Annotated in this window: 62 protein-coding genes and 1 riboswitch; of the genes, 55 read left to right on the forward strand and 7 right to left on the reverse strand. The window is 48.4% G+C overall.

Annotation, left to right across the window (positions count from 1 at the left end; genetic code table 11):
• Positions 1 to 17 precede the first annotated feature (17 nt).
• From L336_RS03875 to murD, 12 genes are all read left to right on the forward strand, one after another.
• Positions 18 to 1301: a hypothetical protein gene (locus L336_RS03875; RefSeq protein WP_015641907.1), complete on the forward strand. Its 1284-nt coding sequence runs from the start codon at positions 18 to 20 to the stop codon at positions 1299 to 1301.
• Positions 1302 to 1356: 55 nt separating this feature from the next.
• Positions 1357 to 2865, forward strand: a complete 1509-nt coding sequence (locus tag L336_RS03880) for a lysine--tRNA ligase (RefSeq protein WP_015641908.1) — start codon at positions 1357 to 1359, stop codon at positions 2863 to 2865.
• 31 nt (positions 2866 to 2896) lie between these two features.
• The gene (locus L336_RS03885) at positions 2897 to 3580 is read left to right on the forward strand and encodes an ABC transporter ATP-binding protein (RefSeq protein WP_015641909.1); all 684 of its coding nucleotides are present in this window, start codon (positions 2897 to 2899) and stop codon (positions 3578 to 3580) included.
• A complete protein-coding gene (locus L336_RS05695; protein WP_015641910.1) occupies positions 3577 to 4932 on the forward strand; it encodes an ABC transporter permease in 1356 nt (451 codons plus the stop codon). Before L336_RS03885 ends, L336_RS05695 begins: the two co-directional genes overlap by 4 nt.
• 43 nt (positions 4933 to 4975) lie before the next feature.
• Positions 4976 to 5674 (forward strand): class I SAM-dependent methyltransferase, encoded by a 699-nt coding sequence (locus L336_RS03895; protein ID WP_015641911.1) that lies wholly within the window; start codon positions 4976 to 4978, stop codon positions 5672 to 5674.
• Positions 5675 to 5707: 33 nt separating this feature from the next.
• Positions 5708 to 6952: a serine--tRNA ligase gene (gene serS, locus L336_RS03900; protein WP_015641912.1), complete on the forward strand. Its 1245-nt coding sequence runs from the start codon at positions 5708 to 5710 to the stop codon at positions 6950 to 6952.
• Between the two features lie 2 nt (positions 6953 to 6954).
• On the forward strand, positions 6955 to 8100 hold the full coding sequence (locus tag L336_RS03905) for a quinone-dependent dihydroorotate dehydrogenase (protein ID WP_015641913.1): 1146 nt from the start codon (positions 6955 to 6957) through the stop codon (positions 8098 to 8100).
• A gap of 36 nt (positions 8101 to 8136) precedes the next feature.
• A complete protein-coding gene (gene hpf / locus L336_RS03910; protein WP_015641914.1) occupies positions 8137 to 8511 on the forward strand; it encodes a ribosome hibernation-promoting factor, HPF/YfiA family in 375 nt (124 codons plus the stop codon).
• 114 nt (positions 8512 to 8625) lie between these two features.
• A complete protein-coding gene (gene secA / locus L336_RS03915; protein WP_015641915.1) occupies positions 8626 to 11256 on the forward strand; it encodes a preprotein translocase subunit SecA in 2631 nt (876 codons plus the stop codon).
• A gap of 3 nt (positions 11257 to 11259) precedes the next feature.
• Positions 11260 to 12552, forward strand: coding sequence for a M16 family metallopeptidase (locus L336_RS03920; protein WP_015641916.1), 1293 nt, complete (start codon positions 11260 to 11262; stop codon positions 12550 to 12552).
• 11 nt (positions 12553 to 12563) lie between these two features.
• On the forward strand, positions 12564 to 13856 hold the full coding sequence (locus L336_RS03925) for a M16 family metallopeptidase (protein ID WP_015641917.1): 1293 nt from the start codon (positions 12564 to 12566) through the stop codon (positions 13854 to 13856).
• 2 nt (positions 13857 to 13858) lie between these two features.
• Positions 13859 to 15151, forward strand: a complete 1293-nt coding sequence (gene murD, locus L336_RS03930; RefSeq protein WP_015641918.1) for a UDP-N-acetylmuramoyl-L-alanine--D-glutamate ligase — start codon at positions 13859 to 13861, stop codon at positions 15149 to 15151.
• Here the strand turns inward: murD and L336_RS03935 are convergent.
• Positions 15120 to 15773: a glutamate racemase gene (locus tag L336_RS03935; RefSeq protein ID WP_015641919.1), complete on the reverse strand. Its 654-nt coding sequence runs from the start codon at positions 15771 to 15773 to the stop codon at positions 15120 to 15122. The genes murD and L336_RS03935 overlap by 32 nt on opposite strands.
• A 22-nt stretch (positions 15774 to 15795) precedes the next feature.
• Between L336_RS03935 and prfB the strand changes: the two genes are divergently transcribed.
• The 7 genes from prfB (at position 15796) to L336_RS03970 (ending at position 22596) form a co-directional block, all read left to right on the forward strand.
• On the forward strand, positions 15796 to 16881 hold the full coding sequence (gene prfB, locus L336_RS03940) for a peptide chain release factor 2 (protein ID WP_015641920.1): 1086 nt from the start codon (positions 15796 to 15798) through the stop codon (positions 16879 to 16881).
• Positions 16882 to 16935: 54 nt separating this feature from the next.
• Positions 16936 to 17625: a cell division ATP-binding protein FtsE gene (ftsE, locus tag L336_RS03945; RefSeq protein ID WP_128569625.1), complete on the forward strand. Its 690-nt coding sequence runs from the start codon at positions 16936 to 16938 to the stop codon at positions 17623 to 17625.
• Positions 17622 to 18602 carry a cell division protein FtsX gene (locus L336_RS03950; RefSeq protein ID WP_015641922.1) on the forward strand — a complete coding sequence of 327 codons (981 nt, stop codon included), beginning with the start codon at positions 17622 to 17624 and terminating at the stop codon, positions 18600 to 18602. The genes ftsE and L336_RS03950 overlap by 4 nt, the downstream gene beginning before the upstream one ends.
• 43 nt (positions 18603 to 18645) lie before the next feature.
• On the forward strand, positions 18646 to 19854 hold the full coding sequence (locus L336_RS03955) for a coiled-coil domain-containing protein (RefSeq protein WP_015641923.1): 1209 nt from the start codon (positions 18646 to 18648) through the stop codon (positions 19852 to 19854).
• Between the two features lie 86 nt (positions 19855 to 19940).
• A complete protein-coding gene (locus tag L336_RS03960; protein ID WP_015641924.1) occupies positions 19941 to 21170 on the forward strand; it encodes a S41 family peptidase in 1230 nt (409 codons plus the stop codon).
• A 63-nt stretch (positions 21171 to 21233) separates the two neighbouring features.
• On the forward strand, positions 21234 to 21638 hold the full coding sequence (locus L336_RS03965; RefSeq protein ID WP_160142767.1) for a response regulator transcription factor: 405 nt from the start codon (positions 21234 to 21236) through the stop codon (positions 21636 to 21638).
• A 91-nt stretch (positions 21639 to 21729) separates the two neighbouring features.
• A complete protein-coding gene (locus tag L336_RS03970) occupies positions 21730 to 22596 on the forward strand; it encodes a hypothetical protein (protein WP_015641926.1) in 867 nt (288 codons plus the stop codon).
• Between the two features lie 27 nt (positions 22597 to 22623).
• On the opposite strand, the gene L336_RS03975 is transcribed toward L336_RS03970, so the two are convergent.
• The gene (locus L336_RS03975; protein WP_015641927.1) at positions 22624 to 22896 is read right to left on the reverse strand and encodes a 50S ribosomal protein L27; all 273 of its coding nucleotides are present in this window, start codon (positions 22894 to 22896) and stop codon (positions 22624 to 22626) included.
• 61 nt (positions 22897 to 22957) lie between these two features.
• Positions 22958 to 24118: a methyltransferase domain-containing protein gene (locus L336_RS03980; RefSeq protein WP_015641928.1), complete on the reverse strand. Its 1161-nt coding sequence runs from the start codon at positions 24116 to 24118 to the stop codon at positions 22958 to 22960.
• Between the two features lie 23 nt (positions 24119 to 24141).
• Between L336_RS03980 and L336_RS03985 the strand changes: the two genes are divergently transcribed.
• From L336_RS03985 to L336_RS04045, 13 genes are all read left to right on the forward strand, one after another.
• Positions 24142 to 25200: a lysylphosphatidylglycerol synthase transmembrane domain-containing protein gene (locus L336_RS03985; protein WP_015641929.1), complete on the forward strand. Its 1059-nt coding sequence runs from the start codon at positions 24142 to 24144 to the stop codon at positions 25198 to 25200.
• Positions 25163 to 26272 carry an exodeoxyribonuclease VII large subunit gene (gene xseA, locus L336_RS03990; protein WP_015641930.1) on the forward strand — a complete coding sequence of 370 codons (1110 nt, stop codon included), beginning with the start codon at positions 25163 to 25165 and terminating at the stop codon, positions 26270 to 26272. The genes L336_RS03985 and xseA overlap by 38 nt, the downstream gene beginning before the upstream one ends.
• The gene (gene xseB / locus L336_RS03995; RefSeq protein WP_015641931.1) at positions 26256 to 26465 is read left to right on the forward strand and encodes an exodeoxyribonuclease VII small subunit; all 210 of its coding nucleotides are present in this window, start codon (positions 26256 to 26258) and stop codon (positions 26463 to 26465) included. Before xseA ends, xseB begins: the two co-directional genes overlap by 17 nt.
• Entirely contained in the window at positions 26462 to 26983 is a 522-nt protein-coding gene (locus L336_RS04000) for an SAM-dependent methyltransferase (protein ID WP_015641932.1), read from the forward strand. The genes xseB and L336_RS04000 overlap by 4 nt, the downstream gene beginning before the upstream one ends.
• A 14-nt stretch (positions 26984 to 26997) precedes the next feature.
• The gene (locus L336_RS04005; protein ID WP_015641933.1) at positions 26998 to 27663 is read left to right on the forward strand and encodes a hypothetical protein; all 666 of its coding nucleotides are present in this window, start codon (positions 26998 to 27000) and stop codon (positions 27661 to 27663) included.
• A 55-nt stretch (positions 27664 to 27718) separates the two neighbouring features.
• Positions 27719 to 28456, forward strand: coding sequence for a sensor histidine kinase (locus L336_RS04010; RefSeq protein WP_015641934.1), 738 nt, complete (start codon positions 27719 to 27721; stop codon positions 28454 to 28456).
• Complete coding sequence (locus L336_RS04015; protein ID WP_015641935.1) at positions 28456 to 28827, forward strand: response regulator; 372 nt, start codon at positions 28456 to 28458, stop codon at positions 28825 to 28827. The genes L336_RS04010 and L336_RS04015 overlap by 1 nt, the downstream gene beginning before the upstream one ends.
• On the forward strand, positions 28824 to 29498 hold the full coding sequence (gene recO / locus L336_RS04020) for a DNA repair protein RecO (RefSeq protein ID WP_015641936.1): 675 nt from the start codon (positions 28824 to 28826) through the stop codon (positions 29496 to 29498). Before L336_RS04015 ends, recO begins: the two co-directional genes overlap by 4 nt.
• A 67-nt stretch (positions 29499 to 29565) precedes the next feature.
• A complete protein-coding gene (locus L336_RS04025; protein ID WP_015641937.1) occupies positions 29566 to 30930 on the forward strand; it encodes a glycine--tRNA ligase in 1365 nt (454 codons plus the stop codon).
• Positions 30930 to 31463, forward strand: a complete 534-nt coding sequence (locus tag L336_RS04030) for an NYN domain-containing protein (protein WP_015641938.1) — start codon at positions 30930 to 30932, stop codon at positions 31461 to 31463. Before L336_RS04025 ends, L336_RS04030 begins: the two co-directional genes overlap by 1 nt.
• 72 nt (positions 31464 to 31535) lie before the next feature.
• The gene (locus L336_RS04035; protein ID WP_015641939.1) at positions 31536 to 31931 is read left to right on the forward strand and encodes an SRPBCC family protein; all 396 of its coding nucleotides are present in this window, start codon (positions 31536 to 31538) and stop codon (positions 31929 to 31931) included.
• Positions 31928 to 32920, forward strand: coding sequence for an Ldh family oxidoreductase (locus L336_RS04040; RefSeq protein ID WP_015641940.1), 993 nt, complete (start codon positions 31928 to 31930; stop codon positions 32918 to 32920). The genes L336_RS04035 and L336_RS04040 overlap by 4 nt, the downstream gene beginning before the upstream one ends.
• A gap of 3 nt (positions 32921 to 32923) precedes the next feature.
• On the forward strand, positions 32924 to 33259 hold the full coding sequence (locus tag L336_RS04045; protein WP_015641941.1) for a TfoX/Sxy family protein: 336 nt from the start codon (positions 32924 to 32926) through the stop codon (positions 33257 to 33259).
• A 155-nt stretch (positions 33260 to 33414) separates the two neighbouring features.
• Here L336_RS04045 and L336_RS04050 read toward each other — a convergent pair whose 3' ends face one another.
• The gene (locus tag L336_RS04050) at positions 33415 to 34392 is read right to left on the reverse strand and encodes an NAD(P)H-dependent glycerol-3-phosphate dehydrogenase (protein WP_015641942.1); all 978 of its coding nucleotides are present in this window, start codon (positions 34390 to 34392) and stop codon (positions 33415 to 33417) included.
• 114 nt (positions 34393 to 34506) lie between these two features.
• On the opposite strand from L336_RS04050, the gene L336_RS04055 reads away from it, so the two are divergent.
• Positions 34507 to 34890, forward strand: coding sequence for an FKBP-type peptidyl-prolyl cis-trans isomerase (locus L336_RS04055; RefSeq protein ID WP_015641943.1), 384 nt, complete (start codon positions 34507 to 34509; stop codon positions 34888 to 34890).
• Here the strand turns inward: L336_RS04055 and L336_RS05700 are convergent, their stop codons facing one another.
• Both L336_RS05700 and L336_RS04065 read right to left on the reverse strand, forming a co-directional pair.
• Complete coding sequence (locus L336_RS05700) at positions 34891 to 35337, reverse strand: DUF7768 domain-containing protein (protein ID WP_015641944.1); 447 nt, start codon at positions 35335 to 35337, stop codon at positions 34891 to 34893.
• A gap of 18 nt (positions 35338 to 35355) precedes the next feature.
• Complete coding sequence (locus L336_RS04065) at positions 35356 to 35868, reverse strand: hypothetical protein (protein ID WP_015641945.1); 513 nt, start codon at positions 35866 to 35868, stop codon at positions 35356 to 35358.
• 90 nt (positions 35869 to 35958) lie between these two features.
• Between L336_RS04065 and L336_RS05705 the strand changes: the two genes are divergently transcribed.
• The 13 genes from L336_RS05705 (at position 35959) to L336_RS04130 (ending at position 47099) form a co-directional block, all read left to right on the forward strand.
• Positions 35959 to 36570 carry a class IV adenylate cyclase gene (locus L336_RS05705; RefSeq protein ID WP_015641946.1) on the forward strand — a complete coding sequence of 204 codons (612 nt, stop codon included), beginning with the start codon at positions 35959 to 35961 and terminating at the stop codon, positions 36568 to 36570.
• Positions 36567 to 37175, forward strand: coding sequence for a hypothetical protein (locus L336_RS04075; RefSeq protein WP_015641947.1), 609 nt, complete (start codon positions 36567 to 36569; stop codon positions 37173 to 37175). Before L336_RS05705 ends, L336_RS04075 begins: the two co-directional genes overlap by 4 nt.
• A gap of 29 nt (positions 37176 to 37204) precedes the next feature.
• Positions 37205 to 37756, forward strand: coding sequence for a class IV adenylate cyclase (gene cyaB / locus L336_RS04080; RefSeq protein ID WP_015641948.1), 552 nt, complete (start codon positions 37205 to 37207; stop codon positions 37754 to 37756).
• Between the two features lie 2 nt (positions 37757 to 37758).
• Entirely contained in the window at positions 37759 to 38316 is a 558-nt protein-coding gene (locus L336_RS04085; RefSeq protein WP_015641949.1) for a hypothetical protein, read from the forward strand.
• A gap of 62 nt (positions 38317 to 38378) precedes the next feature.
• A complete protein-coding gene (locus L336_RS04090; protein ID WP_041191342.1) occupies positions 38379 to 38993 on the forward strand; it encodes an excalibur calcium-binding domain-containing protein in 615 nt (204 codons plus the stop codon).
• A gap of 13 nt (positions 38994 to 39006) precedes the next feature.
• The gene (locus tag L336_RS04095; RefSeq protein WP_015641951.1) at positions 39007 to 39576 is read left to right on the forward strand and encodes a hypothetical protein; all 570 of its coding nucleotides are present in this window, start codon (positions 39007 to 39009) and stop codon (positions 39574 to 39576) included.
• 48 nt (positions 39577 to 39624) lie between these two features.
• Positions 39625 to 40047: a ribonuclease H family protein gene (locus L336_RS04100; protein ID WP_015641952.1), complete on the forward strand. Its 423-nt coding sequence runs from the start codon at positions 39625 to 39627 to the stop codon at positions 40045 to 40047.
• The gene (locus tag L336_RS04105; RefSeq protein WP_015641953.1) at positions 40044 to 40622 is read left to right on the forward strand and encodes a hypothetical protein; all 579 of its coding nucleotides are present in this window, start codon (positions 40044 to 40046) and stop codon (positions 40620 to 40622) included. The genes L336_RS04100 and L336_RS04105 overlap by 4 nt, the downstream gene beginning before the upstream one ends.
• Before the next feature lie 37 nt (positions 40623 to 40659).
• A riboswitch (SAM riboswitch) is annotated at positions 40660 to 40757 on the forward strand.
• Between the two features lie 57 nt (positions 40758 to 40814).
• Positions 40815 to 41810: a methionine adenosyltransferase domain-containing protein gene (locus L336_RS04110; protein ID WP_015641954.1), complete on the forward strand. Its 996-nt coding sequence runs from the start codon at positions 40815 to 40817 to the stop codon at positions 41808 to 41810.
• A 42-nt stretch (positions 41811 to 41852) separates the two neighbouring features.
• On the forward strand, positions 41853 to 43385 hold the full coding sequence (locus L336_RS04115) for an ATP-dependent DNA helicase (protein ID WP_015641955.1): 1533 nt from the start codon (positions 41853 to 41855) through the stop codon (positions 43383 to 43385).
• A gap of 431 nt (positions 43386 to 43816) precedes the next feature.
• Positions 43817 to 44794, forward strand: coding sequence for a Kiwa anti-phage protein KwaB-like domain-containing protein (locus tag L336_RS04120; protein ID WP_160142768.1), 978 nt, complete (start codon positions 43817 to 43819; stop codon positions 44792 to 44794).
• Positions 44795 to 44808: 14 nt separating this feature from the next.
• The gene (locus tag L336_RS04125) at positions 44809 to 46068 is read left to right on the forward strand and encodes a glycoside hydrolase family 1 protein (RefSeq protein ID WP_015641957.1); all 1260 of its coding nucleotides are present in this window, start codon (positions 44809 to 44811) and stop codon (positions 46066 to 46068) included.
• Between the two features lie 2 nt (positions 46069 to 46070).
• Entirely contained in the window at positions 46071 to 47099 is a 1029-nt protein-coding gene (locus tag L336_RS04130) for a gluconeogenesis factor YvcK family protein (protein ID WP_015641958.1), read from the forward strand.
• Positions 47100 to 47233: 134 nt separating this feature from the next.
• Here the strand turns inward: L336_RS04130 and L336_RS04135 are convergent, their stop codons facing one another.
• A complete protein-coding gene (locus L336_RS04135; RefSeq protein WP_015641959.1) occupies positions 47234 to 48127 on the reverse strand; it encodes a DDE-type integrase/transposase/recombinase in 894 nt (297 codons plus the stop codon).
• A gap of 125 nt (positions 48128 to 48252) precedes the next feature.
• On the opposite strand from L336_RS04135, the gene L336_RS05940 reads away from it, so the two are divergent.
• From L336_RS05940 to L336_RS04175, 9 genes are all read left to right on the forward strand, one after another.
• Positions 48253 to 48405 carry a hypothetical protein gene (locus L336_RS05940; protein ID WP_160142770.1) on the forward strand — a complete coding sequence of 51 codons (153 nt, stop codon included), beginning with the start codon at positions 48253 to 48255 and terminating at the stop codon, positions 48403 to 48405.
• Positions 48406 to 48695: 290 nt separating this feature from the next.
• Positions 48696 to 49061: a division/cell wall cluster transcriptional repressor MraZ gene (locus L336_RS04140; protein WP_015641960.1), complete on the forward strand. Its 366-nt coding sequence runs from the start codon at positions 48696 to 48698 to the stop codon at positions 49059 to 49061.
• Between the two features lie 338 nt (positions 49062 to 49399).
• Positions 49400 to 50290, forward strand: a complete 891-nt coding sequence (rsmH, locus tag L336_RS04145; RefSeq protein WP_015641961.1) for a 16S rRNA (cytosine(1402)-N(4))-methyltransferase RsmH — start codon at positions 49400 to 49402, stop codon at positions 50288 to 50290.
• Positions 50291 to 50516: 226 nt separating this feature from the next.
• A complete protein-coding gene (locus L336_RS04150) occupies positions 50517 to 50867 on the forward strand; it encodes a hypothetical protein (protein WP_015641962.1) in 351 nt (116 codons plus the stop codon).
• Between the two features lie 3 nt (positions 50868 to 50870).
• Complete coding sequence (locus tag L336_RS04155) at positions 50871 to 52619, forward strand: peptidoglycan D,D-transpeptidase FtsI family protein (protein ID WP_015641963.1); 1749 nt, start codon at positions 50871 to 50873, stop codon at positions 52617 to 52619.
• An 11-nt stretch (positions 52620 to 52630) separates the two neighbouring features.
• Positions 52631 to 53659, forward strand: a complete 1029-nt coding sequence (gene mraY / locus L336_RS04160; protein ID WP_015641964.1) for a phospho-N-acetylmuramoyl-pentapeptide-transferase — start codon at positions 52631 to 52633, stop codon at positions 53657 to 53659.
• 1 nt (position 53660) lies between these two features.
• The gene (locus tag L336_RS04165) at positions 53661 to 54983 is read left to right on the forward strand and encodes an FtsW/RodA/SpoVE family cell cycle protein (RefSeq protein ID WP_015641965.1); all 1323 of its coding nucleotides are present in this window, start codon (positions 53661 to 53663) and stop codon (positions 54981 to 54983) included.
• Positions 54910 to 56070 carry a UDP-N-acetylglucosamine--N-acetylmuramyl-(pentapeptide) pyrophosphoryl-undecaprenol N-acetylglucosamine transferase gene (locus tag L336_RS04170; RefSeq protein WP_015641966.1) on the forward strand — a complete coding sequence of 387 codons (1161 nt, stop codon included), beginning with the start codon at positions 54910 to 54912 and terminating at the stop codon, positions 56068 to 56070. The genes L336_RS04165 and L336_RS04170 overlap by 74 nt, the downstream gene beginning before the upstream one ends.
• A 23-nt stretch (positions 56071 to 56093) precedes the next feature.
• Entirely contained in the window at positions 56094 to 57047 is a 954-nt protein-coding gene (locus L336_RS04175) for a cell division protein FtsQ/DivIB (protein WP_015641967.1), read from the forward strand.
• Positions 57048 to 57671 lie beyond the last annotated feature (624 nt).

A 57671-nucleotide genomic window follows, 5' to 3' on the forward strand; every position in this document is an offset into this window, starting at 1 on the left:
TAAAATAGGGGAGAAATATGGCAGAAAGAATAGGCAAGACACAGGAAGTTTTGCATGATGACGGTAATGTGGCAACTGAGTTTGTCGCGGGCGCCGAACAAGCACCGCAGCCTGTCGTCGACACTGCACAGGAGTTCTTGAGGGCTGCAGGAGTTGATCCGAGCAGAGTAAACTATTCTGTTCACCTCAAACCTGTCGAGACGAAAGATGACGATGGTAATGTTGTTGGTACAACCTACAAGGCCACGAGCGGCTGGGCAAAATCAACTCGTCCCGCTAAAGGTGATGCTGAGCGTGAGCTACTCGAAACCTACGCTCACTATACAACGCCCCCGTCACCACGCATTAGTCCCGTTCGCACTAGTAGCTACCGCACCGGCAAAAGGGATAAGATTGGTGTTATCCTTCCTGATACTCAGTTTGGTTATCGCTATGTAGACGGCATTTATGTGCCCATTCATGATCCTCGTGCCCTCAACGTTGCGCGTCAGGTAATCCGCTGCATTGGCACCGAACTCGACCTCGTTGTTCATGTTGGCGATGCGCTCGACTACCCCCATTTCGGCAAACATGATGATGATCCTGCGACCTGGAATACTACTCAAAAAACAAATGCGGACTTCCAGCGGGAAGTTACTGCTGGTGCAATGCGCGCTGATGCGCCAAATGCAAAAAGTGTATGGCTCGAGGGAAATCACGAGAAGCGTCGCCGTGTGTATGTGGAAGATAAGGCACCTCACCTTGTCGGTGAGCGAGTTGTCAACCCGGATGGTTCCCCAGGTGAGTTGGCCCTATCTTTGGCAAATGTATTCAGTTTAGGGAAGCTTGGTATCGATTACATCGAGGGCTATCCCAATAACTGGTACCGCATCAATGACCGACTCATGGTAATTCATGGCAGCCAATCAAACGTAAAGGGGAGTACTGTGCACGGCATACTGCATAACACGGCGCATCCCTCGATGTCTGTCATTAGCGGCCATACGCATCGAGCTGAAAAGGCCACCAAGACGATATACCTACCCGACGGAACACCACGAACTGTTCAAGCCGAATCATTTGGTACGTTGGCAGACATTCGTGGAGCGGTGCCGGCTGGCAATATGGGACGCACTATGGATAATCTTCACACCGAAAGCTTACCAAACTGGCAGCAGGGCTTAGGAATTGTCTATTACCGTGAAGGTGATGCACCGTTTAAGACCGAATTTGTGCCAATTCATACCTTTGATGGCCATGAAGCACTGTTTGATGGTAAGGTATTTACTCCAACGGTCGACGAGTACGGCAACCCACTATAACCAGAGACTACAGTCTGATATACTGTACCTAGTAATTAACTAGTGGGACTACTTGATGGCGACATTGAAGGAATTGCGCGATGAGCGCCTACGAAAATTAGATGATCTAAAAAAGCTAGGAGTCAACGCCTATCCTGCTGAGTCGGCGCGCACTCATACATGCCGCGAGGTAGCAGAACAGTTTGAGTCGCTCGAAGGCCAGACGGTCAAGGTCGTTGGTCGTTTGATCGGAACACGCAAATTTGGCAAACTGGCCTTTCTCGTGCTGCGTGATATGAGCGGCCAGGTGCAGCTATTTCTCAAAGCAGATACTATCGAACCACTCAATGCACCACTATCGCAGCTGGGCATGGATGAGTTAAACCTGCTAGATCCAGGTGATTTCGTCGAAGCAGAAGGAGTCGTTATCCGCACACAGACGGGTGAAGTGAGTGTCGATGTACGGAAATTTCGTCTTCTCACGAAATCACTGCGACCGATGCCAACTGAGCAAGAGGGGTTTCGTGACAAAGAAGAGCGTTTTCGTCGTCGCTACGTCGACATGAACGTCAACCGCGACGTCCGTGAACGATTTGTTCGCCGAAGTAAGTTTTGGCAGGCGACACGTAAGTTCCTCGATGATCATGGATTCTATGAGGTAAATGTTCCAGTCCTCGAGCATACGACGGGTGGAGCTGATGCAACGCCGTTTGTGACTCACATGGATGCGCTTGATCAGGATTTCTACTTACGGATTAGTCACGAACTTCCGCTCAAGCGGCTCCTCGGAGCTGGGTTCGAAAAAGTGTATGATGTTGGGCCGCGCTTCCGCAACGAGAATTATACTGATGAGCATCTGCCCGAGCACATTGCGATGGAATGGTACTGGGCGTATGCCAACTGGCAGGACGGCATGAAGTTCATGGAAGAGATGTATCGCTATGTTTTGTCAGAAACCTTTGGCACGTTGCAATTTGATATTCAGGGCAAACAGGTTGACATGGGTAAAGAGTGGGAAGTATGGGACTACGCCACGGTCATTCGAGATCACTATGGGATCGATGTGCACAACACGAGCATTGAAGAAGTGAGCACGAAATTAGCCGAGAATAAACTAGAAGTCGAAAAAACTGATAGTATCCCGCGTGGCATCGATAAGCTGTGGAAACACATTCGCAAAGATGTCGTTGGTCCAGTGTGGCTCGTTAACACGCCCAAATTTATTTCGCCGCTTGCAAAAAGTAGTGTCGATAACCCCGATGTCGTGCAACGGTTTCAGGCCGTCATCGTGGGGAGTGAGCTGTGCAACGGGTTTAGCGAGCTCAACGATCCGATCGACCAATACAATCGGTTTATAGAGCAGCAGCAAATGCGTGATGGTGGAGATGATGAAGCCATGATGCTTGATATCGACTTTGTTGAGATGCTCGAATACGGTATGCCACCGGCGTGTGGACTCGGCTATAGCGAGCGGGTATTTTGGATGTTCGAGGGCGTGACCGCACGCGAGGGCGTGCCGTTCCCGCAGCTCAGAAGTGATATTGATGAGGTAACAAAAAGCCTCTATCCAAATGTAAAATTATAAAGCCATTGATAACCGTTCGGGAGGAGAATTAATGATTGAACTAAAATCTGTCACAAAGACATACGGCAAAAAGAAAAACACGTTTACGGCGCTTGATGATGTAAGCTTTGTTATTCCCGACGGCGCAACTGTTGCGATTGTCGGAAAAAGCGGGAGTGGGAAGAGCACGCTGATGCATGCAATGAGCGGGCTCGACCGACCAGAAGTGGGAGAAGTTATCATCGATGGCGACAATATCCTGACACTTAAAGCAAAAGCAGTCGATGCATTTCGATCTGAAAAGATGGCGTTTATATTCCAGAGCTTTTTTGTGCAAGGAAATGAGAGTTGCTACAACAATGTAAGCTTGCCACTCGAGATTGCAAAAGTTCCACTGCGCAATCGTCGTGCAAAAATACTCGCGGCGCTTAAGGCTGTGGGTCTTGATGATAAGGTCAAGTCGCGTGCACGCGATCTGTCTGGTGGTCAAAAGCAGCGTCTTGCCATTGCACGAGCAATTGTTGGGGAGCCGACCGTACTTTTCGCCGATGAACCAACGGGTAATCTGGACAGCACGACGGGAGCACAGATAGAAAAGCTGCTCTTTGATTACAACAAAAAACATAAAGCAACCCTGGTAATCGTCACGCATGATCATGATATTGCACGGAAGTGTCAGATACAGATTATGATCAAAGATGGAAAAGTTCAGTCTATCGAGGAGGCAAAACGATGAAACGTATCGATATCATGAAGCGCGCTGGTCGTAATTTGCGCCAAGCAAAAGCACGTACGCTCCTGACGAGCCTTGCTATTGCCGTCGGTGCATTCACGTTGACAGCAAGTCTCGCAGTCGGCGAAGGTGCTCGCCAATATGCCGACAAACTGATCAAGAGCAATGTTGATCCGCAATCGGTGTATGTCACAAAAGAAAAAATACGCGAGAATGGTCCAGCGGGCTCGGGCCTAAAAGAATATAGCGATAGCGCCGCACAGTACAATGGCATCACCATCAAAACGTTGAGTGCTGACGATATCAAAACTATCAGTGAAATAAAGGGGGTGAGTAAAGTTGCGCCAACCTATCTCATTAGCACGCAGTATGTAACATTCGAAGGCAAGGATAAAAAATATGTCAGCGACGTGACAACCTACGACCCCACCGTACTTGCATCGATCGCAAGCGGGACACTACCAAAACTCGGTGATCAAATCGGCGTAGACGAGGTTGTTATGCCAGAGTCGTATGCAGACTCGCTCGACATGAAACCCGCGGATCTCGTGGGCAAAACAGTAACGCTTCATTTGGTTAAGACTGGCAAACAGCCCAGCCAAGCAGAACTCCAGCAGGCATTTTTACAGGGAGGAACAGCGGCAGTTCAGAGTCTCGTACAAGTAGAGACCAAAGACATACAGCTCCGTGTTCGTGCCGTGAGTGCAAAATCAAGCACCTCATTTTCGGCAACGGCGGCACTGTTTATATCTGATACAAAGGCAGCTGAGTTGGCAGATTACCTTACGGCGGGCACGTCGCAGTATAGGCAATACATCTCTGCAACAGTAATTGTCGATAAGGCAACCAGCCCCGAGACAGTTAAGCAGTCAATTCTCGATAAGGGGATGCATGCCTTGACAGCAAAAGATCTATCTGGCATCATCTTTACGATCGTCGATATACTACAGGGAATTGTTACTGGGTTTGGTATTTTAGCGTTGATTGCAAGCGTATTTGGGATTATCAACACGCAGTATATTAGTGTGCTTGAGCGCACTAGCCAGATTGGGCTGATGAAAGCGCTCGGTATGAGCCGTCGCGGTATTGCAAAGTTGTTTCGCTACGAAGCGGCATGGATTGGCTTTATCGGTGGGTTAATTGGTGCGGGAATCGCCTTTGTTGTCGGTACGGCGCTCAATCCATGGATCACAAAAACACTGTCATTGGGTGATGGCAACTATCTCCTCATCTATGTGTGGTGGCAAATAGCCTCATTGCTGCTTGCGCTCATCCTCGTTGCCGTGGTCGCCGGCTGGTTCCCGGCTCGCAAAGCGGCTCGGCTTGATCCGATCGAAGCGCTACGTACAGAGTAGAGAACTCGATTTTTCATACTAATTATGCTAATCTATTCTGGTAATGTCACTCGAAAAATACAAAAATGAAAAACGTCTTGTCGAACGCACACACCACTCTCCCTATCTCTATGCTGCAGCTTTTGGTCGTGTCGTACACTCTCGTGGTGTCGAAACGGTTGTTGATGTCGCGGCGGGTGATAGCGAATACGCCGCATCTCGTGTCATAAGTGGTCAGCGAGTCATTCGTGTTGATAGAGATTATGACCGTGTAGCCCCAAGGGGGGGTGACTGGCTGGCTGCAAGCGCGGAAAGTATGCCTATTGAGGATGGGTCGGTAGACGCAGTTATCTCGGCCTTTTTGATACAGCACTTGAGCCCAGAACAGCAAACAAAGGCAATTAGCGAGATGCTTCGTATCGCAAAACCTTACCGTGTGGGTGAGAATAGAGGCTTTGTCGGGTTATACCCGGTATATGATTATCGCAAAATGGAAGACAAGCTAAAAAGAACAGGTTTTTGGGATCAAATCGGCCTTGCAACTGATTTTGATGCATTTGATGGCGTGCCGCTTGACGAGCGAAGGTTGAAGTACCCTACACTATGGATACCAAAATGGCAGTCGATGGGTGCCGATGAGAGACAATCGCTCGTTACGGCAGTGGTAGAGTCCGGTGCATTTTATCGCCGCCGTACCGCTGCCGATGTTGCGCGACAATTGGCTATGCGTGCCGCTGGTGACACACGCGTGCACACAAAATAGACGGCCAACCTCAAACCGAGTATACTGTACCGTATGTTAGATATTCGATTCATCAGGGAGAATCCCGACCGCGTTCAGACGGCCGCGGCGCAAAAAGGCTATACAGTAAATATTCAGGAGCTTTTGCATGCCGATGAATCGCGTCGTGAACTTCAGCAAAAAGCTGATGAGCTACGGACACGTCGTAACGAAATTGCCGCACAAATGAAGGGTGGGAAGCCAGCTGCTGAACTTGTCGAAGAAGGTAAAAGAATTAAGACTGAGCTTGCAGGAATAGAAGATCACCTACGGGTTGTAAGTGAGGCATATCAAGATCTGCTATGGGCAGTGCCAAATATTACTCTCGATGATGTACCGCTCGGTTGTGAGGAAGATTCGGTTGAAATAAAAAAAGTTGGTGAGCAAAAAACGGGTGCAAAGGATCATCTTGACTTTGCGCTTGCGCGTGATTGGGTTGATTTTGAGAGGGGAACTAAAGTCGCCGGTGCGAAGTTCTACTTCGTAAAAGGGGACTTAGCACTGCTCGAAAACGCCATTGTTCAATTTGCCCTACAAAAGGTTACCGAAAAAGGCTTTACGCTAATGACCGTACCGCATATGGTGAACCAGCGTACAATGACAGGTACTGGTTTTGCGCCACGTACTAGTGACCAATCTGACGAGTATAGTATCGAAGGTGAAGATTTATCGCTCATCGCTACAGCTGAAATTTCACTCACCGGCTACCATGCCGACGAAGTTATCGATGAAGCAAGGTTACCTCTCCTGTATGCGGGTTATAGCCCCTGTTATCGCAAAGAAGCGGGTGCCGCGGGTAAGCATACTCGTGGACTATTTCGCGTGCACCAGTTTAATAAACTTGAGATGTATGCGTACACGACACCAGAACAGAGTGCCGAGGTACACGAGAAGATTTTGGCAATCGAGGAAGAACTATGGCAGGAAATGGGTATCCCATATCATGTTATCAATATCGCTGCGGGTGATTTGGGCGCGCCAGCTGCCAAAAAGTATGATATCGAATACTGGTCCCCAGTTGATGGGAAATATCGTGAACTAACGAGCTGTAGCAACTGTACTGATTTTCAGGCACGCAATCTCAATATTCGGGTTCGTCGCCCAGATGGATCAATTGAGGTGCTGCACACCCTCAATGGTACTGCAGTTAGCCTGGCTCGATCGCTTGTCGCCGTACTTGAAAATTACCAAAACGAAGATGGAACCCTCAGAGTACCAGAAGTTTTGCGTCCATATCTTGGTGGTCGCGAGGTACTATAATCGTGATAAAACGTGTCGTGCGACGGACGACAAAACAAGTCTACAAACACGCTATCAAGCCGGTTCTGTTCAAGCAACACCCTGACAATGTGCATAAACACCTGATAAAAGTCGCCAAACATACCCAGCGTATACCGGCGGTAAAACGTTTACCAAAACTATGGGCATATCAGGCGCCGTGTCTCGAGCAAACTATACTGGGCTTACATTTCAAAAACCCCGTTGGACTTGCCGCTGGGTTTGACAAAGATATTGAGATGGCACCCACCATAAAAAATGTTGGGTTTGGATGGATGACGGGCGGGTCGGTGACGGCACAACCCTGCAGGGGTAATCCGAAACCATGGTTTTATCGACTTCCTCAGTCAAAATCCCTTGTTGTTCATGCTGGATTACCCAGCGATGGCATAGTGGCGATTCTGCAGCATCTCGCTACATATCCTGCATCTTTATTTACTTCAATGCCGCTTGCCGTGTCGGTAGCTAAGACTAATTCCAAAGAAACAGCGTTAGACGAGCAGGGCATCACCGATTATTGCGAGAGCTTAAGACTACTTAACATACAAAACCACTGCCAACTATACGAGATCAACATCAGTTGTCCCAATGCATTTGGTGGCGAGCCGTTTACTGATCCCGAGCGACTTGAGAAACTGCTTGCAGCGATTGATAGTCTCAAGCTTCATAGTCCAGTTTTTCTTAAAATGCCGATAGACAAGCCATGGCTCGAGTTTCGTGAGCTACTACAGGTAGCTTCCGAGCACAATATACAGGGTGTAACAATCGGGAATCTCCTAAAAGATCGTAGTGCAGCTCACCTGAGTGAACCATTGCCAGATGAAATTCAGGGTAGCTTGAGCGGCAAACCAACGCGTCAAATCTCAACCGAACTCATTCGGCAGACATACCGTGAATTCTCGGATAGGTTTGTCATCATCGGTGTAGGAGGGATTTTTTCGGCACATGACGCGTATAAAAAGATACGGGCCGGTGCGAGCCTGGTGGCGCTTATCACCGGTATGATATTTGAAGGTCCACAACTTATCGGTGAGATCAACGCTGGACTTGAGAGTTATCTGAAACGTGATGGATTTGGGAATATTCACGAGGCTGTAGGCGTTGATACTCATGACAAAAAAGGCGTATAATAAAGGTACTAGCGGTTAACGAGAAAGGGGTCTATCGTGATCACAAACGTCGAAATAACCGGAGTCGGCTCATACACAGTCGACGAATCCACAAAAAAATATGTGTTAAAAAAAATTGGCAGCCTCGAGCGACTTGCTCCGCGGCACGCGCGCAAGAGCATGCATGCTGACGTAAAATTGGCTGAGGTCAATCGAGACAAAGGTAACAAGTATGAGGTTGAGGTTATCCTCACTGTTCCAGATCGTCGGTTGACAGCAAAAGATTCAACAATGAACATACTAGCTGCCATTGATATTGTTGAAGCTAAGCTTGCATCGCAGCTGCGTAAATACAAGCAAGAGACCGTGCCGCATGTTGGCAGACGCAAGCTACTCGATCGCTTCAAGCGAAGCTATGCGCGCGAACAGTAACTATCCCTTAAAATAGTACGCGATACTCTTTTATCTTGGCGCTTCAGCGCGTATAATTAAGAGGATAGTTTATTCAGTATGAAAGTTGAGATAGAGAGGTAGCAAGGTTTTGATATGGTAAATCAACAAAAAGCATTGTCAAAAATCTTCGGTGATCCGCAAAAGCGGATTTTGAAACGTCTATCAAAGAAGGTTGACGAAATCAACGCACTCGCGCCGAAGTATCAAAAAATGTCCAAAAAGCAACTGAGCGACCAGACAGTCATTCTCAAAAAACGCCTCCACAAAAAGGGCGTTACACTGGATACGATTTTGCCCGATGCGTTTGCAGTAGTGCGAGAAATGGCGACGCGTGTTATTGGTGAACGCCACTATGATGTGCAGCTGATAGGCTCGATGGTATTGCACGAAGGAAATGTGGCTGAGCTCAAAACGGGTGAGGGTAAGACTCTTATGTCGACACTTGCTGCCTATCTCAACGCGCTAGAAGGTAAAGGTGTCCATATTGTCACGGTCAATGATTATCTCGCGCAGCGTGATGCTGGTTGGATGGGTGCGATCTATGAGGCACTTGGTATTACAACGGGTGTTATCATCAACGAGGCATCTTTTATATACGATAGTTCCTATAACAACGAATTACACACCGATCCTCGGATGCGTAAGTTGCGACCGTGCACGCGCAAAGAATCATATCAGGCGGATATCACATACGGTACCAATAACGAGTTTGGGTTTGACTATTTGCGTGACAACATGGTGAATGAAGTTGATCTTGTCAGACAGCGTGACCTGAACTTTGCGATCGTTGACGAAGTAGATTCGATTTTGATTGATGAAGCGCGAACACCACTCATTATTAGTGCGCCAGCTGCAGAAAATCCTGACGCGTACTATCAATTTGCAAAAGTTGCCGCCAAATTAGTACCAGACGACTATGTGTTGGACGAGAAGCGCAGGAGCGTTGCTCTGACAGACGTGGGCGTTGAAAAAGTACAAAAAATGCTTGGCATAAAAAATCTCTATACGCCCGACTACGTGCGCAGTGTGTACCATATGGATCAAGCACTCCGTGCTCAGACGCTCTTTCATCGCGATAAAGACTACGTGGTGACAACCGCAGGTGAAGTTATCATCGTAGACGAGCACACAGGACGACTCAAACAAGGCAACCGCTACAACGAAGGCCTCCATCAGGCGATTGAGGCAAAGGAAGGTGTGCCGGTGCTGCAAGAGAGCATGACGCTTGCTACCATCTCATTCCAGAATTACTTTCGCCTATACAAAAAGCTCTCTGGCATGACCGGTACTGCATTTACTGAGGCTGAGGAGTTCCAGCAAATCTATAGTCTCGATGTCGTGGTGGTACCACCAAACAAGCCGATTACTCGCAAGGATCATCAAGATTTGATCTACAAGACCGAGAAAGCCAAGCTAAAAGCAGTCGCTGAAGCCATAAAGGGGTACCACAAAAAAGGTCGTCCTGTGCTGGTGGGCTCGGGTTCAATTGCAAAAAATGAGCTGATCGCTGAATGGCTTGATAAAGAGGGAATCAAGTACGAGATTCTTAACGCCAAAAATAATGAACGAGAAGCAGCTATCATTGAGCAAGCTGGTCAGAAAGGTGCTATCACGCTTGCGACAAACATCGCTGGTCGTGGTACTGACATCAAACTCGGTAAAGGCGTTCGAGAACTTGGAGGTCTCGTCGTTATTGGTAGCGAGCGCCACGAATCTCGTCGTATTGATAACCAGTTGCGCGGTCGTGGTGGCCGCCAGGGTGACCCTGGAGATACGCAGTTTTATGTCTCGACCGAAGACGACTTGATGCGAATCTTTCAGGGAGAGCGCATTGCTGCGTTGATGGATAGACTTGGTGTCGACGAAGATATGGCAATCCAAAACCGAGCCGTTAGCAAGACGCTCGAAGCTGCACAAAAACGAGTCGAAGGCTATAACTTCGATACGCGAAAAAATGTTGTGCAGTACGACAATGTCATCAACCGGCATCGTCGGGTTGTCTATACGATGCGGCGAAAGATTCTTGACGGGGGCAATATCCAGCCTGAAATTCAACGTTTGTTGAACGAAAAGGTTGCTGAACTGACTGCTGTTCCTGCAAAAAATAACAGTAAGTTTGTCGATGAATTTGAGACAGTTATTCCACTGGAACGCTCCCTGATCAAAAAAATTGGCGACGAGAAAAAAGATAAACTTCGTCGCGAGCGCGCACTTGAAGCAGCACAAAAACTCTATCATACGAAGGAAAAGGAGTTGGGCGAGGAGCTGTTGCGCGGTGTTGAGCGTGAAGTGTATTTGCAGGTTCTTGACACCCTATGGATGCAGCATCTAGAGAATATGCAGCATTTGCGCGAGGGTATTCACTGGCGTAGCGTGGGTCAGCGCGATCCCTTGGTGGAGTATCGAAGTGAGTCTCAAAAATTGTTTGATAGTTTGCAGGCAACACTCCGTGAGGAGGTGCTGCGGGCACTGTATCATGTCCGCAAAACCGATGCGATTACACGCGAGGCCACGGACGATGAGCACGATACAGAGCTAACAAAGCTCGCCGAAACAGCGGTCGAGCACGGTGTCAATGAAATTACCGGTGGGGAAGAAAACCGAGACCATGATTTTGAGGGCAATATCAAGAAAGCGCCGCGAAATACAGAGGTAAATCATCAGCGTAACCTTGCACGGAAGAAGAAGAAAATCCAACGACAAAATCGTAAAAAGCATCGTTAAGCTATGAAACATACCACCACAGAGATACGTCTAAAAAATGGGGCACGAGGGTTGCTTATTGATGTCCCCGGAGCAACGGTGATGAGTTTTCAGTTTCAGTTTCGAGCCGGTAATCGCTATGTAAAAAATAAAGACATCTACGAGACGGCGCACATCATGGAACACATGGCGTTTGGGGCAAATGCTGCATTTAAGAGTGAGCATGCCTATGAGGCAGAGTTTACAAAAAACGGTGCCTACCACAACGCCTTCACTAGCGACCTCTCTATGGTATATGTTGCGACATGTGCTGATTTCGAATGGGATCGGATCCTCAATTTGCAGCAAGTCGCGATTTGCCAGCCGAAGTTTAATGCGAGTGAACTCGAAGCCGAAAAAGGGAACGTGAAAAGTGAGCTAACGGGATATCTCAATAACCATGAGCGAGTATTGTGGCCAAAGATACAGCAGTTGCTTGGCGAGAGCGTTTATACCTACTGGCAGCGATTGCAGACCATTTCAAATGTAACGCTGAGAGACATTAGAGAGCATCATCGGCGCACGCACACCACCGACAACATGCGTTTTGTGATAGCCGGTAAACTCTATGGACGAAAAGCGCAGATTCAACGGATGCTCGAAGAGTGGGAGTTACCGCGTGGCGAACGTTTCGAAGTGCCGCGTGATGAATTGACAAGTGGCAACCCGACGCTTATTCGACGAAAAGAAGCCTCAAATCTGACATTTGGATGGTCCCTGACCTTGCCACGTGCACTCACCGACGAAGAGGCGGAAGCGATGAGTTGTCTCGACCAGATACTGACGGGCACCATGCACTCGCGCATTTACGGTGCAGCTCGTAAAAAGGGATTGGCGTACGGTATGTTTAGTGACACGTCAGTAGGACTTCACGATAGCAGCTGGGACTTTGGCGGACAAGTAAACTTGGAAACTTCCCACGGGCTTGTCGATATTATAGTGCGCGAGGTAAAAGCAGTCATGGATGGACGCATTACTGACGAGGAATTAGCTGCTGCTAAATCCTATGCACTCGGTCGACATCAGATGGGAGCTCAGACAGTATCGCAAATCAGTAACTTCTACTCAAATCGTTATTTCGGTGACGAAGTAGTGAAGGACTATGAAAAAGTCCCCGACGCTATAAGAAATATCACGCTTGATCGCATGCTAGCAACAGCTCGCGAGTTTATTGCTCATAATACCTGGGTTTTGGCGGGGGTAAGTAGTGGTGAAAAAGAAGAAATTGTTTCACTCAATGCTAAACTAGAAACAGTATTTTCGCGCACACCACACTAAAAGGGAGAGCTATGGCACTTAAGCACAAGATTGAAGAAGTGGTACTAAAGAATGGTGCAAGGGGCCTGTTTGTTCACGTGCCTGGGGCGAGTGTCTTTTGCTATGAGTTGTGTTTTCGGGCTGGTAATGAGTATGTGGCCGGTCCAGATGTTCAGCAGACAGCGCATTTGCTTGAACATATGCTTGCAAAGACGTGTAAGGGGCTTGAGACTGCCGAGGCATTTAGCCGCGAGTTTACAAAAAACGGTGCCTATAGCAATGCGACTACCTGGCAGACCAACATGGTATATGAGGGAAACTGTGCGGATATGGAGTGGGATCGCGTACTTGGACTGCAACTGTGCTCAATATCTGAGCCAATACTCACCGAAGAATCACTCCAGGTCGAAAAGGGTAATGTTCGTGAAGAACTCAGCGGTCAGCTAAGTAACCATCCTCGGACGCTTTGGCAGTATATAAATCGCTCGCTCGGCGATAGTATCGCTTTGGACGAAGAGAAAATTGCCTCGATCGACGCCGTCACGCTTGGTAGTCTGGATGAACATTGGCGGCGAACCCATACACAATCAAATTTTCATTTCTGTATCGTCGGAGATATGTCCGGTAAGCGAGCAAAACTAAAGTCCATGTTTGAAAGCTGGCAATTACCAAAGGGGAACGGATGGCTTGCTCCGGAACAACACGTGTACCATAGGGGTGAGACGGTCTCAATTACCCGTAACGACGAGCACTCAATTGAGTTTATTTTTGCTATGACGATACCGCGACGCCTCGATCAAACCGAGCGCTGGGCAATGAGCATGCTCACACATATTCTGACCGGTACGTTTCACTCTCGTATCTACGGCGTTGCCCGCGATAAGGGTTATTGCTATGACGTCTCCTCGGGGGCGGGAGATAAGTTTGACGGTACATCAGACTGGAGTTTCCAGGCGCAAGTAACTAAAGAACAGGCACCAAAACTACTAAAGTTGATCGCGCGTGAGCTCCTGCGTGTGCGTGACGGTGATATTAGTGAAAAAGAATTGGACGAGACCCGGCAATATGCCTACGGTGTCTACCAGAAATCATATCAGTCGATCTATGATCTCATGTGTTACTCAAGCGACTATTTCTTTGACGACTCCTACACTGCCGTAGACGAGAATATTAAGTTGATTGACGCTATCAATAGGGACACTATCGTTCGCTTGGCTCGCGAGTTTATTGATTCTCTCGCATGGACATATGGCGAAATAGGTCCCGTGTCACCTGGGGAGACGGAGGTGCGTCGCAGCCTGTTCTCACGGCTCAAGGGGGAGTAATAATGGTGAAAATTGCGATTGCGGGCTATGGGATCGAGGGTGAGCAAAGTGTCAAATACTGGCTATCGCGAGGTGATGATGTCGTGGTGGTCGACGAACAAGAAACCTTGTCACGCGCTGTACCAGACGGTGTTCCTACTAGACTAGGACCGCACGTACTCGATGATTTATCTGAATTCGATCTTGTGGTCCGAACAGCAGGTCTTGCGCCCCACAAAATTTCTTCGGCTAAGCGCATTTGGTCCGCAACGAACGAATTTTTCGCGAGATGCCCAGCTCCTATTATCGGGGTAACGGGTACGAAGGGAAAGGGCACGACGTGTAGCTTGATAACGGCAATATTGAGAGCCGCCGGACATACGGTACACCTTGTTGGTAACATTGGCCAACCTGCCCTTGAGACATTACCTGATATTGCTGAGCAGGACATCGTCGTGTATGAATTAAGCAGTTTTCAACTATGGGACCTCGAAAAGAGTCCGCACATCGCAGTTGTACTGATGATTGAGCCCGATCATTTGGACGTTCATGCATCGATGGAAGAGTATGTGCAGGCAAAGGCGACTATTGTGCGATACCAAAATCGAGACGATGTCGTGATTTACTATGCTGATAATCACTGGTCTGAGGAAATTGCAGCACAAGCTATTAGCAATAAAATTCGCTATGGTACGGCCGAAGACCAAGGAGTATATGTAAAATCGAGCAATTTTTTTGTTCAAGATCAATTAGTCTGCCCCGTTGATTGTTTAACCATTGCCGGTAATTTCAACCGAGAAAACGCTTGTGCTGCGATTACAGCTTCACTTACAGTTGACAGGTCTGTCGCTCCTTTTGTAGCTGAGGGCCTCCGTTCTTTTCATGGATTACCACATAGGCTCAAATATGTCGCCACAAGAGGCGGCGTAGATTATTATGACAACAGTATCGCAACGACACCTGGTTCTGCGGTGGCGGCGCTCAATTCATTTGAAGGAAAAAGAATCATCATCTTAGGCGGTTCGGATAAGGGCGCAGACTATGCGCCAGTCATTGAAGCATGTTTGAATGCAGGGGCGCGTGTGATTGCGATTGGTCAAACCGGAGACAAGATTGCAACATTATGTGAACAAGCAGGGGTGGCAGTTGTAAGGATTGAGGGCGGTATGCGTGAGGTAGTGGCGGCAGCTAGGTCAGTCGCGGATAGTGGCTCAACAGTTATCTTAAGTCCCGCAAGTGCCAGCTTTGACCAGTACAAGAGTTATGCGGATCGGGGTGACCAATTTATCGAGGCCGTTTTGCAGTTAGCGCAGTAATTTGTCGAGCGATCGAGGGAGTAGGTTCAATAATATGTGCGCGCTCCTGGGATAACTTCGTAATCTGCTCGTATATCCAGTGGTAATGGGTGCACCCAAGGACGATGACATCAGCCTTTTTAGCAAGTGAGTCGGCTATGACAGACGATATGCGGCTCATGTCAACCGAGTTGGCTTCGATCATAGAGGCCCAGTCTGAGCAGTCAGGTTCTAAAACCGTGATGTCAGCAGCAAAGCTCTTCTTGAGTTCATTGTAGCGCTTACTTTTTAGGGTAGCAGGAGTAGCACAAACCGCTACGACGTTTGTGCGCGTTAGTTCTGACGCAGTTTTGATCATTGGCTCAATCCCTACGAATAACTGATCGGGGTATTTCTTTCTTAGAAATGAAAGAGCGATAGTCGTGGCAGTATTGCACGCGATAACAATGACATCTGATGCTGCTGCGATGAGTGGCTGAATTGCGGTATCGGTAAGGTTAATTACCTGTTCTTCAGTTTTTGTCCCATAGGGCAAGTGAGCCCTATCATTTATAGCAGTAATGGTTGCGTCGGGGAAATGCTTTTTTAGGTCATTCGCAACTATCTCACCGCCAATGCCGCTATCAAATACACCGATTTTCATAATTCCATTATAATAGAATCACATGCAACCACTCAAAAAACGTCTTACTGATACGAGAGATGCTATCATCGAAGCATTCACTCTGCTTCAAATTGATGCGAAAAAGGGTCAGCTTCTTTCGTTGGAGCAACAGCTCCATGATGGCTCGATTTGGTCTGATCCAGAGACAGCACAGCGTACGAGTAAACAGGCAAGTGTATTAAAAAATCAGGTTGATCCATGGGTAAACTTGCTTAGTCAAGCCGATGAATTAGCTGAGCTATGTGAATTAGGGGACGAAACGCTGGAGCCTGAGATGCGCCAGCAACTCCAAACATTGGAGGATGAATATAACGCTCGAAGAAAAGAACTGCTGTTCTCTGGTAAGTATGACGAATACACGGCCATTGTGAAGTTGAGTGCCGGCGCGGGGGGCACGGACGCGCAGGATTGGTGTGAGATGCTCGAGCGTATGTATTTGCGCTGGGCCGAAAAGGCAGATATGAAGATCGAACTGATTGAACGTAGCGCTGGTGACGAAGCGGGCATAAAATCAGCAACCTATACAATCTCAGGTTCCTATGCCTATGGAAAATTGCAGTCTGAGCATGGCGTTCATCGCCTCGTACGGTTGAGTCCATTTAATGCCGACAATCTTCGCCAAACGAGTTTTGCGCTTGTCGAGATTATGCCAGAGATTGATACGCCCGATGAGGTCAATGTCGACGACAAAGATCTCAAAATCGATGTCTATCGCGCTGGAGGGCACGGGGGGCAATCGGTCAACACGACGGATAGTGCAGTGAGGATTACCCATCTTCCTACGGGGATTGTTGTGGCAATCCAAAATGAGCGAAGTCAGCTTCAAAACAAAGAGACAGCACTCAAGATACTGAGAGGGAGGCTAGTTCAGCTGCAATTAGAGCAGCACGCTGAGTCTCTAGCGGATCTGCGCGCTGGTGAGTCGGCGAGTTGGGGCACCCAGATTCGAAATTATGTACTCCATCCCTATACATTAGTCAAGGATACGCGGACGAAATATGAAGAACATGATGCACAGGCGGTGTTGGATGGCAAGCTCGACGGCTTTATTGATGCCTACCTTCAACAACATATGGCTGCATCATAGCCAGTAAACAACAGCGCCCGTCGCTCGTTTTCCAGGAAAAATTGTGTTACAATAGTGGTAATGATTCTGTTAGATAGGGTAACAAAATCGTACGGCAAAGATCTCAAACCAGCACTCAATCGCGTTAGCTTGCATATTGAGCCTAATGAGTTTGTGATTCTTGTGGGTACGAGTGGTGCCGGGAAGTCGACACTTCTCAAGCTACTGACGAGGGAGGAAAAGCCCACTACTGGCAAGATTGTCGTTGGTGGCATTGATTATGATACGCTCAAGGACAAGCATATCCCGCTGCTGCGACGCAAAATAGGGGTAGTCTTTCAGGATTTCAAGCTTCTTCCGCAGCGAACGGTGTTTGAAAACATCGCCTTTGCACTCGAGATTGCCGGCATGACAAACCGTGAAATACGTAATACTGTGCCGAAAGTCATTGATCTGGTTGGTCTCACTGGCAAAGAAAAAAGCTTTCCCCATGAGCTCTCTGGTGGCGAGCGGCAGCGTGTAGCGATTGCGCGTGCTGTCGTACGTCAGCCCAAGATTTTGATTGCCGATGAGCCTACCGGTAACCTTGACCCTCGTCACAGCTGGGACATCGTACGATTGCTCGAAAAGATTAATAAGTACGGGACGACCGTGTTGCTCACAACGCATAATGTCGAGATTGTCAATAAATTGAAGCGGCGAGTGATTGCCATCGATCACGGCAAAATTGTCAGTGATCAGGCACAGGGGAGTTATCGTCAATGAGCCGTTCTAGTACGAATGCTAAGGCATTGGCTGGTCAGAAACGGCACCGCAGGCAGTGGCTTACTTTTGTGCGAATGTGCCGCTACGGTATCAATAACTTTAGTCGTAATGCCTGGCTCACCATCGCTGCTACCGCGGTGATGACTATCACGCTCGTCATTATTTTTATCACCGTTGCTGCTCAAAACATTCTGTCTGATACAACAGATGTCATTGGTCGTCGTTTGCCGCGCTCCATTTTCTTGAAGCCAGACACCACAAAGGAACAGGCTCAGCCGATTGTTGATCAGTTGAGTAGCCTCGCAAACGTCGAAAGCGTCGCCTATAGTAGTTCCGAGGAAAACCGTGCACAGTTCGCGGTTGACAACAAAACTGACCAAAATACCCTCAATGCACTTACTGAGGCAAGCAATCGTATACCAGCAAAACTAAGTATCAATCTCAAGGATGTCAACAACACCAGTCAGCTTATATCATTTGTGAATGACAACGAGACACTAAAAAAATACATTGATCCGATTCGCAAGCCAACCTTTATGGGTGATCGGCGAGCACCGACAGAGACGATAGCGAGCTGGACTCAATTTGCCCAAAAATTAGGCATCATCGCCAGCGTCGTTTTCGTCAGTATTTCGTCATTGATCATCTTTAACACCATTAGGATGGCTATCTTTAATCGCAAAGAGGAAATACAGATGATGAAACTCATTGGTGCAGAAAAAAGCTTCATTCGCGGACCGTTTGTAGTTGAAGCAATCGTCTACGGCTTTATTGCGGCAGTGCTTGCGACAGTGCTGGGTGTCGCTATCATGTATTCTTCATCGGAATCGCTCAAGTCATATGGTGTCCCGATGCAGGGAACGGTCGACATGATGACGATGTATATCGGATTTATATTACTTGGTATGATTTTGCTCGGTGCGCTGATAGGCACAATATCATCGCTACTTGCAACTCGTCGTTACCTCAAACTCTAGTGAGCTCTATTGACAATATGCTTATGCTTATGGTACGATACACATGATGAAACAACGGTCCGCCACACCAGTTCAGCGCCCCAGTATCAAAGGTCTTGCGACCAAATCTATTGTCGTGGCGACAGCCGTCTTGGTGATACTTGCCGCACCGTTGTCTATTACACAACGAGTTCATGCCGACAGCTACGATGATCAGATGCAAGCTATCAACAACCAGATACGCCAGTACCAGTCACGGGCGGATGAGCTAGGTAAGCAGGCCCAAACCCTCCAGGTAGAACTCGATCGCCTGACAAACGAGAAAAATGCGATTCAAGCACAAATCAACCTTTCTCAGGCACAATACGACAAACTTCAAAGGCAAATAACCGACACTGAGAAAAAAATCGCTGACAACAAAGATGCGCTTGGGGAGACAATCGCAAATATGTATGTCGATAATTCGATTACACCTCTTGAGATGCTTGCTAGCAGCAAAAGTATCGGTGACTACGTCGATCAACAAGAATATCGCGCGTCAATTCGAGATACGCTCAACACTACCATCGAAGAAATAAAAGCACTCAAGATCAAACTTGAAAAAGATAAGGCAGACGTACAAGTTGTGCTCGATCGCCAAAAAGCTCAACAAGCATCATTGGCTGCCAAAGAAGCCCAGCAGGCTCAACTTGTTCAGCAGACTCGAAATGATGAAGCGGCATTTCAGGGGCTTGTTTCACAAAACCAGTCGCAGCTTCAAAGCATTGCCGCTCAACAGCGCGCTTACTACGACAGTCTGCGCCAAAGTAGTGGCGGCGGAGATTCGGGTGTAATTGGTAATTTCTCTTATAGCAATTGGAGCGGAAATAGCGGCTGCGGTAGCGGTGGTTATCCGTATTGTGGCTATCAAGATTCATATTCAGACCCATGGGGACTCTACAACCGCGAATGTGTTAGCTATGTTGCTTGGGCACTCTCGGAGCGGTTTGGTAAATATGTCGGTAATTTTAGTGGTAACGGTAACGCTTATGAATGGGTATGGAGCGCACCGCGTTATAGTGGTGCCGTCAGGACGTATGATCCACAACCAGGTGACGCTGTGATCTTACCGATCGTCCCCGGACTCGCTCCAGTAGGCCATGCCATGATAGTAGAAAGTGTCTCTGGTAGTACGGTACGGGTTAGTCAGTACAACTTCTATGGAACAGGTGAATACAGCACGATGAACATTGCGACATCTGGTGTTGTGTTCTTAAGATTCCAAAACAAGTAGTAGTTTTATTATAGATTTGATGCTTCTATAGCGCGGCCGCACTGGCTGCGCTATAATGAATGACATAAACCATAAGAGGAAACGCTGTGCCTGATTTACAAACACCACATCATGTTGCTGTACCTCAAAATCAATCAGCTTCAGCTTCGCGAGGCGCAACAAGGGCATGGTATATCGCGATCGTGTGTGCGGTTGCAATTTCTTCATTTGTAGCGGGAACGCGCAGTGATCAACTGTGGGCTGCGATTGCCCCGGTGTTTGGCATAAAGGCATCGAGTGACACACTTGATCTTTTGAGTGTGCAGCGAACATTCCAGAAGCTAAAAGCGAATTACGACGGTACCCTCGATACAAATGCACTTATCGATGGCGCAAATAGGGGAATGGTGGCCGCTGCGGGTGACCGTTATACCGTCTTTATGGATAAATCTGAGGCCGACGCCTTCAACAAGGAACTGAGCGGTGAGGTGAGCGGCATTGGAGCCGAGATTGGTGTTCGCAGCGGGCAGCCGACCATCTTGCGTACGCTTGCCAATTCTCCTGCCGAAAAAGCAGGCGTTCAGGCTGGTGATGTAATACTTGGAGTCAATGATCTTTCGATGCGCGGCGCGAGTGCTGCAGATGTTGCTGAGAAAGTTCGTGGTGAAGCCGATACAACCGTTAAATTGACGCTCAAGAGAGGCAACGACACGAAAGAGTTTACCATTACACGGGCAAAGGTGAGTGATCCAAGTGTGCGTACAAGTGTGAAAGACGGTGTGGGAATTATGAAGATATCACGATTTGACGATCAAACTGGCACACTTGCATCAGAGGCAGCTCGGTCGTTCAAAGATCAGAATGTCAAAGCAATTATCCTTGATCTGAGAGATGATGGCGGTGGTTATCTTGATGCTGCACGGCAAGTCGCTAGCCTATGGCTCGACAAAAAAGTGATCGTCACAGAGCGCACCGGTGATACGGTCACTGGCACCCTCAAGGCAGACGGTTCGCCGCTATTAGGGGGTATAAAGACGGTTGTACTCGTCAATGGCGGCAGTGCGAGTGCAAGCGAAATCGTTGCAGGTGCACTGCAGGACCATAAAGCAGCGACGTTGATCGGAGAAAAAACCTTTGGTAAAGGCACTGTCCAGAAAGTGATCGAATTGCCCGGAGGACGGATTCTTAAAGTAACTGTCGCGAGGTGGTACACGCCAAATGGCAAGAACATTACAAAAGAGGGCATTACGCCAGATATGTCAGTAGTGTTGACTTCAACTGATATGGATGCCGGCCGCGACCCACAAATGGACGCCGCTCTGGCAGCAGTAAAATAATCTATACAGCGAATATACAAGAGTGCTTGTGCTTTTGAATCTACTGAGCTACTATAAATGCATATGGACGCAGTAAAAAAGAAAATATTGCTTGTCGAAGATGATACAGCGCTTGCCGCCGTGTATCGCTCTCGGCTTGAGCTTGAAGGATTTGAGATCAATGAAGTCAACAATGGCGAAGACGCGCTGTCAGCAGCAATGTCTTATAAACCTGATTTGATACTGCTTGATGCCATGATGCCAAAGATCAGTGGCTTTGATGTACTCGATATCCTACGAAATACCCCCGAGACGACAAACATCCGCGTCATTATGTTAACAGCACTGAGCCAACCAAAAGACAAAGAACGTGCCGAGCAGCTCGGCGTTGATGATTATCTCGTGAAGTCGCAAGTCGTCATTGGCGACGTCGTCGCGAGGGTAAAGCATCACTTGGGCATGGATCCCGGCCCTCAGCAGGCATCATAATATAAGCGCAGATTCTTAAGCAAAAGCATCTTGACTTTTAGTCAATTTTTTGCTATAGTGGATTTACTAACGCACTGAAAGAAAAACAAAAATGAGCCACCACGAACATATAGCCACTACACCACAGGATTATCAACCACAAGATGCTGAAGTTCCGGTTGCTGACCGTGGATTTGAGCCATACCCAGAGGGTTGGGCTTGTCCAAATATGTGGGTTCCGCGAAATGTGTATAGCCCAGATGGTGTGCTGCAGCGTGATGCTGCAGACAAGCCGGTTACGGAGCCGGAATTAGGCTGGTTTCCTAGCGGTACCTCTGTAATTAAGGGAGTGGAGTATACCCGAGTTGGAAAAAATATCTGGAATCCTAAGACCGGTCAATTTGATTCACTTTATAAAGATGTTCCTACCGCAGAGCTCCGCCACCTACAAGAAGTTATGGCCGAGAAGGAACGTGAGCAACGAGATAGGGAAATGGGCCAGGGAGCAGCAGCGCTCGCGCAGGAAACTCCAGCTCAAGTGCTCTATCGGGCATCATGGGAAAAGCCAGTTACCGTTCCTGAGTCAGACTCATCAGAGTGGGCGCTTACACCAGAGCAAGCAGATAAGCTTCGTGCTGGTCTTGCTGCGCAACAGCCACAGGGTATTATCGATTCCGTTCCTGATTGGGTAATGGCTCAGCCGGAAAAGCCAGTGAAACCTACCCCCGAAACACCAGAACAGCGAACGGAGCGTATCCAAAGAGAGTTGGACAAGTTGGTTGCTGGGCTGAGCGAGGCAGATAGGCGAAACCTTGAGAGATATGCAATGTATTTACACGATAAAAAAGAAGCACAGAAGAGGGGTGACGGTGGCGGTTCGACAACCTATGGTCAAAACGCTGGTCAAGCCTACCGGGCTATGAGTCCAGAAGCACGAGCACTATCAAGTAACTATCAGGCATTGTGGGATAGACTGTAGCTATAATGGCAATATAAATTCCAAATTCTAGCTAACAACTACTTGGGTACGAGTGTGGGTGCGGCCAGTAAATGAGCCTTTTTTGACTTTTTTGAATCCGACAACACCGTCTTGTGCTGCGTGAATGGTGAAGTTTCGGCTCGTGTAAGTACCAGGTCCGGCAATTTTTGTACTGCCTGTCTGGCGTACGAGTACTTGACCAGCGGTAACAACCTGACCGCCAAACCGTTTAACACCGAGGCGAGCACCGGCATTGTTGTGGACGTTCTTTGATGAGCCGCCTGCTTTGACGTGTGACATATGACTCCTTAAAAACCAATATAACTAATCCGCTTTATTGTACGCCAACTGAGGTAAATAGTCAACCCTTTTTGAGTACTAGTAGTTGTCTAGCAACAACTTGGTCTTCACGATAGTATATGAGCTCTTCCTTGCGAACATGCTCGAGTGTCTGCTGAGAAAAACCGAGTGATGTGAGACGGCCTGTTAGGGGTAAATGGGTAAAGTGGCCGAGGCTGTCTCGCCATGCTGGGATGGCGAGACAAACAGGAGTCCCGGCAGGGATTTGAGGTGCGAGGTTCTTCAGAAATGTACTAATGATGTGATCACAATTATCGCGTACCTGAACGAGCTTGGAGGGCGAGGGTGGGGCCGAAAAGGGCTGTCCAAGGTATGTCTCGGCAATAACTGCCGAAATCGTACCCTCCCAGATATGAGTCATGGCGTCTCCTTGGTCAAGGGTGATATCTGAGACGGTATGGTGGGTCTCGCTAAGCCATTCGAGGTTTTTCTGGGAAAACTCAATCATTTTTGGCGACAGGTCTGTGCCATAAACATCGAACCCTACGAGAGCAGCTTCTTGTAGTAATACCCCGGTGCCGCAAAATGGATCGAGCAGGCGTCCGGGGGGAGTAACGCCAGATAAGTTGACCATCATACGGGCGAGTTTTGGCGGTAACATGCCGACGAACGCATCGCGTTTTGGGCGGCCTTGATCACGGCGGGCGAGAGCGGTGATGTTTTGGGAACCAACCGACTCGGCGATCAGTACCTTGCCATTTGCAGACCGCACGATGAGGATTTCGATGTGGTTATCACTCAGCCCTAACTTGTTGTGGTGAGATGTTGCCGTACTGAGGGCAGGGTCGTTGTTTGGAATCAAACGCAGACTCACACCGTGCTTCTTTAGTTTTGCCTTGAGGACGATACCTGCCTTTTGAACATCTCGAGGCGAAACGTGAAAGCCGTAGGCACTGATTCCGAGCGTGATTTTGCCCTTATGATTCTGCCAGGCATCCACATACGCGTTGACAAGCACCGTGCTGGTTTGTCGCCAGTCGCCACGGAGTTCGGCAACGACCCGGCCGGCTTTTTGGCTGCCAGCTAATCTTTCAAAATCGAACCCAGGGTGATCGATACAGGCTGAGTTGTCCGAAAACCACTGGACGCCTGATGCTCCATAGAGTTGTTCGAGTTCTGCCATACCAAGTGCGGGTTGACGTCCGAGTATTGCGACATGCATGCGTATAGTATACTAGATGGAGCATGAAACGACCTTCTTTTCGGTTTTGGTTGAGCTTGACAACCCTCCTGCTGGTAGCAGTACTTCTGTACCTCTCTAGACATCAACTTGACCATGCATGGCACTTGGTGCGAGAGGCAAATCTGTGGCTTCTGGTGCTTATCATTCCGCTCATTGTCGCAGGAAATATCGTTGCGGGAGAAATGACGCTGTCGTATTTGCGCCAAAAACGATTGATCCAGCATATCAGTGCTTGGGAGTTGATGCGTGTTTCGATGGAGTTTAATTTTGTTAATCATGTCCTCCCAAGTGGCGGGATGAGCGGTGTCTCGTATCTCAATTGGCGTTTGAGCAAGCTCGGCGTGGCCGGTACGCAATCAACCGTCGCTCAAGCAGTCAGATTTGTGACTGGTTTTGCAGCGATAACAACACTACTGGTGGTGTCGGTATTGGCTGTCACGATTGACTCGGGTATCAACCGATGGATAATCTTGATGAGTTCGGCAATGGTATTTCTGATGTTTATTGCAACGCTGGGAGTTATTTATCTGGTAAGCAGTCCGGTGCGTATGCAGCGCTTTGCCGGATGGCTTGCGACTGCCTGCAATAAACTAGTACGGTGGGCAACGAGGGGTCGCAAGAAGGCTGTTATTGATAGCCAGCGTCTCATGGTGATGTTTAATGATATGCATCGCGATTATGTTTCGATGATGCGAGACAAAAAGATTCTTCTGAGGCCGTACCTGTGGGGTATGTTATTTTATGCACTTGATGTTGCTCAGTTTTATATTGCATTTTTGGCCCTTGGTGTATATGTCAATCCGGCAGCGATTTTGATCGGCTATGGTATCGCTCAGCTAGCCGCGTTTGTTGTGGTCACACCAGGAGGAGCGGGAGCATATGAGGCTCTCATGGTGTTGGTGCTTGCAACGACAGGACTCTCAGAGGGGCGTGCTATCGCCGGCATTATACTAGCACGAGTTATCATCCTCCTTATGGTGATCGGTCTTGGATACATTTTTTATCAACGGGCGCTTATCACGTATGACAAACGAGACTCAGAATCTATCGGCGATAATTAGCGTCAGTGATTTTACGGCGCTCCTCAACCAGACGCTTGAGTACGCGTATTCCTCTGTTGAGATTGAGGGCGAGGTAGCAAGTTTTAAGGTCAACCAAAATAAATATGTATTTTTTGACCTAAAGGATGAACAAGCAACCGTGAGCTGCTTTATGAGTGTCTGGCAGCTGCGAATCCCGATCGAAGACGGGATGAAAGTGGTTATCAAAGCCGTTCCAAAGCTCACTGCGTGGGGGAAGTTTAGCCTCACGGTTCAGTCGGTACGACCAAGCGGCGCAGGAAGTCTCAAAAAAAGTTTTGAGCTCTTGAGGGAGAAACTGGCAAAGGAAGGATTATTTGCGCCGGAGCGCAAGCGCCTACTGCCACGATTTCCGCAGCGGGTTGCTGTCATCAGTAGCACCGAAGCCGCGGGCTACAAAGATTTCATAAAAATTCTCGATAACCGCTGGGGAGGGGTTGCCGTCGAAGTCGCGCATGTACAAGTTCAGGGCGAGCGAGCTGCTGACCAGATTATCCGTGCCATTAAGTATTTCAATGAGAAAGAAACCTTAGCTGATGTTTTGGTAGTTGTGCGTGGGGGCGGAAGTGCTGACGACCTTAGCACCTTTAATGATGAACTGCTTGTAAGAGAAATGGCGGCGAGCAGGATACCGACACTGGTTGGCATAGGACATGACGTTGACGAGACGTTGATTGACTTTGTGGCGGACGTAAGAGCTGCCACCCCCAGCAACGCAGCAGAGCTTCTGGTCCTGGACCGTCGAGAAGTCATTGCATCAACCAATCACAGCCTAATGAGGATTGCATCACGTACCGAAGAGGCGATTGGACAACAGCAGACGAATATCGAGAGACAACTATCTGAAGCAGTGAAGGTGCTTGAAAGCAGATGCCAGCGTATAGAAGTAACGGTAGCGAGTATCTCGCAGCTGATCGAAGCATACAGCCCAAGAGAGGTGTTGGAGCGTGGTTACGCAGTTGTCAGAGGCAGGGTAGAGGTAGGAAGCATGATCAGCGTCGAGAGGGAAAAAGATATAATTATCGCGGAGGTCAAAGATGTCAAAAGAACATAAAACTATCAACGAGCAGATGGCACAACTACAAGAATTGGTTGGTTGGTTTGAGGGAGACGACTTCGAAATTGAACAAGCGCTCGACAAATATGCGGAAGCGGAAAAACTGGCGCGTGATATCCAGGTACAGCTGACAGAATACAAAAATCAAATTACGGTACTAAAAAAACGCTTTGATCAAACGGACCTATGATGTGGCTCTGGATTTTGAGCGGCTTTGTCATTTTTTTTGGATTCATGGCGTTCACCGGTGCACCCTACCTGCCTTCAAAACGGAAGGAGTTGGAGCGTACATTCCGCGAACTCTGTCCCCTCGACGACGATACCCTTGTTGATATTGGCTCGGGAGACGGTATCGTTCTTCGGGAGGCAATTCGTCAGGGGGCTCGTCATGCCTATGGTGTCGAGATCAACCCCTTCATCGCCTGGGTTTCGCGGTTAGTATCGCGTCGGTACGGAAACAGAATCAAAGTGCGATGCGCGAATCTCTGGACGATCACGTTTCCTGCGGAGACAACGGTTGTATATACCTTTGCAACGCATAGAGACATCAAAAAGATGTACAAAAAAGTTGCACAGGAAGCCTCGCGACTCGGGCGAACTATCAGGTTTGTATCCTATGCATTTGAGGTACCGGGTGTTCCTAAAAAAATGACACTTGGGGCACACCATCTCTATGAGGTAAAGCCCTTTACAGATAAAAAAGCGTAAGTATAATAAGAACTATGGTACGGTCAAAAAAAGAATCTGGAATGATCCACGGATACGTCTTTGTTATTATTGCATTAGCACTATTAACGGTGTTTTTTGGGGGGTTTTCGGTCTGGGCGTATCTCAACTATACTGACGTGAAGGATGATGTCGATGGGAAAATAACGGTCGCCAAGGCGGAAGCGTCTAAGCAGCAAGCCGAGGCTGATGAAGTTAAGTTTTTGGATCGAGAAAAGCAGCCGATGCGTCAGTTTGTCGGCCCGGACGACTACGGACACCTGACGTTTGATTATCCAAAGACGTGGAGTGCTTACCAAGCTACCGATGTAAGTGGCGGTGGGGGCGCGACATATCAGGCGTATCTTAACCCTATATTGGTGCCGCCAATCAGTGTACAGAATCAGAAAGTTGCACTGAGAGTGACGATCGAGCAGACATCGTACGAAAAATCCCTCGGAAACTATGATGCCGCAATCAAAAAAGGTGACCTTAAATCGATTGCGTGGTCAAATGATAACGGCATGAGTGGTACGCGCGTTGACGGTAACTTCAACAAGGACGTCAGGGGTGCTGCTATTATTGTCAAAATGCGTGACCGTACACTTACTATTAGAACGGATGCCGATATATTTAAAGCCGATTTTGATGCACTTATCAAAACGGTGAAGTTCAATCAGTAAATTGTGCTAAACCGGCCCCCCATGGACTGCTCTTTCGTGCTACACTAGAGACAGTATGGAGGGGAGTGAGAGACAATTCAAGGATGAGGGTGGCGTTTCAGTAATTGATACGCCCTTTTTTGTTGCTGCGGCACATGAACTCAAGTCTCCACTGGCCCTCATCCGCCAGCTTTCTCTTGCATTGGAGGCCGGGGATTGTTCGCTTGATGAAGCATCAACAATGATCCGCCGGATTTCGCTGACGAGTGAGCGGGCACTGAGATTGACGACAGATTTAACACGCAGTTCGCGTCTCAAGGATAGCTTGTTTTCGCTTGAGCCTGTCAACCCAATGTCACTATGCGAAGAGGTTGTGGACGAACTTCAGCCGCTGTACGCGGCCAAGGGCCGTCGGTTGGTAGTCGCCGAGAGACATCGCCCTCTACTAGCCGTGGCAAATAAAGATCTACTGAGGAGAATACTAATAAACTTTGCTGACAACGCGCTTCACTATAGTGTCGGGAGTGAGCCAGTAGTAGTGAAAGCTTCGGCCCATAGCGGTGGCACAAAAATTCGATTAGCGGTGCGTGACCATGGTCCCGCGTTGCCATCGCAACTGTGGCGGCGGCTCGATACTTCTCTCGGAGTTAGTTCTCAGCCGCTGCATAACCGTCCGCAAAGTAGCGGTCTAGGACTTACGATTGCACGGCGCTTTGCTGAAACGATGATGGGAAGTGTAGGCGCAACTCGCCATCAAGACGGCGCGACATTTTATGTTGATCTGACCGCGTCGACGCAACTGAGGTTGTTGTAATGAGCCACCCACTTGTAGTGGTCATAGACGACGACGAGTGGATGAGTGCTCATGTGGCTCGAGTATTGAAGAAGCATGGCTACGAAGTGGAAGCGGTGCCTCATGCCATCGAAGGGATGCAGCTGATTGATCGCACGCATCCGGCGGCCATCATTCTTGATTTATTTATGCCTGGCCCAAATGCGTTTGTACTACTTCATGAGTTGCGCTCACACAGTGATCTCTCACAAATACCTATCATATTGTGTACCAATAGTGCCCGCGAATTGGGTGACTATGATCTCGGATCGTATGGCGTCCATATCGTACTCGACAAGACAACAATGCAACCCGACGACTTGGTTGCGGCAGTTCGGAGAGTGACATCATGAGTGTCGAGCGGACGCGGGCAATTATCCTGAGGAGAACGAATTATGGTGAAGCAGATCGCGTACTCAGAATGATCACACCGCTCGGCCAACGGTCTGTGATTGCTAAAGGTGTGAGAAGAGAAAAAAGCAAATTGGCCGGAGGAATCGAGCTATTTGCGATTAGTGACGTCGTTATTACGGGGGGGAGGGGCGAGTTGGGGATACTGACTTCTGCGCGGTTGGTGCAGTTTTATCAGCACATATTGAACGACTACGATCGCCTCCAGTTTGGGTACGAATCAATAAATCTGGTAGCAAAAGCAAGTGAAATGATTGACGAGCCAGAGTGGTATGGTGTCCTCAGTGAGGTGTATATGGGGCTTGATGTGTCGACGATTCCGCTGCAGCTCATCCAAACGTGGTTTTATGTTCACTATGCAGAGTTGACGGGATATGAGTTGAATCTCGAGAATGATGTTACTGGCCAGCCGCTTGATGAGAAAAAAACGTACATGTATGATTCGTCTGAGCGTGGGTTGAGACCGGCGGAGCAGGGAGATATTTCGGCAGATCATATCAAGTTACTGCGCATCATTGCAACCAAGCCAATTCAAACCATTACCCAGATAGGTGGGGTGATGAGCATTTTACCTGATTGTTGGCTGATCGCCCGTCAACATGCCTCGGTGTAAAATTATGCTATACTACGACTAAGGTTAATTCTAAGCATGTTGCCAACATGCAGGAAGTGTGTGCACTATGAGCGACGTAAAACTTGATGATATCGTGAGCCTCGCAAAACGGAGAGGCTTTGTTTACCCGGGTAGTGAGATCTACGGCGGTGAAGCTGGTTTGTATGATTTTGGACCGTACGGTGTGGAGCTGCTCAATAACATTAAGAAGTCTTGGTGGCGCCGCAATGTACAGCTCAAAGAAAATTATGTCGGGATTGATTCGGCGATGTTCAAAAATCCGCGTGTTTGGGAAGCTTCGGGACATGTTGCGGGATTTGCCGACCCGCTTGCTGAGTGTCGTGAGTGTCATGCGCGTATTCGCGTTGACAAGGAGCTGGCAGCGATCGGCGTACAGGCCGACGAAAAAATGAGTAATGAAGATTTGAATAAATTGTTTGACGATAACCGCGACAAGATCAAGTGTCCTGTGTGTGGCAAGCAGAACTTTACCGAGTCTAAGCCATTCAATATGTTGGTTCAATCAAATCTCGGTGACTTTACTAGTGAAAACAAACGACCTGTCTATCTACCTGGTGAGGCATGTCAGGGGATTTATCTCAATTTCAAAAACGTTGTCGATACAACGCGAATGAAGATACCATTTGGTATCGCTCAGATTGGCAAAGCCTTTCGCAATGAGATTAGTCCGCGCAATTTCCTATTTCGTACTCGCGAGCTTGAGCAAGCTGATACGCAGTTTTTTGTGAAACCACACGAGAACAAAGAAGCCTATGAGCGAATCAAGCAAGATCGCTGGGACTGGTATGTGAGTGACCTCGGTATCAATCCTGAGAAATTGCGCTGGCATCAGCATGAAAACCTGGTGTTTTATGCGTCGGATGCCTGGGATATCGAGTACAGCTACCCGAGTCTTGGCTTCGACGAGGTGGAGGGCATTCATGATCGGACTGACTATGACCTGTCGCAGCACATGAAATATAGCGGTGTCGACCTCAATTACATCGACCCAATGACACAAGAGAAGTACATTCCGTGGGTACTCGAGACCTCTATGGGAATGGGACGCATCTTTATGGCCGTGATGAGTGATGCCTATACGGTGGAAACGATGGAAAATGGTGACACGCGAACTGTATTGAAACTAAAGCCAGAGCTTGCGCCCGTGCAGTATGCGGTGTTTCCGCTGCTCAAGAATAGGCCTGAGCTTGTCGCAAAAGCCCGTGAGGTCTATGAAGAGTTGAGCAAAAAATTTGTCTGTGAATGGGACGACAATGGCAACATCGGCAAACGCTATCGTCGCCAAGACGAAATCGGTACGCCCTACTGTGTGGTGATCGATTTCCAGACGTTAGAGGATGGGACGGTAACGGTGCGGGATAGAGATACGACGGAACAGAAGAGGGTGAAGCCCGAGGAGACCGCCCGGTAATGATAAGTAATTACGCTTACATCGATGGGCAGAACCTCAAGATGGGAACCATTGACACTAACCCATCGTGGCAGATTGACCTGAGACGATTTCGTGTGTATTTGAGGGAAAAATACAATGTCGAAAAAGCGTTTTACTACATGGGATATGTGATAGATGGCGCAAAATACGAAAAATTGTATGAAAACATCCAAGAAGCCGGTTTTATATTGGTGTTTCGTGAGCACAATAGTTCGATGCTCGGCAAAAAGAAGGGAAACGTCGATACTGATATTGTCCTAAATGTTATGAAACGTACATATCTAAAAGAGCCGTTCGATAAAATTGTGCTTGTTTCGGGTGACGGTGACTACAAAGCACTTGTAGACTTCTTGATCGAGCAAAACAAATTCGAAAAAATTCTTTTCCCGAACAAAAAATTTGCCTCGTCCCTGTACAAGCAGCTTGAACCAAAGTATTTTGACTATCTAAATTACCCGTCCGTGCAACATAAAATTGAATATCAAAAAAGAAGGTCCTCCTTAGGTAATTAGCCTTTCGGATCGCCTTCGTCTTGATGGATATATTGTACCAAAGTTTAATAATTTTTACAAGAGGTAACAAAGATGTTTCGGTTTGACACAACCTCGCTCTCAATTAATGCAAAACCCGAAAAAGTCTGGGAGTATGTGGCGAATATCAATAACTGGCCGCAGTTTAGTGATTTTGCAAGTAATATCGAGAAGATAAAAGATGGCGAGTGGGTATTTCACACATCACAGGGTGATGTACGAGTAATCGAGAAGTTTGATCGTGAACATCTACTACTCGATACTATATGCATTGTACCGAGCGGTGATGAACAATTTATCCCGTATCGCGTGGTGCCAAATGGCGAGGGCTGCGAACTAATCATGACAAATCAGCAAACTGCCGGCGTCAGCGATACAGAATACGCCGAGCAATTGACGTGGATGCGCGAGGAACTTGAAAACATTAAGAAAATTATGGAGGTGAGATGAGATTATCGATCAATTCACTTCGTGAACAAGTTACAAAGATACTAGAAAAGAATTTGTCCCACGAACAGGCTGAAATTGTGGCAAAGTATTTTGTGTGGGCGGAGATGTCGGGAAACAAAACACAGGGAATCGTGAAACTTATGGGGGCGTCCTCGATACAAAATATTAGACCCCAGGGTGAGATCGAGATAGTAAAAGATACAAAATTGTCGCGAATTATTGATGCAAAAGACAATCCCGCGCCATTGAATGCTCAGATAGCTACCGACCTTGCCATACAAAAAGCCAGCGAGCACGGTTTTGCAATCGTCGGGGTAAAAAATACTTTTTCGAGCAATGGTGCGCAGGCATACTATGTCGAACAAATTGCCAAGCATGATCTCATCGGCATCATGTGTAGTCGTTCTCCCGCGTCTCAGGCTGCCTTTGGTGGGATCGATCCGGTATTTGGTACTGATCCGATCGGTTTTGGTTTTCCGAGCCTAGGGGAACCACTTGTTTTTGATGCGGCTACGTCTACTATGACGTACTACGGGCTGGTGCTTGCGAAGGCACGCGGTGAAACAATTCCGGAACACATGGCAATTGACAAAGACGGCAAGTCTACAACTGATCCAGCCGCAGCGATGGATGGCGCATTGCTATCATTTGATAGGAGCTATAAAGGTTCTGGGTTCGCAATGGTGGTCGAGGCGCTTGCGGGACCACTCCTTGGTGGTGCGTGGGTTGATAATATGACATTTAAGGAGGAGTGGGGGACTATAGTGATGGCGATTGACCCTGATCTGATGGTCGGTCGAGAGCAGTTCAAAGAAAACACTTCCGATATGATTGCAAAGATAAAATCATCCCGTACCATAGGTGATTCCTCTATTCGTTTGCCAGGAGAGAGTGCCCAGCAGCAATATGAGGCAGCAAAAAACAGTGGTGAGGTTGAGATTGATGATGCGGTAGCGAATGAAATAGGCATATTTGGAGATAAAAGTTAGTTTATGGCATACGATCTAACTCTCGAAGTACGCATCAACGATGAGATCGCCGGGTGGGATGTCGAAGTGACAAAACGTAAGATGTTCGGGGGCCTTGGGTATTTTGTGAATGGTAACATGGCGTTTGGGGTGAAGGGTGATGAGTTGATTGTCAAGCCAGCACCAGAGGAGGCCGAGACATTACTACACGAGCCTGGCATAAAACCATTTGAATTTGGCGGACGAGTCATGAAGACGTGGTGTCTCGCGGAGCCTGAGGTTCTCGACGAAGACAATTTGCCGCGGTTACTCAAGATGTGTCGGGAGTATGTACTGACATTGCCTCATAAACATCGTTAGTATCATAGATCTATGCGGTAGGGTGTGAGAAGTGATATGGAAAGAAAACGCAAGGAGGTATTATCCGCTGCCCAAAGAAGGCTCAGTGGAGCGAGTTGGGCATGATTTCTCAAACTACGTCGCGTTTTGGAACGGTATACAGGTCGTAGAATAAATTATCGTGAGGTGAGCGACGCTATCCACTGCTCGTGGGCGAGGTTGCCGACGATACGATTGCTGAGAGCGGTGATCGTAGGCGTGGTTGTTGCAGCATGATCTTGGTTGATTCGTCGTTCTAACAGGGGAATAGTATGCAACGATTCGACGACTTGTTTGATGCGAGCTTCGGCTTCACCGACAGAATGGCCGCTGCCGATGAGTTGCCCTGCACGGACATTTCGGCTAGTGCTCGCATGGGATGTTGCCATGAGGTCACCAATACCTGCGATGCCAGCAAACGAACGCGGGCTCGCTCCCATGGTAAGCGCGTAGTCGTATATCTCGGTAAAAAGTTGACCAGCAAATGCGCCGGCTTGATTGAGACTTCCTGTCGCGGCCAGGCAGGCATGAAATCCGAGGGTTACAGCGTTTTTTGTGATACCTGCCCATTCGATACCGGTCGGGTCATTGCTGCCAGTAGCACTCGTGTATTCACCATCCATCAGTAAAACGAGCTTGTCCGCGAGCGTATGGCTACTGGACGCAACAACGAAATGGGCACCGTGTTTTGGCATTTCATCGGCAAGTGACGGGCCTGAGATGACGGCGCTACGAATACTACCAAAGCGGCGAGAAAGAAGTTCGTGAGGTGTCTCACCATCGGGTGCCGTGAGACCTTTACTGAGTGATACGTATCCTAGTGTCTCTTCGCTGTGATAGCTGGCGAGACGGCCGACTACCTCTGCGATATCTGCGCTAGGGAGGGCTAAGAATACATATTCCCCGAGTGGGGCATCGCCAAGTCTCTGCGCCATGAGATAAGGAGATGATCGCGCGAGCATTTGACGGATACGTTCGAGACGTGTCTCCGAACGAGTTACGAGCGCGGTACGAATTTCGCTACGGCTGATACTGTCAGCAATGGCGTGGCCAAACGTACCGGCACCGATAACGGTGACCTCGGCTCGCTGGCGATTTGTTCTAGGTCGTACCATGCGGATTACTATACGAAACGGGGATGCTAGCGGTCAATGGGTAGTGTGTTGCGAGTAATTTGTGTCATGGCCGTTGAAAGGGTAGTATAGGAAAGATAAGAGGAGGAACATACTATGAAATACGAAGGAACTAAACTACCGAACTTTGAACCTCGCGACCAGGTAACTGAACTTGAGACTACCGATACAGAGGTCGGTACGGGCGAGGAAGTGAGGCCCGGTGCCACGATCACCGCTCACTATACGGGAGCACTTGTCAAAAATGGTATTATTTTTCAGAGCTCACATGATTTTGGCAAAGCGATCACCTTTGGACTCGATCAGGTAATCGCCGGTTGGACTGAGGGGGTGCCAGGTATGAAAGTTGGGGGAACGAGACGGCTCGTCATACCAGCAGTGAAAGCCTATGGGGAGCGAAGTCCCGCAAAAAATATTCCGGCAAATAGCGACCTAGTATTTGATATCGAGCTCATAGCAATTCCAAGAAACGGTCAATAATTATCGAAGGATGTGGCCATACAGCGCCTCAATCGCTTCGATAGGGCGAGGTGAGGTGCTGCGAATGAGTGCTTCAAGTTCTTGAAGCGATAGAGCGTTGTTGTACAAGCGACGATACACGATGGGCCGGCCCTCGCGCTCAGCACGCTGGATACCATGTTCCATACCTGAGCTAATACCAAGGTCAGTATAAACAGCGGTGTAGTCGGCTTTCCCGCCAATGACTAGCCCCGCTTCTATGCCAATCTCGCGCTCCAAGGCACTGGTGTCATCTGTCACTAGCGTATTGATGATATGACTGGCATAGGGTGCTTCACCTCTCTCAAACATGCTGTGACGCATCGCGTTCATAAGATAGACGACGCGCACTGCGATACCGTCCCTGGTCGATGCCATGAACGGGCTCTCTATTTGAACTTGTGGTCGCATCTGTCGTTCGGTCATCATGACATCTCAAAAAAGTTTTTATAAATAGAACCCAGTACCATCATTACGGTGGGTGGGTGTGGTTTGTTGGTCGCGAAGGGCAGTGGAAGTTTTTGGATCAAACTGCACTCCCATCGACTCTTGTAGTGCCTCGAGAAAAGCGCGACACTCTGCTGCATGTTTTTCTGTAAGCTCAGGGTCACTCGAGATGTTTACCATCAACATGACGCGACCACCAAAGTGGCGCATTATTTTTGACATAAACTCTGAGGTCGAGCGTCGCAGTGCTTCAGGTCCTGTCTCTTGACACTGTAAGACTGCACGCTCAGGAGTAATTTCACCGCTGAACTTGATAATTTCCTCGAGAGTAGGGATCACAAAGCTAGATTGATGGAGGGAGGTCGCATAGTCGGGATCGGAAATAGTTGTTACGCCAAACACAACATCGAGTTCTTGACTGGCAACGAGAAGTCCGCTCGGTCTTTCACGGAGTAACGAGTGTCTTGTGGAGACTTGTCCTGGGAGAGTCAGTGATTCGTGTAAATAAGGCATTTTTGTTGATATCCTCCGGCTCATTAGTAGGTGAAGTGTATAATAAAATAAACTATCGAGTTTCGTCAAGGAGCGTATAATACAAGGTACATGGATACAGAGATAGAAGTTAAGTTCTTGAGAACAGATCATGCTGTCGTACGTCGCGCACTCACTGCTGTGGGCGCCGTTTGCGAGCAGCCAATGCGTTTGATGCGACGGGCGGTGTTTGCTACGACGCCGGAAATGCATAGTGAATCGGGCTATATCCGCGTTCGCGATGAGGGCGAGCGAGTAACGCTCACTTACAAGCAGTTCGATAAAGAGTTGACGCTTCATGGTGCACAAGAAATCGAAACAACAGTTGCTGATTATGATAAAACAGTAGCTATTCTCAAAGCGGCCGGCATCCGCTGTTTTTCGACACAAGAGTCAAAGCGCGAAACCTGGAAATATAGAGGGACAGAAGTGGTACTCGATGAGTGGCCATGGCTCGAACCATATATCGAGATAGAGGGTGAGAGCGAGTTGGCACTCCGTGAGGTGGCAAGCGAGCTCGGGTTTGACTGGGAAAAGGATGCGGTATTTGGCGATGTCATGGCAGCGTATCGGGCGCAGTACCCCCATCTTTCAATGAATGATACGGTCGGGTCCCTGCCGATGGTGCGGTTTGGGGATGCGCTTCCAGAAATGTTTGAACAGAGAAAAGGATTAACAGAATGAAGCCACGATTGATCGTCAAAAAGACACACACTTCTCACATCAATCGTTTGAGAGTGATGTTGCCAACAAAAGACAGCGATCCAGGTGAGGTGATTGTACTAGCGGAGCAAAAGCGCTTCGTCCGAGTAGAGACGACCCTGTGTTATAGCAATGAGCAGCGTGAAAAGGTGGCATTTGTCATCAGATTTCTGGCGTCCGATAGCGGTCAGCACTCCTATGTTGTCGAGGAAACAAATGGGCGGGTGCTGGGCACGCTTGTCAAGTTGCCATCCATGCCGCTTCGTCCCCAGTCATGGCGAGTGCTTGATCAGAATGGTGCGGAATGCGCTGTCACGATCGAAAGTAGTTCGTTAGTTGGTGGTATGCGGAGACAGCTTGCCGATCGGCCAATCATCGGGCGAGCAAGTCTTGCCCTCAGTAAGCTTGCTAACTATCGCATTATTATTCTCGAACCAGTGAGTAGGAAGCAAACAGGTGTGTACGAACGCTTTGGTCCCCGTAAGTCGCTCTTTCGTCTCTCGATGAAGGATACTTCTTGGCAAGCAGTTGACTGGCGTGTCTATGCGGCGCTCTCAATTGCGCTCACTGCCCCGCAGACCTACTAGCTTCGTTATAGAGAAAGGTGACCAAACCAATGCGAGAAATTGAGATAAAAGTGCTGCTGAAAGATAAGGATCTAGCTATTGCTGCACTAAAAAAAGCAGATATTGCTCTTGGTGAACCAAAAAAGCAACACGATGTCGTGTACTGTTTGCCCGGGGACAGAGAGAGGGCGGGAGAGTCAGGGGTCAACTGGCTCAGAATACGTACACAGAATGATAGCGAGGTGTTTTTTACGCTGAAGCAATCTGTTTCGGGAAGTCTCGATAGTATTGAACACGAGACAACCATCGCGAGCGCCTCAGAGATGGATGCGAGTTTGCGGTTGATGGGATACGAAATCTTTAGTGATCTCACCAAATATCGTCAGACAGCGCATGTTGGTAAGATCGAACTTTGTCTTGATGAAGTACCACCTCTTGGTTCGTTCATTGAGCTTGAGAAGTTAGTTGATGGGCCAAGTGATGTAGTGGCGGTCGAACGAGAGTTGTTCGCTGTACTTGATTCACTTGGCATCGAGTATGACGAGCGCATCACTATTGGGTACGATGAGTTGATGAATGACTATTTGGAGGCGGGGAAGTAGTCGTGGGAAAGCTGTTGCAATTTCCTGTTTCCCCTGAGATGCGCCAGCGGTTAGCGCCACAAACTCTCGCCGAATTCGCTGGTAATGATAACGTGGAGAGAACTCTCCAGGTAATGTTGGGTGGCAAGGCATTTTGGCTATCAACAAAAAGTGCATATGGTTTCGCAGAACCCGGAGATGTCGCCGCTGAGTGGGTGACAAGCGTGCTGCCGGGGAAGTTCATACCCGTTCGCTTTGCGGGGATGCGTGTTTTATCAGAAGCAACGCGACAAAACTGGTATACGGGTGAGGCTGAATCAGTCACCGTTCCTCGCGAAGCCGTTGCTGTATTCGCCACCAATCAAACAGAGCCACCACCATATGAGATCGATGCGAGAATGATTGAAACCGGTGCAATCTCGCGCTACCCCGAGCTTGGTATCGATACGTCGTGGGACGGTATTCGGCTGTATGACATCGATGATCCACCACAGATTCCACCCGAAGTTACCCATTCCATACAGGGAAGAGCCAAGCTTCGACTCATTAGAGGTGGACTTGGCTCTGAAGAGGAGCAGTAGTATCGTTTTTTGTCAAAGATAGTATAATAAACGCATAAGATAATATGCGAGGTACACAGACTATGGCACAGACAAAAGTAAGGCGCGTCAGCACTGCTAAGAGTACAAGTGCGTCCGTAAGCGCATCGGTGACAAGCGCGCCAATAGTATCAACCGGCCCGGCATGGGCTGTTTGGATTTTGTCACGCTTTCCAGGTGTTCGTTATCATTATCAGCCCTGGGGAAAGACCAAGCGAAGTGTGATTGCTGTACTACTCTACTTGGTGGCCTTGCCGATCATTCCTGTCGTAATCGCTATCGTGTGGTACTCTAAAGACCCAGAAGGATTTAAGAAAAGCCCGCTCATGCCAGTGCTCGTAGCGGTGATCGCCGCATGGGTAGGAGGGTTTGGCTGGGTAGCAAATCAAACACCAATCACTGACGGTACGCCGATGGCAAGCGTCAAAGCCTCGGCAGATGGTGAGTCGAGTACGGTGAACGCTGATCCTGCGGCAACTGCCGATCAGGTCTCAAAAGACAAGATAGCAAACCAAACTACCAGCAATCCAACCAACGGGCGTAAGTTTGAAAACTGTACTGCTGCATTTGAAGCAGGAGTATTCAATATTGCACGAAACAATGCCTCATATGAGCGTCGTCTCGATCGAGATAACGACGGCATTGCGTGTGAAAAATAGGTGAGCGTTTACCATGGGGTGGTTTAGCTCATTACTATTTGGAGATGCCGGAAGGGCCGCACCACCTTCTAATTCAGTATTACCAAAAAAAGTCGATCAGTGGGGCCAAACGTCTATCCATTCTTCCCAGTATGAAATTACTGAAGAACAGGCGAGCGTTGTCGAGCCGAGAATCGACTCGGTGGAAGCTACTAGGACGACACCCTCGTATCAGCAAAAGATCGTTCCAGAGCTCGAGGTGACTCGGCTGGAGCCGCATTTGGATAGCGCGGAGACACATCTCGAACTATGGGCGCATTTGCGCAATCACTCAGAGGCTGAAATAGAAGTAAGACAAGTTGAGTTGCTTAAGCAGCGAATTGATGAGCGACGATTTCTCAAGCCAGAAGAAGAGCATGAGGTGAAGGTATATGCGGGCGGTATTCCAAAGAACGACGCCGAACATTATGCGCTTATTCGCTATCGCGTGGTAGAAACCGATGATTATTTCGAGGCAAAATATCTCATTAAGTACCATATCGAGTCTGACGACCATTTTGTACCGGAAGCACTCGAATTGATTCGACCAGTTCGGGATATATAACAGTTGAAAAGGGTTGTCTGAAAATCTAATAGAGGTACAATAGGGAACATGAGAATGTTCCACACTGATGGTAGTGCAAGTCCAAACCCCGGTCCGGGCGGCTTTGCCGTGATTGAGCACAGCAAGCCAGTTGTGCTCGGCAGCGAGTCAGGGGACACGACCAATATCCGCATGGAAGGCCATGCACTCATCGCTGCTATGGAGCTTGCGGGCGGCGAAGCATGCCAGATATATAGCGATAGTGAATTTTGGATAAACGTGATGACAAAATGGGCGCCATCGTGGGAAGCAAGAGGCTGGACAAAAAAGGGAGGCGACATAAAAAACCTTGATCTTGTAAAGCGAGCATACGAGTTGTTTTGCACGGGAAATGTCTCGCTCATCTGGGTTCGTGGACACAATGATGATGAACAAAATGAACTTGCCGATGAATGGGCGAACCGCGCAAGAGAGGGAGAACGACTATCATGACACGGCAGTTTGAGCGCTATCGACAGCCCGACGAATCGCCAAGTCCAGAGGTTTTTGCCGCATATGTTGCAGACAAACATGAATTACTGCAGGCGATCGGCAAACCAATAAAGAGAGCTCCGGGCAACACTATGACAGAGTTCTTTTTGCCGCCCGGTATCGATGAATGGTCTCAGCCTGACGCAAATGGGCGAGTGAGATTGGAACGCAGTCGACACTACTCAGCTGCACACAAAAAGATAGGAAATGGCGCCTATACACTCCTTGTGCTCGAGTGTGATAGCGTCAGTAACCCTGATCGTACCGTCGAGTCAACAAGGCATATGTATTGGTTTATGTGGACAGATAGCAATGGGGTATTTGAATCCCAGGCAATGAAATACCGAACACTTTCGGGCCCAACCAGTGAAGTAGCAATGCTAGACGGGCGACCGAGTGTTATCACGCTCACGCCAAGTGAGCCATTGTCGCGAACTGCCGAGCATGTTCTCGTCACTCCAGAGTTATTTGAGGGGCTTCATCAGCGAACAGCTGCATTTAGTGCTGACTTAGTGAAACGGCTGGCAAGCAAGTAGCAAGCATGCTATAATCATAGGCACATTAACAACATAAACTATATCAAGAGCGTGACGAGGGACTGGCCCGATGACTCACCGGCAACCTCGAAATGCGAGGTGCCTCATCCAGGCCCACTGCGGCGAAGATATAGGCGAGAAATCTCCTCACTACTTCCCGTCAAGTGGCAGTAACGATAAGGAGGTTTTTTTATGTCAATTCATACAGCAATCGAGCGGCTCGACTATCGAACAGCAGAGAGTGTCAGTCCAGGACATCCCGACAAACTATGTGATCAGATAAGTGATGCTATTTTGGATGCGTACTTGACGGTTGACCCAAATGCTCGCGTCGCCGTGGAGGCGTGCGGAGGCCATGGAACGGTGTTTTTGACTGGCGAAGTAACGGCTGGCCAGTATGTTGACGTTGTTCCTATCGTAAAACGTTTGGCGGGCGAGGATGTCGAGATAATAGAGCACATCGTCAAGCAAAGCCCCGAGATTGCTCGTGGTGTAGACGCTGGTGGCGCGGGTGATCAGGGTATTATGGTAGGCTATGCGTGCAATGAAACACCTGAGTTATTGCCGCTGGAAACGGTTTTGGCACGTCAACTTAACCAACACCTATTTGATCAATGGCCATTTGACGGCAAAACGCAGGTGACGCTCAGAAACGGTGTCATCGAATCAGTTGTAGCGAGTTTTCAAAACGTCGACCAAGCCAGTCTCAAGCAGGCGGTCGAATCCTGGTTAAAAGAAATTGCCGGAATCGCCGTTAGTCCTGAGGTGCAGCTTCATATCAACCCGGCAGGGGATTGGTCTCAGGGTGGCTTTGACGCCGACGCTGGTCTTACAGGTCGGAAGTTGGTGGTAGACAACTATGGGCCAGGTGTACCAATAGGTGGAGGATGTTTTAGTGGTAAAGATGCCTCGAAGGTTGATCGCAGTGCTGCCTATATGGCTCGTCGTGTTGCTGTTGACTACCTGAGGAAGAATAATGCAAAAGAAGTATATTGCTATCTCGCCTACGCTATTGGGTATGACCAACCCTTGGAGGCGACCGTGATTGTTGATGGTGTACAGCAAATTGTCGAGGGGTATGACCTGAGTCCTCGAGGTATTATAGAAGCACTTGATTTAAAAAAACCTCAATACGAACAGACCGCTCGCTATGGACATTTTGGTCATGGGTTTGCATGGGATAAATAGTACAACGCTATAAGAGCTATTTCCGCGCTATACTAAAGGAGAATGAATCAGGGGTTAGCACTCGAGATATTACTGGCGGGCGAAAGCGCGCTCCTTACGGGTCCAGCGGGAACCGGTAAGACGTATGTGCTCAACCAATTTATCCGTCTCAGTAAGTATGAGGGCAAGCATGTCAGCGTAACTGCTACCACCGGCCTCGCGGCGACCCACCTGGGGGGAACAACGATACATACCTGGTCGGGGATCGGTATCAACGATAGTCTACCGGATGGTTTTGTCGATCATATTAGTAAGGGTCGACGAGATATTATAGAAAAAACAGACATCCTCATTATCGACGAGGTATCAATGCTGCATGATTACCGGCTTGATATGGTTGATGAGGTCTGTCGGATAGTGCGCAAACAGCCAGATACCCCATTTGGTGGCATACAGCTTATTATGAGTGGCGATTTCTTTCAATTACCCCCCATTAATCGAGAGGGAAGTAGGACGGGTGGTTTCGTTGTTGAAAGTCACGCATGGCGTGATCTTGATCCTATTATTTTGTACCTCGATGATCAGTATCGACAAGATGAAAATGATGATCTGTATGATATCCTCACTCACCTCAGGGCGGGTGATCTTCGCCGCCGACACGCCGAGTTGCTGCTTGCGCGTGCTGACGAAACACCGCCGCCCACATCTTCGCTGACAGAGCTGCATACAATCAATGTTGATGTTGATCGTATCAATAACCAACAGCTTGAACGGCTGCCTGGGGATGAAGTGGCCTACGACCAGCACACTACGGGTTCTGTTAGCTATGTCGAAAGCCTTCAGCGAAGTGTGCTGGCGCCAGCCACACTGACGCTTAAAAAAGGTGCATTAGTTATGGCAGTAAAAAATGATACTAACCGTCGCTATGCAAACGGTAGTATCGGCACCGTTGTGGCGTTCGAAAATGGCAGTGATTATCCCGTCGTTGAGTTTCATAGTGGACGCACAGTAACGATGATGCCTGATACTTGGGAGTTGCGAGATGGTGATAAAAAACGGGCCAGCATCAGCCAAATACCCCTCAGACTAGCATGGGCGATCACCGTTCACAAAAGCCAGGGTATGACGCTTGATATCGCTCGTATTGACCTCACTAAAGCGTTTGTACCCGGTATGGGATATGTCGCACTCAGCCGAGTAAAAAAGTTATCCAATCTCTATCTTACCGGGATTAATCGTATGGCGCTGCAAGTGAGTGAGCAAGCTCAGGAGATTGATAGCCAACTTCGACGTCAAAGTGTGGCCGCGGCAAAGAGATTTAGTCATCTGCATCAGAAAGCAGTAAAGAGGAAAGATGAAGGAGTAGGTCCGAAAAAGAAAAAGCAACCATCGGGTAGTTGGGCGCAAAAGATAGCTGTCATGCGCGAAACGTACCCACAGGCGTATATGCTGTGGACTGAGGCCGACGATGCTACGCTTAAGACAGATTTCTTAGGAGGTGCGGATATAATGATGTTGAGCAAAAAACTTGGACGGCACGAGGGAAGTATTAGGATGCGTCTGCAGAAGCACTTTGGTGAAGATATGGTTGCCTAGGGAAGCGCCCCATCAGCCACTCGGGCGATGAGACGCTTCCGTAGAGTGGGTGATGGGGCGGGCGGATTGTGCAGCGGGCTAGGCCGTGAGTGATGCCTCACAGGGCCAGGCCCGCATGCATGTGGTGCAGACGGCGCGCATCTGGCGCTGTCGCCAAGCCGGCATTTTTTTGACGAACTCCATGTGGAGCTGGCTGTTGAGCATGACGCCCAGTTGCGCCAGTAAACCGAGCTGACACCAGTAGATGGGCTCGTGTGCCGCTGCAGCCTTTGCAGATCGAGACACTCCTAGATCACCTCCTTAGGTGGTATCTGAGTGAATATGGTTTTTCGAACTACCGTGCAGTCAGTATGCCACCAGATACTAGTGTACGCAAGCATAGCCGCAATAAAATAATTACTCGTAGCAAAAAAGATAGTACACTAGAATCTATGACTACTTCACTAACTACAGTACAAACGACCGATATTTTCCTGTGGGCGAATCAAGCAGATAGAGACAAAGATCAGCTAGAGATTGACCTATTTCTCTTTACAAAGGGCTACACGGTGTATGCGACTAACTACGCAAAGGAACTCAAGGCGCAGCTCAAGGTGTTATTTCTCTATGACATGATCAGCACAGTCCAGACTGGGGCAGCAACGGGTATGATAGTGCGTGACTTTGAAGCGGCGGCCTCAGAGGAAAATGTACTGGAGCGTACGACACTCGACAAAGTTGAACACGCTCAAGAAGTGATCGAGCAAATCATGTATGGTGAAGAAGGGCTTGAAGTATTTCGCGAGGGCGACCACGAGTTCAAAAAGGTTAAGGGCATTGTTGCACGGTTTCAGATGAAGGGAAAGAGCCCATTTTTTGTAGTCAAGTTGCTTCCGCAGTCACAGGTACTAAAGGGAGCTACGGCATGGATGTACAACGGCGACTCGTTCCAGCCGTTTAGTGCCGATGCTGGGCTACGTATTACCCCCGACAATCAAGTGCTCATCGCGGACCAAGATATTTTTGCGTTTAGTGAGGTTAAGTTTGTGCGACTGTTTGGCTATGATGCCAAGAAGTTTGCGGTAGCAGAGGAGAAGATCAAGGAAATCGAAGCGCATTTCAAGCTGAAGTTCCCTGATGGGATGACGTTTGACGCGCTGGTGCGAGATACTCCCAGTCTAGTGACAAAACTTCAAAAAGTTGATCCGACAAGTGTCACGCAAGACCAAATCATCACTCATGCTGAAGAAATGGATCTGGAACTAATGACTGATGATGCAGTCGGTGCGATTATTATCATGGATGCGAAGGATGCCGCCAAGTTTGTCAACCTCCTCAACGATGATTATGTGACCAGTGATATGACGGGTATCAAATACGAGCTCAAGGCAAAAAAAGAGCTCCATGCCAGCGCTCCAGTTGAACAGTAGTATAATAAGAATATATGGCGAGGCAACAACCAATACGCTTTCCGGCCGATTTTTTGTGGGGTGCCGTTGTGAGTGCGCACCAAACAGAGGGCGGAAATCACAACCAATGGTCGGTGTGGGAACTTGAGAATGCTCGCTCGCTTGCCGCACAAGCCTCGTATCAATACGGGGATCTAGAACATTGGCACTCAATTGAGCGTCAAGCAAAATCGCCGGACAACTACGTTTCCGCTAAAGCAGTCGATCACTATCATCAATACCAGCATGATTTTGATTTAGTGAAGCGACTGCATATGAATGCGCTTCGATTTAGCGTCGAGTGGTCTCGGTTGCAGCCAGAAAAAGACGCCTGGAATGTTGACGAGATGCAGCACTATAAGGAGTATGTCGCCGCGCTGAAACAGCGAGGCCTGGAACCAATCGTGACGCTATTTCACATCACGTTACCCGTTTGGTTTGTAGAGATGGGTGGGTTTGAGAAGCGCCGCAATGTACGGTATTTTGTTGATTTCGCAGAAAAAGTAATTAGCGAACTTGGTCCGGCGATCCAATTTGTCATCACTATGCACGAACCCGATGAATATGTGAGACAAAGTTACTTAATCGGTCGATGGCCGCCTCAGGACCAGAGTCGGTCACGAGCATTCAGGGTGCTCAATAATCTGGCGCTCGCACACAATAGGGTGGCCGAGCTGCTGCATGCCCAAAGCGGGCGCTATAAAGTATCAGTTGCAAAAAATAGCGCCTACATCTACCCCGGAGATGACGCATGGTTGACGGTGAGGGCGTCGGCAGCAATCCAATATATTCATGATGACTATTTTCTGCAAAAAGTGATGAAAACCTGCGACTTTATAGGAGTCAACTACCACGGTAGTCAGCGCATCTACGGCTATCGGGTTCACAACGATAACAAAGAGATAAGTGATCTTGGAAATGACCTACATCCAGATCATCTGGCACATGCCCTTGAGCGCCTAAGTGAGCGCTACAAAAAACCAATTCTTGTCACTGAGAGCGGCATAGCAGATGCAACTGACCGGCGTCGCAAATGGTGGTTGATGCAGTCAATCATTGCGATGCAGCAGGCGCTTTCAAGTGGTGTTGAACTTATCGGTTATCTGCATGGGGGGCTACTTGATTCATTTGAATGGGATAAGGGCTTTTGGCCCCGCTATGGTCTTTATGAAGTGGATAGGAAAAGTATGAAGCGTTCCGCGCGACCTTCTGCGGCATGGTTGTCAAAAGTAATCAAATCACTAAGAGGTATATAACGATGAACGAGCCATTCGCAAAACAGGAAGCAAAGGTGACAGTTATTGGTGGCGGTACAGGTAGTTTTACGTTACTCTCTGCGCTCAAGGAGCACACTTCCCAAATCGCCGCCATTGTAAACATGGTGGACGATGGTGGTAGTACCGGAGTGCTAAGAGATGAATTAGGCGTGCTTCCGCCGGGTGATGTGAGGCAGTGTCTTGTTGCTCTGAGCGATTCACCCAAAATACGCGACTTATTTAGCTATCGATTTGATAGCGGAACGTTCGCGGGACATTCTTTTGGTAACATATTTTTGACAGCGCTCGAGAAAAGCACGGGCAATTTCGCCGAAGCTGTTGAGACAGCGGGTGAGATACTGCGAGTTAATGGGACAGTTATCCCCGCGACGCTAGATGACGTACGACTTGTCATGAGTTGGCCGGGATCATCAGTACGTCTCCATGGCGAACGGGTAATTGATGCTGACCACTTTAAGAGGGACCCACGAAAAGCTTTGCTGAGTCTTGAGCCAACGCCTTCGGTAAACCCGATAGCGATAAAGGCTATTGAGCAGGCGGACTTGGTCGTTATTGCGCCGGGCGATATCTATACTTCACTTGGACCACTGTTGGCAATAAAGGGGATCGGGGATGCTCTTCGCCAAACAGATGCGGTGGTAGTGTATGTTTGTAATCTTGTGACGAAAGATGGTCAGACAAATGACTTTACTGTTTCTGATCACGCGGGAGAGATTGAACGACTAGGTGGTGGTGACATTCTGGATATCGTGCTCTATAACAGCCAGGTTCCGTCGGCGCGGCTCCTGAAGCGCTATGAAGCCGAGAATGATTATCTGGTAAAGATCGACAAGAAAGTGCTTGATTCTCAGCATTACCATGCCGTTGGTGGACATTTCTTGGGTCAGATTATTAGCTACGATCCAAAGGAACAAATGATACCAGTCACCCGGTCTTTTATACGGCATAATCCGGTCGCTGTAGCGAGTGCACTCATGACGTTCATTGAAAAGAAGAAGATCTCTTCATAACCTAAGTCTCAAAACCCCCTCTTCCGGACAATCGGCCCGCCGCTAACTGATTAGCCTTCGCCTTGGCGGGCCTTGGCCCATCAGGGCCAACTGTCTTTCGGGGGAGGGGTTTGAGATTTGGGTAGCTTCTCGTACTAACTCAAAACCTTTGCAACATCCATCGGCCGTCTGCACTGGATACCTAAATGGTAGCGCTTTGTATTGTAGAAGTCCAGGTACGCCGTCAGGCGTGCCTGGATAGTGTCTTCATTCGGCCATCTTCCGAGGCACTCATCTTGCAATGTGCGGTTAAACCGCTCAATGTGGGCGTTGTCGTTCTTGCGGCCGAGACGGATGCGCCGTTGCTCAATACCGTGTGTATTCAGATAGGCTTCACAAGCATTGCCGAACTCCTGCCCATTGTCCGTCTGGACGAGCTGCACCTTAAACGGCGCAGCCTTAAGAGCAGAGAGAACAAACTCATTTGTTCTCTCTGGAGATATCCTCGGGCTATATGCCGCATATGCCCAGCGGCTCTTTAGATCGATGAGAGTATAGACATAGTAGGCTTGTTTTGTCTTCCAGTCTTTGAAATGGATGGTATCCATTTCAAGGAAGCTGCCGGGGGCTTCTACGCGGGGGCGAGGAGTGCGCCTGTGGTATACTTTGCCCTTGCGGCCATAGAGTGAGGAGACTTGCTTGTGGCGCGCGAGAATGCGGCCCACACTTGCGAGACTAATGTAGACCCCCTCGCGCTGCAATACACGCCAGATGACTTCAGCGCAGCGCTTTAGTTCCCAACGAAGCTCAAGCACACGCCGAACTACCGCTTCAGTGAGTTGTTTGGGGTGAGAATGAGGACGCGAAGAGCGGGTGCGAAGCAATTTCACGCGGTTGGCGGCCTCGGGACGCTGGCACCATCGCCAGATTGTAGAGCGATGGACACCAATGTGTCGAGATACTTTCGCCATACTCCACCCCTCGAAAAGCACCAAGTTCACGGCGTTCCGCCGTGTCCTTGGAAGATAAATGTTGCTAGAATAGGCCATACAGGCCTCCTTTCTTGGTTTAGTTTGCACTTACCAGTATACGGAGGTCTGTTTTTGTTGCGAAGGTAGTGAGGGATTACGGAAATATTGACTTTATTGAAATAATATGATAATATAATTATGTTATGAAACAACATCAACACACTTCCTTAACAAAACAAGTAATTGCGACAAGCGACCCTCTATACGGAGATTTTAGGACGGCGACGCTCATCGTGTCTCTCCTGGTCAACCTCACCTTGTTTGTGGGTTGGTTGGCAATCCGTCTTCAGAGCTAGTATGCTTATTTGATGCAAAAAGGGAACGTCAAAATCACTACACGTTCGACATTCGTATCGAGATGTTCTCCTCTGATATTTTATTGACTTATCCACAAAACTGTGGATAAACATAACCATCAACTGACAAAATGTCAAAAAATATACTTGCTTGTGGGTAGGAGTGGGTTGTATGATGAGTCTAGTGGAAAAGCGGGGTAACACCCGGACACATAAACACCACAACAAAAACACACATTAATATCTGCCGTTTTAATCGCTTCGAGAGGGGCTAACTACGAAGAAACGCTATGGATTATTTCGAACGCAAGCTTGATGACAAGCGTCGGTTGACAATTCCGACGGAGCTTCGTGCGGAATTTGCCAGCGGTGTCGTGCTTACTCGCGGATTTGGCGACTACCTTCATCTCTACCCACAACTTGTGTGGGACAGGGAAGTTGAACCAGCCTTGGCTGGCGACAACATCTTTGATGAAGAGCTCGCTGACCTGAACGTGCGGTTTCGACGCGGTAAAATCAGCCAAGCACTCGACCAAAAACAGGGGCGCGTGGTAATCGAGCAGCATTTACTCGACTACGCAAGCATCTCTCGCGACTTGGTAGCAGTGCGTGTCGGGTCGTACTGGCGACTGGGATCACCCGACAAATTGATGTAGTTTATCATCTGATAGTGTACCGTTCCTTAACAAATAAAATCTGTAAAACGATATCCTCGAGATCGACCTATCTGGTAGTGAGTCAGTGGATGGTTGGCCCACATGAAAAATTGCCAAACGTACCTTCCTCTAACACAACACCTCCCAAAAACTCCACCTCACACATAAGTCTCTCACTGCGCATAAATAGGGTATGAGTCCCACTGGGATCCCCTCGGCTTGCGCTGACTCACTTATACACAAAAACAAACACACCATGCGAAAACAAACATGGCTCATTATCAGTTAGGTGATCTCGAACGGTTCTACGCTGCCACCCTGTGGTATAGTAGGGTCGTATGAGTATCAAAGAACATCCACCACTTCATGTTCCAGTATTGCTCAACGATGTCTTGGCGCAACTGCAGCCCCAATCAGGCGAGAATTATCTCGATCTGACGGCGGGGTACGGCGGTCACGCACGGGCCATCCTTGAACGTACTGCAAACTATGCAGACTCTTGTCTTGTTGATAGAGACGAATATGCTCACGGGCATCTCGGCGATATAGCGAGCAAAGGAGCGACGCTCATGCGTGACGATTTCGTGTCAGCTGCCAAACAGCTGGTGCGCAACGGTCAGCAGTTTAGTTTGATTCTACTTGATCTGGGGGTGTCGTCACCACAGCTCGATAATGCCGAGCGAGGATTTTCTTTTACAAAGAGCGGTCCACTCGATATGAGGATGGATCGACGAAATGATATGACCGCACGAGATTTGGTCAATACATTGCGTCGAGATGACATCGTCAAACTCTTGATGGAGTACGGTGAAGAGCCGAAAAGAGTTGCACAGCGATACGCTACGGCGATCGTGAACGCTCGACCGCTAAATACAACAGAAGAGCTCGCAGAAGCGATCAAGCACGCTCATGTCGGTAAGTGGCAAAAAACCCACCCAGCGACACGCACCTTTCAGGCCTTTCGCATTGCGATTAACGACGAGATCCGCCAGGTGAGTGAAGTGATGCCGCTAGTCCCAAAACTCCTCAAAAAGGGAGGTAGGGTAGCAATCATCAGCTTTCACAGCCTGGAGGACCGAGTCGTGAAACGGTATTTGCAGGAACAAGAGCGCGCTGGCTACGAAGCCCAGCTGCACCTCGTTACAAAAAAAGCCATCGCAGGCGATACCAACGATGTTCACAACCCGCGATCACGTAGCGCAAAGCTGCGCGTCGCAGTGAAACCATAAAAACAAACAGAAAGGGGGGAACCAGGCTATGCCAGTTCACATCCCGGTACAATATCAGGATCAAGAAGCTCAGGTTGACGTTCGCGTCAAATAAAACCCTATTTGGATACGAGCTCATTATCCACCACTTATGAAGGGTCTGCCCGAACACTTATGCGAGTGAACGGGCAGCTACCCCTCAGGTAGACAAACAAAACAAATATAATCCCAAAAATTATTCACCACCATGTCATATACACGCACCGTACAATTTAATAGCAGGCGCCAAAGTAACTGGGGACGCAACCAAAATACTGTTGCTTTTGCCTCTGCTGTAAAACTTGGTCCTGTCACTCACACTGTTTTGATTGCTCTGATGATCACAGTGCTTGGCCTAATCTATCTAACGCAAGCGACTCGAGCGTCAGGCTACGATTATGCCGTCAGCGCTGTTGAAGATAAGATAGCGACGCTCGCTGACCAAAAGAAAGACCTTGAAGTTGACAATGCACGACTCACAGCCCTCAAAGAAGTGCAAAATAGTAGCGTTGCAAAAGCGATGACTACTCCAACTGATATACAACATGTAAGTCAGTAGCCTATGCCATTTTCTTTCCCTATCACAAAAAGTCGAACCTCGATCCTGTCTGCCATCGTACTTGGGTTGATGGCACTTTTTGTGATACGACTCTTTTATATTCAGGTCATCAGACACGACTATTATGTCGAACAGGCAGCGGGTGAACAAATAAAGCAATTTACGTTGCATGCCAAACGAGGTGAGATATATACGCTTGATAACGGTTCGCCAACGAAACTCGTTATGAATGAGACGGTGTATACAGTGTGGGCTGACCCGACAAAAGTGGAGGATCGTGCAAAAGTTGTTGATTCACTCAACCGCATTGCTGGCGGTACTGTCCGAAAAGATTTTGCTCAATACCTTGCTCGTACCACAACACGTTATCAGGTTTTGGCGACGAAAGTGACACGAAAACAGGCAGAACTTTTGAAAAAAGAGAATCTTGCCGGGATCGGCTTTGATGCCGTCTCGCAGCGAGTTTACCCTGAGGGCCAGTTGGCAAGTCAAGTCGTGGGATATGTTGATGCCGATGGTGATGGCAAGTACGGAATAGAACAAGCAAATGACACGACACTCAAAGGAAAAAACGGCTTACTCAAGACCGTGACAGATGTACGCTCTGTGCCGCTGACCATTGGCGATGCAAATGTCAATGTGCCGGCAAAAGATGGTGATAATCTCGTGTTGACAATCGATAGAAATGTCCAAGCCGAGACGGAAAAAGCCCTGGCTGATGGTCTCAAACGAACAGGTGCCACCAATGCGAGTGCAATCGTGATGGATCCTCGCAGTGGGCGAGTGCTTGCAATGGCAAGTTTACCGACCTATGACCCTTCTCAGCTTGATACGGTAACAGACATCTCGACACTCAACAACAATACTATCAGCAACCCCTATGAGCCGGGTTCTGACATAAAAATTTTTACGGTTGCAACCGGTATCGACAAGGCAGTTATTACCCCCGAATCGACCTATAACAACACTGATTATATTACTGTTGACGACAGTGTCATCACCAATGCGAGTAAGGGTCAAACAGGGACCATCACCATGCAACACGCGCTGAACTGGTCGCTTAATACTGGAACAGTAACAATCGCTCAACGTCTTGGTGATGGAAACAATATCAACTATCAAGCACGCAGGGCAATGTATGATTATTTTTATGGACGCTTCAGGATGGGGCAGACTACTGGTATCGAGTTAGCTAACGAACAGGCGGGAACGATCATCCCACCAGACGACGCACAGGGTAATGCTGTAAGATACTCAAATATGTCATTTGGGCAGGGAATGGATGTCACGATGCTACAGGTTGCTAGCGGGTTCTGTGCCGTGATCAATGGAGGCACCTACTACACACCGTCGATCATCGCCGGCAAAGTTGACGCCAATGGTTCGTATATCCCGGCAGCTCCAAAGTCCCGCTACGGCGGTGTCATCACTCCTGCATCGTCTGATACGATGAGGGATATGGTATATAAGGCGCGACAAGCGTTTTATGCCGGTCATGACAAACAGGGATTTTATATTGGTGGCAAAACCGGTACTTCTCAGACAATCGAGAATGGAAAGTACGTATTCAATCAGACAATTGGCACCTATCTCGGCTTTGGTGGAGAGAAGGGTGAAGTTCCCAGGTACGTAATCATGGTAGAGGTATCAGGAAAAGGCATGAACTTGTCTGGTGGCACGCATGCACTACCAATTTTTACCGATATTTCAAACTGGATGATTGACTACTTGAAGCTACAGCCGAAAGGATAGATAATAGAGAGATGACCGCACCACTATTTACCCACGAAATGAACGACACGCTCATGCTGAGTATTGGAGCATTTCTGCTCGCTATGACGCTGACGCCGATCTATACCTATTTTGCTTACCGCTATAAGTTCTGGAAACAGCAGCGCACGACCAGTGCGACGGGTGAATTGCTCCAAGTCTTTACGAAGCTCCACGCAAAGAAGTTTACACGCATCATACCGACAATGGCGGGTATCGTTGGCGTGGTAACAATCACCGTTATCACGTATTTTTTCAATTTTAATCGTGCCGAAACCTGGCTACCACTTGCTGCGCTTGTCGGCGGTGGGGCAGTGGGGCTGCTGGACGATATTATCAATATTCGCGGTCAGGGCAGCGGTGTGGCCGGATTGCGTTCGAGCATTAAGTTTGCGATGATCACGCTCGTCGCAGTCGTCTTGGGTTGGTATTTTTATAGTCGGCTCGGCTATACGACAGTACATATACCATATATTGGAGATTGGTTCCTGGGTATATGGATTGTGCCGTTGTTTGTATTTGCGGTAGTGGCGGCCGGAAATGCGGTTAATATCAGTGACGGGCTCGATGGCCTGGCCGGGGGGTTGCTGACGACGAGCTTTACGGTGTTTGGTATGATCGCACTGTTGCAAGGGCACTACCACATCGCCGGCTTTTGTTTTACGGTAACGGGCGCGCTTCTAAGCTACCTATGGTTTAATATTTATCCGGCGCGGTTTTTTATGGGAGATGTCGGGAGTTTTGCCTATGGTGCCTCGCTCGGGGTTATCGCCATGTTGACAAACACGCTCTTTTTGCTGCCAATCATCGGTGCAGTATTTGTGATCGAGGCTGGCTCAAGCTTGGTGCAAATTGTTAGCAAGCGATTGTTCGGACGGAAACTATTTATTTCTGCACCGATCCATCATCACCTGGAAGCGATTGGTTGGCCCGAAGTGAAAGTAACGATGCGATTTTGGGTAATCAGCTGCACGATGGGACTCATCGGGTTGCTTATGGCGATGACGGGGGGACATATCTAGGGTGGAACAGCTAAGACGGCGCGTCGTATCTGATGGTACGAGACTACGAGACTCTATAGCGCAGCGGCGTCATCGCCCTGATTATCAGATCGTTCTCTATGTAGGGCTCTTAATGTTATTGGGACTGGTAATTATGTATGCGATAGGACCGCAACGCGCAAATGTACTTAATCAAGCATATGGCACCGACACCTACACCGCGACTTACTTCGTTGTAAAACAAGCAGTAAGCTTGTTGCTTGCAGGAGTCGCATTTACCGTTATGGCATCACTGCCATTTGGGCTCGTAAAAAAACACGCTTCAACGTTATTGCTTATCGGACTAGGACTCTGTGTAATCCTATTTGTCACTGGCAATCTACTACATATTAGCAGCATTGCTCAGTGTTCACTTGGTGCCTGTCGATGGTTTGAGTTTGGGTCGCTCGGCAGTTTTCAACCGGCTGAGTTTCTGAAGTTTGGTCTCCTCATGTATATGGCGGTTTTTTTGGGTATTCGCATCAATCAAGGTAAGTTGAATGATTTGACTTCGACTATTTACCCCATGCTGGCAGTAACACTGCTTGGACTATTTTTTGTCGTCATTGTGCAAAAAGATTTGGGGACAGGTGTAGCCTTGGCATCGATTGCTTTTTCGATTCTTCTCGTGAGTGGGATAAGCACCCGTATCATGCTAAAAATCGTTCTGGGAGCACTTGCTGTCGGTATTTTGGCAATCGTCATCGCACCGCATCGAATTGAACGTGTGACCACGTTTTTGCAAGGTGAGAGTGCAGTTACGGGCAGTTCATCAAATGATGACGCAAACTATCACATAAAAAACGCCATGATTGCGCTTGGCACCGGCGGTATATTTGGACTGGGCATAGGAAACAGCGTGCAGGCGACGGGCTATCTGCCTGAGGCGATCAACGACTCAGTGTTTGCCATTTTGGGCGAAATATTCGGGTTTGTTGGCGTTGTGGCGATATTGCTAGCATTCGGCGCTTTACTAATACGGCTACTTCATATTATTGATCACTCCTCAGATATTACGATGAAACTCGCTGTTGCTGGTATATGGGGATGGCTGGCGTCGCATATTGTATTGAATGTTGCCTCGATGGTAGGGATTTTCCCACTGACCGGTATCACGCTGCCTCTTCTCAGCTTTGGTGGTACAAGTATGTTATTTATCGCAGGGGCGCTAGGAATGGCATTTCAGATTTCGCGTTACACGCTTCACCAACTTAGCCCAGTAAAGGAGACCAATGGCAATGAGACTACTTTGCGCCGGCGGGGGATCGGGGGGTCACGTTACTCCGGTCGTCGTCGTTATCAATGAACTTGCTCTGAAATATCCTGATGTTGAGGTGGTATTTGTCTGTGACAAGGCCTTTGCGGCGCAGTCGAGGGGGTTGATGAAGACTGCTCACGTACCCATCACGGTAAAAACGATTACGGCCGGCAAATTGAGACGGTATAAGCATCTATCGGTTATGCGACAGCTTTTGATGCCAAAGCTAGTTTTTGCAAATGTAGCAGATAGCGTAAAAGTCTTGATCGGCTTTTTCCAGAGTCTGGTGCTTATCTGGCGCTTTAAGCCAGATATCGTGTTTGCAAAAGGTGGCTTTGTTTGTTTACCGGTCGGAATGGCGGCGCGTCTATTCGGCGTTCCGATTGTCGTCCATGATTCTGATACACGACCCGGCTTGACCAACAGTGTGTTGGGCCGTTGGGCGTCAGCCATTGCTACCGGTTCGCCTACTGAAAACTATCGCTATCGACGCGAGATTACGCGCTATAGCGGGGTACCTATCGATAGGAGTTTTCGCCCCTATACACCACAGGAGCAACAGGCAGCAAAGCGTCATCTTGGTTTTGATGAGTCCTTACCGCTCGTAGTAGTAACGGGGGGTGGATTAGGCGCCACTCGCATCAATACGGCTCTTTTACAAGACGCGGAATACCTGGTTCATGAAGGTATTTGCCTTTATCATGTAACCGGTAGGGCCCATTATGAAGAGGTGAAAACATTGGCGATCCAGGACCCTCATTATCAGGTTGTGCCATTTGTATTTGAGGGGATGGCAGACATACTTGGTGCCGCTGACGTGGTTGTTTCTCGAGCGAGTGCGACATTTATCCAGGAGCTTGCTGGCATGAGAAAATCAGCTATCTTGATTCCAGCAAAGACACTGGGTGATCAACGGAAGAATGCCGAAGTGTATCGTGAGGCGTCCGCGGCCGTTATCCTTAGCGACGACGATATCGAGGGTCAAGGAAAGCTTGCGGACGTCATCATGCAGCTTGTTCGCAATAAAGATTACGCGGATCGTCTTGCCGAAACTTTACACAGTTATGCAAAACCACATGCAGCGAGTGATGTTGCAGCGATGATAGCAGAGACGTATCGGCAACGACACCCCTAAAACTGCTATACTAATGGGGTAAGATGAAACTATTGAAAAAAACACAACAAAAGCCTCCTGCTCGCCGATTTGTCTATGGAGCTCAGTCTTCGATATCACACGATGTACCGAGGCCCGTATCGACACATTCGACCGCATTTCGTCGGAATCGGACATTGACGGGTAGTCTCTCATCTGAGGTACAAAGTGTTAACGAGCATGCAGCAGAGCTTCGCTCGCCGCGTGTTCATGTCCATGGACTGCGCCATCGCCGCCGCCGGCTTTCAATACTTCTCATACTAAGCGTTAGCGGTGCACTGCTAATGGCATGGCTGGTGTACCAGTCAATTGCGACCGTTATGATACGTGTGAGTGGCGTGAGTGGCGCTGATACCGCTCTGTATCAGCGTATCACCCAAGAATATCTCAATCGTTATCCACTAGAACGGTTTCGTTTTTCGCTTGATACAGTAAAGTTAACTGAGTACATGCAAATGACCTACCCTGAGGTGGACCACGTATTGCCAGGTGTAACTTATGGGGATGCACTGGGTACAGCTGAACTGATAATTGCCGTACGAAAACCTGTCGTGGTGTGGCATGCGACAAGCTCCCAGTTGTACGTTGATGCCAACGGCAATGCGTTTACACGCAATTTTTTCACTACACCTCTCGTTGAGGTTATCGATAAAAGTGGCGTTCAGGCGCACGGCAATCAAGTACTCGTCAGTAACCGGTTTTTGAGCTTTATCGGCACGTTGGTGGGAAAAATGCGCCAACAGGGCTATGAAGTGATGCAGGTGACACTGCCCCTAAATAGTTTGCGGCAAGTCGAGGTATCTTTAGCGGATATAGCGTATCCCATAAAGTTTTCTGTGGACCGTCCGGTGGGGGAGCAAGTAGAGGATGCCGATCGATCAGTGCGATATCTCAAAAGCAACGGTTCCTCACCTGAATACCTCGATGTTCGGGTCAGCGGCAAAGCATTTTATAAGTAAAGAGGACTCTCCTTGCCAATCGGAGTATGTTCTATTTTTGTTCTGTTTTTAATACATAAGTAAAATATATATTAACATACAAAAGTAGGGGAAAAGCAAATATCGTCGAAATAGGGGAAAAGAATAGGGGAATAATATTTTTTATAAAAAAGCAAATATTAGCATAGACGGATCGCACGGTCAAGTTTACCTGATGTGTGGAAAACTACATCATGAGACATGGTTGAGCGGGAGTAACTTATGGCACAATATATGGATGAACTGCAGTGTGAAGTTACATGTGCATTATACGGGTGATACTGAAGTTAACAAGACAAAGTCCCCTTCAATGGGGGTCCAGGAGTATAATTGGCACTCCATCTAGACGTATGCTGATTCATCTTTGTTCAATATATTTAATGTCGTAAAAGGTATATTGTGCGACGTTAAGTCAGTATATGAGAGTTATTGTTACATTTACCTTCTCGCCCATAAATGTTTGATATTTTCCTTTGGACTATCTCCTACTTTACGTTTGATCCCCCTCCAGGCCTCGGTCTGTCACATGGTACCGTTGGCTTCCGTTGATATATCCGGCCCATTTGGACACCATCAGTAAAAACAAACCTGGGCGTTGCTACTCAA

The sequence above is a fragment of the Candidatus Saccharimonas aalborgensis genome, from assembly GCF_000392435.1.
GTDB lineage: Bacteria > Patescibacteriota > Saccharimonadia > Saccharimonadales > Saccharimonadaceae > Saccharimonas > Saccharimonas aalborgensis.

Bases quoted from the DNA above. Each gene is read 5' to 3' on its own strand.
- L336_RS03875 (WP_015641907.1), top strand. From the start codon at position 18: ATGGCAGAAAGAATAGGCAAGACACAGGAAGTTTTGCATGATGACGGT.
- L336_RS03880 (WP_015641908.1), top strand. From the start codon at position 1,357: ATGGCGACATTGAAGGAATTGCGCGATGAGCGCCTACGAAAATTAGAT.
- L336_RS03885 (WP_015641909.1), top strand. From the start codon at position 2,897: ATGATTGAACTAAAATCTGTCACAAAGACATACGGCAAAAAGAAAAAC.
- L336_RS05695 (WP_015641910.1), top strand. From the start codon at position 3,577: ATGAAACGTATCGATATCATGAAGCGCGCTGGTCGTAATTTGCGCCAA.
- L336_RS03895 (WP_015641911.1), top strand. From the start codon at position 4,976: ATGTCACTCGAAAAATACAAAAATGAAAAACGTCTTGTCGAACGCACA.
- serS (WP_015641912.1), top strand. From the start codon at position 5,708: ATGTTAGATATTCGATTCATCAGGGAGAATCCCGACCGCGTTCAGACG.
- secA (WP_015641915.1), top strand. From the start codon at position 8,626: ATGGTAAATCAACAAAAAGCATTGTCAAAAATCTTCGGTGATCCGCAA.
- L336_RS03920 (WP_015641916.1), top strand. From the start codon at position 11,260: ATGAAACATACCACCACAGAGATACGTCTAAAAAATGGGGCACGAGGG.
- L336_RS03925 (WP_015641917.1), top strand. From the start codon at position 12,564: ATGGCACTTAAGCACAAGATTGAAGAAGTGGTACTAAAGAATGGTGCA.
- murD (WP_015641918.1), top strand. From the start codon at position 13,859: ATGGTGAAAATTGCGATTGCGGGCTATGGGATCGAGGGTGAGCAAAGT.
- L336_RS03935 (WP_015641919.1), bottom strand. From the start codon at position 15,773: ATGAAAATCGGTGTATTTGATAGCGGCATTGGCGGTGAGATAGTTGCG.
- prfB (WP_015641920.1), top strand. From the start codon at position 15,796: ATGCAACCACTCAAAAAACGTCTTACTGATACGAGAGATGCTATCATC.
- L336_RS03950 (WP_015641922.1), top strand. From the start codon at position 17,622: ATGAGCCGTTCTAGTACGAATGCTAAGGCATTGGCTGGTCAGAAACGG.
- L336_RS03955 (WP_015641923.1), top strand. From the start codon at position 18,646: ATGATGAAACAACGGTCCGCCACACCAGTTCAGCGCCCCAGTATCAAA.
- L336_RS03965 (WP_160142767.1), top strand. From the start codon at position 21,234: ATGGACGCAGTAAAAAAGAAAATATTGCTTGTCGAAGATGATACAGCG.
- L336_RS03970 (WP_015641926.1), top strand. From the start codon at position 21,730: ATGAGCCACCACGAACATATAGCCACTACACCACAGGATTATCAACCA.
- L336_RS03975 (WP_015641927.1), bottom strand. From the start codon at position 22,896: ATGTCACACGTCAAAGCAGGCGGCTCATCAAAGAACGTCCACAACAAT.
- L336_RS03980 (WP_015641928.1), bottom strand. From the start codon at position 24,118: ATGCATGTCGCAATACTCGGACGTCAACCCGCACTTGGTATGGCAGAA.
- L336_RS03985 (WP_015641929.1), top strand. From the start codon at position 24,142: ATGAAACGACCTTCTTTTCGGTTTTGGTTGAGCTTGACAACCCTCCTG.
- xseA (WP_015641930.1), top strand. From the start codon at position 25,163: ATGACAAACGAGACTCAGAATCTATCGGCGATAATTAGCGTCAGTGAT.
- xseB (WP_015641931.1), top strand. From the start codon at position 26,256: ATGTCAAAAGAACATAAAACTATCAACGAGCAGATGGCACAACTACAA.
- L336_RS04000 (WP_015641932.1), top strand. From the start codon at position 26,462: ATGATGTGGCTCTGGATTTTGAGCGGCTTTGTCATTTTTTTTGGATTC.
- L336_RS04005 (WP_015641933.1), top strand. From the start codon at position 26,998: ATGGTACGGTCAAAAAAAGAATCTGGAATGATCCACGGATACGTCTTT.
- L336_RS04010 (WP_015641934.1), top strand. From the start codon at position 27,719: ATGGAGGGGAGTGAGAGACAATTCAAGGATGAGGGTGGCGTTTCAGTA.
- L336_RS04015 (WP_015641935.1), top strand. From the start codon at position 28,456: ATGAGCCACCCACTTGTAGTGGTCATAGACGACGACGAGTGGATGAGT.
- recO (WP_015641936.1), top strand. From the start codon at position 28,824: ATGAGTGTCGAGCGGACGCGGGCAATTATCCTGAGGAGAACGAATTAT.
- L336_RS04025 (WP_015641937.1), top strand. From the start codon at position 29,566: ATGAGCGACGTAAAACTTGATGATATCGTGAGCCTCGCAAAACGGAGA.
- L336_RS04030 (WP_015641938.1), top strand. From the start codon at position 30,930: ATGATAAGTAATTACGCTTACATCGATGGGCAGAACCTCAAGATGGGA.
- L336_RS04035 (WP_015641939.1), top strand. From the start codon at position 31,536: ATGTTTCGGTTTGACACAACCTCGCTCTCAATTAATGCAAAACCCGAA.
- L336_RS04040 (WP_015641940.1), top strand. From the start codon at position 31,928: ATGAGATTATCGATCAATTCACTTCGTGAACAAGTTACAAAGATACTA.
- L336_RS04045 (WP_015641941.1), top strand. From the start codon at position 32,924: ATGGCATACGATCTAACTCTCGAAGTACGCATCAACGATGAGATCGCC.
- L336_RS04050 (WP_015641942.1), bottom strand. From the start codon at position 34,392: ATGGTACGACCTAGAACAAATCGCCAGCGAGCCGAGGTCACCGTTATC.
- L336_RS04055 (WP_015641943.1), top strand. From the start codon at position 34,507: ATGAAATACGAAGGAACTAAACTACCGAACTTTGAACCTCGCGACCAG.
- L336_RS05700 (WP_015641944.1), bottom strand. From the start codon at position 35,337: ATGATGACCGAACGACAGATGCGACCACAAGTTCAAATAGAGAGCCCG.
- L336_RS04065 (WP_015641945.1), bottom strand. From the start codon at position 35,868: ATGCCTTATTTACACGAATCACTGACTCTCCCAGGACAAGTCTCCACA.
- L336_RS05705 (WP_015641946.1), top strand. From the start codon at position 35,959: ATGGATACAGAGATAGAAGTTAAGTTCTTGAGAACAGATCATGCTGTC.
- L336_RS04075 (WP_015641947.1), top strand. From the start codon at position 36,567: ATGAAGCCACGATTGATCGTCAAAAAGACACACACTTCTCACATCAAT.
- cyaB (WP_015641948.1), top strand. From the start codon at position 37,205: ATGCGAGAAATTGAGATAAAAGTGCTGCTGAAAGATAAGGATCTAGCT.
- L336_RS04090 (WP_041191342.1), top strand. From the start codon at position 38,379: ATGGCACAGACAAAAGTAAGGCGCGTCAGCACTGCTAAGAGTACAAGT.
- L336_RS04095 (WP_015641951.1), top strand. From the start codon at position 39,007: ATGGGGTGGTTTAGCTCATTACTATTTGGAGATGCCGGAAGGGCCGCA.
- L336_RS04100 (WP_015641952.1), top strand. From the start codon at position 39,625: ATGAGAATGTTCCACACTGATGGTAGTGCAAGTCCAAACCCCGGTCCG.
- L336_RS04105 (WP_015641953.1), top strand. From the start codon at position 40,044: ATGACACGGCAGTTTGAGCGCTATCGACAGCCCGACGAATCGCCAAGT.
- L336_RS04110 (WP_015641954.1), top strand. From the start codon at position 40,815: ATGTCAATTCATACAGCAATCGAGCGGCTCGACTATCGAACAGCAGAG.
- L336_RS04115 (WP_015641955.1), top strand. From the start codon at position 41,853: ATGAATCAGGGGTTAGCACTCGAGATATTACTGGCGGGCGAAAGCGCG.
- L336_RS04120 (WP_160142768.1), top strand. From the start codon at position 43,817: ATGACTACTTCACTAACTACAGTACAAACGACCGATATTTTCCTGTGG.
- L336_RS04125 (WP_015641957.1), top strand. From the start codon at position 44,809: ATGGCGAGGCAACAACCAATACGCTTTCCGGCCGATTTTTTGTGGGGT.
- L336_RS04130 (WP_015641958.1), top strand. From the start codon at position 46,071: ATGAACGAGCCATTCGCAAAACAGGAAGCAAAGGTGACAGTTATTGGT.
- L336_RS04135 (WP_015641959.1), bottom strand. From the start codon at position 48,127: ATGGCCTATTCTAGCAACATTTATCTTCCAAGGACACGGCGGAACGCC.
- L336_RS05940 (WP_160142770.1), top strand. From the start codon at position 48,253: ATGAAACAACATCAACACACTTCCTTAACAAAACAAGTAATTGCGACA.
- L336_RS04140 (WP_015641960.1), top strand. From the start codon at position 48,696: ATGGATTATTTCGAACGCAAGCTTGATGACAAGCGTCGGTTGACAATT.
- rsmH (WP_015641961.1), top strand. From the start codon at position 49,400: ATGAGTATCAAAGAACATCCACCACTTCATGTTCCAGTATTGCTCAAC.
- L336_RS04150 (WP_015641962.1), top strand. From the start codon at position 50,517: ATGTCATATACACGCACCGTACAATTTAATAGCAGGCGCCAAAGTAAC.
- L336_RS04155 (WP_015641963.1), top strand. From the start codon at position 50,871: ATGCCATTTTCTTTCCCTATCACAAAAAGTCGAACCTCGATCCTGTCT.
- mraY (WP_015641964.1), top strand. From the start codon at position 52,631: ATGACCGCACCACTATTTACCCACGAAATGAACGACACGCTCATGCTG.
- L336_RS04170 (WP_015641966.1), top strand. From the start codon at position 54,910: ATGGCAATGAGACTACTTTGCGCCGGCGGGGGATCGGGGGGTCACGTT.
- L336_RS04175 (WP_015641967.1), top strand. From the start codon at position 56,094: ATGAAACTATTGAAAAAAACACAACAAAAGCCTCCTGCTCGCCGATTT.